Here is a 57,671-nt window from a genome sequence, read left to right as displayed (position 1 = left end):
TAGCTGACGAGCGCGATCGGGCAACCGGCGGCATGCGCGGCGCGGGCGTCGTTGCTGGAGTCGCCGATCATCCAGGTCGTCGCGGGCGCTGACCCGAGCGCCTCGCAGGTCTTGAGCAGCGGCATCGGATCGGGCTTCTTGCGCTCGAAGTCGTCGCCGCCGAAGACGCGGTCGAAGTAGCCGTCCAAGCCCTTGCGCTTGAGCAGCTCCCGCGCGAACGCGGCCGGCTTGTTGGTCAGGCAGGCCATCGGCAGGCCGAGCGCCTTCAGCGCGTCCAGCCCTTCGATCACGCCGGTGAACACGTCGGCGTGATCGCCGTTGAGCACCTCGTAGTGGCGCTGGTAGAGCGCCCAGGCCTGCTCGTAGTGTTCCTGAGGCGCGCCGGCTTCGGCGAGCACGCTGCGGATCAGATGCTCGCTGCCCTGCCCGATCGTGTGTTCGATGAAGTCGCGCTGGACGGCGGGCAGGGCCATGTCGGCCATCACGCGGTTCAGCACCGCGACGAAATCGCCCAGCGTGTCGACGAGCGTGCCGTCGAGGTCGAGCATGAAGGCGGTGGGAGTCGGATCGAGAGCGGGCATGCCGTCATCCTAGCCGCGCCTCACGCCTTCTTCGACGAAGCCACCTCGCCTTGCGCCGCCACCTCGGCCGCGACCTCCGCCACCAGCGCCCTCAACCACCGATGCGCCGGATCGTCCCGGTATCTGACGTGCCACGCGATCTCCACCGGGAAGGTGCCGAGGTCCACCGGCGACGGCAGCACCTTCAGACGCTTGTCGGAGGCCAGCTTGCGGCAGATCTGCGCCGGCAGCGTCGCACAGTAGTCCGTCACCGCGACGACCTCCGGCACCGCCAGGAAGTGCGTCACCGACACCGCGACCTCGCGCTTCAGGCCCTGCTTCTCCAGCGCCTGGAACAGCCCCACGCGCAACCGGCCCGGCGGCAGCACGTTCACGTGCTTGAGCTGCTCGTACTGCTTGCGCGTCAGCTTGCGATCCACGACCGGATGTCCGCGCCGCACGATGCACGCGAGCCCGTCCTCCATCACCTTCTGCACCACGAGGTTGTCCGGCGGCTCGACCACCCGGCCCAACACCATCGCCGTCGAGCCCGAGATCACGCCGGTCTCCGCCAGGTCGGTGCCGAACGGCGTCAGCCGCACCGCCATGTTCGGCGCCCGCTGCCGCAGCCGCGCGACGATCGCCGGTACCAGCACCAGCTCGACATAGCTGTTCGGCGCGAGCGTCACCAGCTGCGTCGACTTCCCCGGATCGAAGTCCTGCTGGCCGAGGATCGCCGCATCCAGGCTGGCCAGCGCGGCGGCAATGATCGGCGCGAGTTCCTCCGCCTTCTGCGTCGGCTGCATGCCGTAGCGCTCCCGGATGAAGAGCGGATCCATCAGCATCGCCCGCAACCGCGTCAGCGCGTTGGACAGCGCCGGCTGCGTGATGCCCAACCGCTGCGCCGCGCGGGTCACGCTGCGCTCCTCCATCACCGCCAGGAACACCGGCAGCAGGTTCAGGTCGTATCGCATCCAGCCATGTTGCCCGACGCATATCTGTTGTTCAACGGATAAATTGGATGAATGTGGCGCCGATGCCCAGACTTCGTCGTGTCATCGAGCCGCCGACACGATTCCTCCGACATCAGACGGCTCACCACGCTCCGACTCAACGTGAAAGGAACCGTCATGTCCACCCCCATCGCCGCCTCCGACCAAAAGCTCTTCACCCCCGGCCGCATCGGCGCGATCGAGGTCCGCAACCGCGTCGCGATGGCGCCGCTGACCCGCTCCCGCGCCAGCGCGGACGGCGTGCCGTCGCCGCTGGCCGTCGAGTACTACCGTCAACGCGCCTCCGCCGGGCTGATCGTGGCGGAGGCGACCAACATCTCCCGCCAGGGCCGCGGTTATGCGTGGACGCCGGGCATCTACACGCCCGAGCAGGTCGAGGCGTGGAAGCGCGTCACCGATGCCGTGCATGCCGACGGCGGCAAGATCGTGCTGCAGCTCTGGCACGTGGGCCGCATGTCGCATGTGAGCCTGCAGAAGGACGGCGCCGCGCCGGTCGCGCCGTCCGCCCTCCAGGCGGGCACGGTCGTCTTCACCGAGGCCGGCTTCGAGCCGCCGTCGGCGCCGCGCGCGCTGGCGCTGTCCGAGCTCCCCGGCCTGGTCGAGGACTACCGCCGCGCCGCGGTCAACGCGAAGCTCGCGGGCTTCGACGGCGTGGAGATCCACGCGGCCAACGGCTATCTGCTGGAGCAGTTCCTGCGCGACAGCACCAACCGTCGCACCGACCCGTACGGGGGATCGATCGAGAACCGTGCGCGCTTCGTGCTCGAAGTCGTGGATGCCGTGACCGAAGTGTGGGGCGCGGACCGCGTCGGCCTGCGCCTGTCGCCGCTGTCGACGGCGATCGGCGATACGCCGATCGACAGCACGCCGGCCGAGACCCACGGCTACCTGGCCCGTAAGCTCGGCGAGCGGGGACTGGCCTATCTCCACGTCGTGGAGGGTCAGCTGCATGCCGGCAACGGCGCCGATGCCTTCGACGTGGAAGCGCTGCGATACGCCTTTGGCGGCGCCTACATCGCCAACAACGGCTACGACCGCCAGCGCGCGTTGAATGCCACGTCCTCAGGTCACGCGGACATGGTCGCCTTCGGCAAGCCCTTCATCGGGAACCCGGATCTGGTCGAGCGTCTGAAGGGCAACCTGCCGTTGTTCGATGCGCCGCAGTCGGCGTACTTCGGCGGCGGCGCGGAGGGCTACACGCAGTTCAGCGAGCAAGCTGCCGCGTAGTCCGTCAGTTCATGCGTGAGGCTGCTGGCCCTCACCCCTGCCCTCTCCCGCAAGCGGGAGAGGGAGTCCAGCCGGTTCGACTCGTGGCGCTGGCTCCTCTTGCTCCCTCTCCCGCTTGCGGGAGAGGGTGGGGGTGAGGGCCAGCGGCCGCGGCCGTCAGCAATCAAGAAAAGACGCCGACGGCAGTGACCAGCACCTGCGACTGCTGCTCCAGCGATTCCGCCGCTGCGGACGCCTGCTCCACCAGCGCCGCGTTCTGCTGCGTCGCCTGGTCCATCTGCGTGATGGCCTGGTTGATCTGCTCGATGCCCGCGGTCTGTTCCTGGCTGGCGCTGGAGATCTCGCCGACGATGTCGGTGACCCGCTTCACGCTGCCGACGATCTGCGACATCGTCGCGCCCGCCTGGCCGACCAGCACGCCGCCGGCCTCGACCTTCTGCACCGAGTCGCCGATCAGCGTCTTGATCTCCTTGGCCGCCGTCGCGCTGCGCTGCGCCAGCGTGCGCACCTCCGAGGCCACGACCGCGAAGCCGCGCCCCTGCTCACCGGCCCGTGCCGCCTCCACCGCCGCATTCAGCGCCAGAATGTTGGTCTGGAACGCGATCCCGTCGATCGTGCCGATGATGTCGACGATCTTGTTGGACGAGCTGCTGATCGACGCCATCGTCGCCACCACCTCGTCGACCACCTTGCCGCCCTGCACCGCGATCTCGGACGCGGACATCGCCAGCTGGTTGGCCTGGCGCGCGTTGTCGGCGCTCTGCTTGACCGTCGCCGTCAGTTCTTCCATCGAGGCCGCCGTCTCTTCCAGCGCGCTCGCCTGCGATTCGGTGCGCGAGGACAGGTCGCGGTTGCCGGCGGCGATCTCGCCGGCGGCCGTCGCGATCGTGTCGGTGGAGCCGCGGATCTGGCCGACGGTCGTCGACAGGCTGCGCTGCATGCGGTCCATCGCGGACAGCAGGCTGTCGGCGTGCGCGCCGCGCAGGTCGACCGCCACGTTCAGGTCGCCCGCGCCGATGCGGTGGACGATGTCCGCGGCATACGCCGGTTCGCCGCCCAGCTGCCGATAGATGCTGCCGGCCAGGCGCCAACCCAGCACGCCGACCACCGCCATCAGCGCCAGGCCGATGGACAGCAGCACCACGGCGCTGCGCCAGAAGGCGTTGTCGATGTCATCGATGTAATCGCCGAAACCGATGATCCAGTCCCAAGGCTCGAAGCGAACCACCGCGTAGAGCTTCTCGACCTCGTCCTTCGTGTTGGGCCGCGTGCCCAGCGCGATCACGGTGCCGACCTTCTTGCCTTCCAGCGCGGTGCGGTAGCGCACGCCGGCTTCCTTGCCGCCCTTGGCGTCGACGATGCCGACGCGCTTCGGGTTCGGGTGGACGAGGTTGACGTCGTCGCTGTAGCCGCGGACGAAGAAGTAGAGCTCGTCCTTGCGGAAGCTGCCGATGATCAGCTTGCCCTGCTTCTGCGCCTCCTCGCGGGTGATCTTGCCCGCGGTCTCCTGCTCATGCAGCTTTTCCAGCGCCGACTGCGCCAGCACCACCAGCGTGGACAGCTGCGCGGTGCGCTCTTTCATCATCGTCTGGCGCAGCGTCGTCAGGGACACCGCGGCCAGGACCACCATGCCGATCAGCGCGGCAAGACACAGGAAGAGGATTCGGGTTCGGAGTTTCATGAGGACGTGTGGAAGGCTGGCGGCCGCACGCGGCGGACGGGATGGCCCGAACGGGCCATCCGGGTTTATCGGCCAGTTCCCGCGCCTGCCGAGCCCAGGCCCCGGCTAACGCACGGTGTTATCCGTCACAACCGCACGGATCGGCGGCCGCAGCGTGAAACCGATTTCGGTCTTCCCGTCGGCCGACGCGGCGAAGGTCTCGCCGCCATGCATGCGCGCGACCGCGCGCACGATGGCCAGCCCGAGGCCGAAGCGGTCCCCCGCCTTCGAGCGCGAGGACTCGCCGCGCCAGAAGCGGTCGAACATGCGCCGACGGATGTCCTCGGGAATCGGATCGCCCGGATTGATCACGACGATCTTCACGCCGTCGGCGTCACCCGTCATGCCCTCTCCGCGGCTCACATCGCGCAAGCCCTGACCCTCCCCGGCGCGCTCGATCCGCACCGTCAGCGTCGCGCCTTCCGGTGCGTGCCGCGACGCATTGGTCAGAAGATTGACGAGCGCCCGTCGCAGCAGCGCGCGGTTGACCGGCATCCGATGGTCGCCTTCGACCGCCAGCCGCTGGTGCTTCTCGTCGAGCAGGATCTCGACGAACTCGCCCACGCCCAGTGCCTCATCGCGCAGCGACAGCTCGACGAGGTCGGCCGCCGCGTCGCCCTGGTCGGCGCGCGCGAGGAACAGCATGTCGTTGATCATCGACGCCATGCCACGCAGCTCCTCGAGGTGGGACTCCAGCACGTCGCGCATCTCGGCCTCCGGCCGGTCCCGCGACAACACCACCTCGGCGCCGTTGATCATGATCGCCAGCGGCGTGCGCAGCTCGTGGGCGACGTTCGCGTTGAAGCCCTCGAGCTGGTGCCACGCCTCCTCCATCCGCGACAGCACCTCGTTGAAGCGCTGCGCCAGCGGCATCAGCTCGGCGCTGTCCTCGGGCAGCGTGAGCCGGCGCGACAGCGTGCCGGGCTGGATCACCGCGGCCTCGCGCGACAGCGCCGACAACGCGCGCAGTCCGCGCCGCGTCGCCAGCCACGCCAGCGCGATCGTGCACAGCACGCCGGCCACGCCGACCATCAGGCCCGCGTCGTCATAGGTCGACAGCATCTGCTGGCGCGGCCTCGGGTCCATGCCGATCAGCACCTGCGCATCGGGGAACACCGCGTGATCGGGCAGACGGAAATGCGCGCCGCGCAGCTCGACGCCATCCTGCCGACGCAGCCAGACCTTTTCGCCGTCGCGCTGCACCGACGGCGGCATGGGTTCCGCGCCGTACAGCAGCGCGCCATCGCGCCCGACCAGCCACACGTTCCAGCGGAAGCGCCCGCCGACGCTCGTCGCCGCCAGGTGGCGGCGCAACATCGGCAGATCGTCCATCGATCGCGCCTCGCCGATGAAGTGCTTCACGACCTCCGTCTTGCCGAGCAGGTCGGCGCGCTCGTCGGCGATCAGCACCTGCTCCAGCGCCTTGTGCAGCAGGAAGCCGGCGGCGGAGAACACCACCACCGCCACCAGCGCCAGCATCAGCACCAGCCGCGCGGAGATCGATCCGAGCCGGCCCGCGCTCATCGGGACGCCTTCGTGAGCACGATCGGCCGGGTCGGCCGGGTCGACCGCATCGGCAGGAACGGCGGCACCGGGCGCCTCATGTCGAGGGCACCTCCAGCACATACCCCATGCCGCGCACGGTGCGCAGCATCTTGGTTTCGAACGGGTCGTCGACCTTGGCGCGCAGACGCCGCACCGCGACATCGACGACGTTGGTGTCGCTGTCGAAGTTCATGTCCCAGACCTGCTCCGCGAGCACGGTGCGCGACAGCACCTCGCCGCGACGCCGCATCAGCAGCGCGAGCAGCTGGAACTCCTTGTTGGTGAGTGCGATGGACTGCCCGCCGCGGAAGGCCTTGCGTCGCGCGAGATCCAGCTGGAGATCGCCGAGCGTGAGCATCGTTTCCGACATGCCGCCCGCACCGGCGCCCGATCCCGAGCGCACGCCGCGGCGGCGCAGCGCGGTCAGCCGCGCGAGCAGCTCCGAGAACGCGAAGGGCTTGACGAGGTAATCGTCGGCGCCCTCCTGCAGGCCGTGCACGCGGTCCTCGACGCCGTCCCGCGCGGTCAGCATCAGCACGGCGACGTCCTTCTCCGCCTTGATCGCCTTCAGCACGCTGAAGCCGTCGATGCCCGGCAGCATCACGTCGAGCACGATCAGGTCGTACTCGCCATTCAGCGCCAGGTGGCGGCCGTCGATGCCGTCAGCCGCCACGTCGACGACGTAGCCGTTCTCCGTCAGTCCTTTGCGGAGGTAACCGGCGAGCTTCGGTTCATCTTCGACGACGAGGACACGCATGTCTGCTCCTTGATCGCCGCCCCCGCCGGGCTCCCTGCCCGGCGGCGGCGCGTGGCGGATTATCGGCAGCAAGTCAGCGCTGGCCCTGCGCGGCCTTGACGATCAGGTCGGCCACCGCCTGCGGCTGCGACAGCAGCGAGACGTGGCTGGCGTTCAGCTCGATCGTCGCGGCCCCCATGCGCTGCGCCATGAAGCGCTGCAACTCGGGGTTGATGGTCCGGTCCTGCGTCGACACGGCGTACCAGCTCGGCTTCACGCGCCACGCGGCGACCGTCGTCTTGCCGCTCGCCACGGCGCGGGCGAAGGGCTGCTGCACGGCGAAGTAGCTGAGCGCCTCGGCGGACGGCAGGTCCCCCGCGAAGTCCTTCAGGAAGGCGTCCTGCGACAGGCTGCCCCAGTCGCCGCTCCACTTCAGGCCGGCGGCCGCGGGGGCCGTCGGGAACTTGCGGGTCAGCGCGGGGTAGTCCTCGCCGGCGTCCGGCGCGCGCGCCGCGATGTAGACCAGGCCGCTGACCTTGGGATCGGCACCGGCCTCGGTGATCACCATGCCGGCGTACGAGTGGCCGACCAGCAGCGTCGGGCCGTCCTGCTGCGCCAGCGCGCGCTTCACGGCGTCCGCGTCGTCCTGCAGGCTGGTCAGCGGGTTCTGCACCGAGGTCACATGCAGGCCCTTGGCCTGCAGCAGCGGGATCACCTTGCCCCAGCTGGAGCCGTCGGCGTACAGGCCGTGCACCAGCACGACGTTGTGGACGGCGATCGGCGCGGACTTGGCCGTGACGGGCGCGGACTGCGGGGAAGGCGCGGCATCGGTCTCGGCATGCGCGGCGCCGAGGGACACGGTGGCGACGAAGGCGGCGGCCATCAACTGGCCGAGGAAGGTCTTGCGGTTCATGAGGTTCTTTCGCGTGGATCGGGCGCCGTCATCGGCGTCCTGGCTATGGGGAAGATTCAGGGGAGATTCGGGGGGGAGAGTCGCAGCGGCCCGGTGCCGACTGCTTGGAATGAACTGTAGAAACCGGGCTCCCACGCCAGACGCACAGCCACATGACAAGTTTGAAATCTTCGCGGGGCGGTGCCGGCCGCCACCCCTTGCGCCGTCGCGCGTCCCGTCTCCCTGCGGCATCCGGGCCGGCACCCCCAACTTGACAGATTGCGGACCGCCCATGCGAGGCCTAGGCTCAACGATCCACACTGCGGGAGACCGCCATGCCCTTCGACCATGACGCGCGCACCAGCGGCATCGCGCTGGCACTCTCGGGCGGGGGCTTCCGCGCCGTGCTGTTCCACGTCGGCGTGCTGTGGCGGCTCAATGAGCTCGGCGTGCTGGGCAGGCTGGCGCGGATCTCCAGCGTGTCCGGCGGCTCCATCGCCTCGGGGTTGCTGGCCGTGCGCTGGCCTCGGCTCGCGTTCGACAAGGACGGCCGCTCCGCGCTCTTCGAGGCCGAGGTCGCCGCGCCGCTGCGCGAGTTCTGCGCGCGCAACATCGATGTCGCCTCGGTGCTGTCCGGCGCGTTCAATCCGTTCCGCTCGGCCGGAGAAGCCGTCGCCGACGAGTACCGCAAGCGCCTGGGCCTCGACGTCTCGCTGCAGTCGCTGCCGGACGAACCGCGCTTCGTCTTCAACGCCACCAACTACGCGACCGGGGTCAGCTTCCGCTTCTCCAAGCCCTATGCGGGGGACTACCGCATCGGCCTGATCCCGAAGCCGCGCTTCGACGTGGCGACGGCGGTCGCCTGCTCCAGCGCGTTCCCGCCGGTGCTGGCGCCCATCGAGCTGGACGTCCACCCCGAGGACTTCACGAAGGTCGACGGCGCCGATCTCTACGACCAGATCGACTACCGCCGCCGGCTGATGCTGGCCGACGGCGGCGTCTACGACAACCTGGGGCTGGAGACGGTCTGGGGCCGCTACGAGACGGTGCTGGTCAGCGACGCCGGCAAGCCCTTCGACATCGACGCGGGCATCGGCACGATGGCGCCGCGCCAGATCATGCGCACGATGGACATCGGCCTGAACCAGGCGCTGGCGCTGCGCAAGCGCATGCTGATCGCGGCCTACGCCCGCGGCGATGCGAAGGGCGCGTTCTGGGCCATCGACACCGACATCGCCGACTACCCGGCCACCGAAGAGGCCCAGTTGCCCGTTGCTCCCGCGCGTGTCGCCGACCTGGCCGCGATCCGGACCCGGCTCGACCGCTTCAAGGAGCAGGAACAGTGCGAGCTGATCAACTGGGGCTATGCCGTCAGCGACGCCGCGGTGAGATCGCGCGCACCGCACGTGGCGCTGCGGCACCAGTCGCCGGCGTGGCCGTATCCGAAGCACGCGCTGGACTGAGGAAGCCCGGCTGACGCCGCGCCATGGCCGACATCTTCCGCATCGAGCTGCTGCCGGCGCGCCATGGCGACTGCCTGCTGCTCGAGTACGGAGAGGCCGCGCGACCGCATCGCGTGCTGATCGACGGCGGTCCGATCGGCGCGTACGGCGCGCTGTCGCAACGTCTGGCCGCGCTGCCCGACGACGAGCGCGAGCTGGAACTGCTCGTGATCACGCACGTCGACGGCGATCACATCGAGGGTTGCCTCAAGCTGCTGAACCACCGCGAGCTGGCCACCTTCCGCGACATCTGGTTCAACGGCTGGCCGCACATCGCGCAGCCGCTGAAGGAGCCGCCGCCGCCCCGGCCCGGCGCGACGGGCGGCCACGGCGCCGCGGACGTGAACGCCCAGCGCAGCGCGCTGCAGGGCTCGATGATCAGCGTCCGCATCGAGGACCGGCAGTGGAACGCGGCCTTCCAGGGCGCGCCGATCTTCGTGCCGGCGATCGGCCCGCTGCCCGTGCGCGAGTTGCCCGGCGGCCTGCGCCTGACGCTGCTGTCGCCGACGCTGGAGAAGCTCGAGAAGCTGCGCGCCGCGTGGGACCGCGCGCTGGAGCGCGCCGAGCTGGACGCCACCGATGAAGCGGCACTCGGCGCTCGCCTCGAAGGCCGCGCCGCGTTCCGTTCCGGCGGACTGCGCCGGCGTCCGAAGCCCGAGGAGATGCTGTCCTCGACGGCGCTGGCGCTCGGGCCCATCGACAACGCCGTGGCCAACGGTTCCAGCATCGCCGTGGTCGCCGAGTACCAGGGCCGTCGCATCGCGCTGCTCGGCGATGCGCACGCGCCGACGCTGACCGCCGCGTTGCGACGCCTCGCCGGCGCGGCGGGCGAACCGCGCCTGCGACTCGACGCGGTGAAGATGGCCCACCACGGCTCCGCCGCCAACCTGAGCGAGGATTTCCTCAGCCGGATCGAGTGCAAGACTTGGCTGGTCTCGACCGACGGCAGCATCTTCAACCACCCCGACGACGAGGCGATCCACACCGTCGTGCGGAACGTGCCGGGCGCGCGGCTGCTCTTCAACTACCGCTCCGCGCGCACGGCGCCGTGGGACGAGCCGGCCATGCGCGCCGCGCACGGCCACGAGGCCTTCTACCCGGCGGACGCCGCGGCGGGCCTCTCGCTCGACCTCATGACGGGACGCCCGACGTGACCAGCATCGCCGAGGCCCAGGCGTTGTCCTGGCCTTCGTAGCGGCGGTAGAGCCGCCGCCGCGCGTGCCCGAAGGCCGCGTCCAGCGAGCGGCTGCGCTGCAGCATCCGGTAGAAGAGCAGCGCCTGCACGGCCGCCGTGCGGTCGTTGACCCGGCAGCGATAACCGAGCACGGCGTGGATGCCGGCCTCGGCGGCCAGCGTCGCGAAGCCCGAGTTGCCGCTCTCGCAGCTGCTCAGGTAGACGAAGCGCGTGTCGCGCAGGTAGCTGAGGATGTCGCCGAAGTCGACGCATTGCGGCTCTTCCTTCGGTCCGACGAACAGGAAGCCGGTCCCGCCCAACTGCCGCGCACCGGCCGGCTGGAAGCAGGTGTGGCCGGCGAAGTGGATCAGGTCCCAGCCGCCGTCGCCCAGCGCCGCCACGAGGCTCTCGCGGCTGAGCGGGCCGTCGAGGCCGATCACGCTGACGTTGCGCTCGTGGAAGAGCGGCTGGCCGCTGCGCGGGTCGGGCCGCGTCAGCAGCTTCTTCACGCGCGCGCACTCGCGCCGGACCGCCGTCAGCGGCGCAAGCTGCAGCGCGCCGCCCTTGAGCTGGTCGTCGTAGGCCGTGCCGTGCGTGTCCGCGCAGATCAGCAGCGCGCGGCGGGCCGCCACGGGGCCGGCGAACAGGCTGCTCTGGCTCTCCTTCGAGGCCGCGAGCCGCCGCGACATCGACGCCGCCTTGGCCAGCCAGGGCACCTCCTGCGAGGGCTCGAACATCGCCTCGAGCAGCAGCGGATAGCAGTCCTCCGACACCTCGAAGGTGATGCGGTCCGTCACGTCCTTGCCGGCCTCGCCGAGCTGCTGGAAGGCCTTGAGCCGCGCGTTCTCGCGCTGCAGGCGGAAGCTCTCCTGGTCCTCGCACAGGGCGATGCGGATGCTCTTGCCGATGCGGGAGAACTCCTTGTACCAGTCCGGCTCGTGCATGTACTGGGCCTGCCAGTCGAGCCGTGCCGACTTGCTGACCGTCAGCGGCCCCGCGCCCTGGAACTGGAAGTCGATGCCATGCATCTCGAAGCGCCAGTTGTCCGCGATCGCGGAGACCCGGATGTCGAGGCAGGGATTCAGCGCGGCGACGCGTGCCCGGCCCCCGCGGCCCGCGAGCGCGCCGGTCCCGGCGCCGCCCCCTGCATCGCCACCCGCGCCGGAGCCCTCCGCTTCGGACGACTCCAGACCCAGCAGCTCCAGCGCGAAGCTCCCGGCCGACGCCGGATCCGCATGCAGCGTCACCCGCAGCCGGATGCAGGCCATGTTCAGCTCGGTGGTCATCGCCGGCGCGAGCAGCATCATCGGCGTGTTGCCGAGCACGCGAACCTCGCGGCAGAAGGCCAGGCCGCCGTCCTCCGCGACGACCGCGCCCGCGTCGTCGGCCAGCTGGCTGCCGACGATGATGTAGTCGAAGGGCTGGCCGGTCAGCAGCTCCAGTCCGGTCTCGCGGTTGGTCTCTTCCTGGATCGTGTGACGGCCGAGCTGCCGCAGCTGCTTCTTGATCTGCGGGCCGAGGCTGCCCTGCTGCTGCGGGCTGAGCACGAGGAGGATGTCAGCCATGGGCCCTCCTGCGCAGGAAGCTCAGCACGAACTCGGTGTCGCCGTCCGGCAGCACGCTGGCCTTGAGCGCGCCGCCCTGGTTCTTCATCAGCTTGCCGAGCAGCGGATTGGCCAGCCGCAGGTCCGCCTGCGCCGCCTCGGGCGCGGAGAAGCGCTCACCATGGCGCCGCGCCGGCGGCAAGCGGCCGCGCAGCCGCAGGAAGACCAGGTCGTCGTCCGGCACCAGCGTCAGCCGCACCATCGCCGTCTCCGGCGCCGCGCGCAGCAGCACCGACAGCAGGCTCTCCACGACGATGTGCAGCTGCATGTGGTCGGCCTCCACCTCCACCTTGCGCGCCGCGGTCTCGAACACGACCTTGCGTCGCTCCGATGCGGCCAGGCTGGACAGCAGCGCGTCGATCTCGCAGTCCAGCCGGATGGTGCTCGCGACGCGCGAGGCGACCCGCGCCTCGCGGTTGTACATGGCCAGCCGCGTGAACGCGTGCTTCACGCGCCCCAGTTGCCGGAGCACGGTCTGCAGCTCCCGGCCGCGCGCCTGCTCACGGGCCGCGTCCGAGCCGAACGCCGCCTCGAGCTGATCCTCCAGACACGACATCGCCATGCCCAGCGGCGCCTGCGTCTCGACGGCCAGTTCGTAGGCGGTCTCCTCGAGGAACTCCAGCTGCACCGAACGCCGGATCGGCCGCAGGTCGCGCGCGATGAAGACATGCCCGCCGAGCTTGCCGGGGAAGTCGCGCCGCGTGATGAAGACCGGCAGGCCGCCCGCCTCCGACGAGGTGTCGGGCACGGCAGCGATCGCGGCCTCGGGCGCCTCGTCGACGGCGGCGCCCCTGCGGCACACGCGCAGTTCGCCGATGCGGTCCCCCGCCTCGGTGCCGTCGAGCAGCGCCGCCAGCGGCTCCGGGTTCTGGAACAGTTCCAGCAGGCTGCGCCCTTCCAGCGTCTTCGGCGCCGCGCCGAACAGCGCCTCCGCCGCCGGATTGACGCGGCGGATGCGCAGCTTGGCGTCGGTCGCGATGATCGGATCGGAGACGTTGTTGACGCACTCCGTCATCAGCGTCAGGTCGCTGATGCGCTCCATCGCGCCGGCCACCTCGTGCGCGATGTCGGTCAGTTGCCGGACGTGTTCCCGGGAGAACGCGTTCACCCGCGGATCGTCGACGTTGACGATGAAGCGCACCCGCTCGCCTTCCGAGAACATGATCGGCACGGCCAGTTCCGAACGGATCGGTTCGCCGTCGGGGGTCCGGAGGTACTCGGCATCGCGCGTGACGTCGGGGATCTTCTGCGGCTGCATCGTCCGCACGACCCGGCCGAGGATGCCCTGGCCGATGCCCTGCGAGTAGTCGCCCCAGGACACGCCGGTGTCCACGGCGAATCCGTCGTCGCCGAGCCGGGCCGAGGCCACGCGCACGATCGCCTCGCGCGCGCTGTCGATCCGGAACAGCGACACGTGCCGCCAGTCGAAGATCTCGACCAGCGCATCGGACAGGCACCGGCACGCGCCCTGGATGTCGACGCAGCGGTTGAGCGCGCGGAACATCTGCAGCTGGCGGCGGTCGCGCTCGCGATCCGCGTGGTCCAGGCTGCACAGCACCGCCTCGATCAGCGGGAGCTGGTTGAACAGCGCGAGGTGCTGCTCGTCGTAGGCGCCGCGCTCGCGGCTGAGCAGCGTCATGATCGCGACGGTCCGCTCGTCCTCGCCTTCGCCGCGCGTGATGCGGCGCCACATGCTGGACTTCAGGTCCATGGCGTGCATCTGCCGGCACATCGGCTCGTCGGCCATGTCGGCCCACGGGGGTTCGCTCATCACCGTCTCGAAGTCGTGGACGCCGCCGTCGTTGTCTTCCATGAATGCGCGTTGCGCGGCGTTCAGCTCATACCAGGCCGTCGGCACGTCCTGCCGGAACGGCGGATGGTTGAAGGCGATCTCCGATTCCCAGGCACTGTCGTCCTCCACGACGCGCGACACCAGCATCAGGTCGAAGGGCAGTTCCCGGCGCAGCGCCTCGGCCACCAGCGGCAACAGGTCCGGGCGACCGGCATGGCTCAGCGTCAGCGCGCGCACCTGGTCGGTCAGCACCTGGTGCTGCAGGCTGCGGAAGAAGCCCAGCGAGCCCACGACCGTGCCGCGCTCATCCATCAGCGGCAGGCCCGTCACCTCGACGGCCACCTGCCGCTCCGGATCGTCCTGGCAGGTCAGCGTGACGCGGTAGGCGCCGAGCTCCCGGTTGCGACGCCCGCGCGTCTCCTCGTCGAGCACGCGACCCGCTTCGCCGGCGAAGAGCCGGTCCAGGCGCAACTGCCCGACATGCTCGACCCCGCTCATCGCCAGCGCGGCCGCGTTGGCGTAGAGCACGTTGTTGTCGAGGTCGCGCTGGATCACCGCGATCCGCGAGCCGTCGAAGACCGCCCGCTTCATCTGTCCCAGCATCGCGGCGGCTGCCGCCGAGGTGGGTCGCTGTGCGGAGTCTTGTGCGGAGTCATCCATGAGGCCGCCTCCTGGCCATCCCTGGCCCTCGTTCCCTTGCCGACATCCCTGGCCGGCATCCCTGCCGACCGCCTGAAGGCTACGCCGATTGATCGGCCGACGCGCCTGACAACATAGGGGTCCGAGGCCCGGGAGGCCCCATTTCATCGGTATTCCCCCGATGTCCGCCGATATCCGGCCGGCATTCCGTGGCCGCGGCGCCACGCGATGCTGGCGAACTGTGCTCCTTTGCGGCGGTCCGAACTGCATGCCCCACGGGGCGGCGCCGCTCTCCACCATGGAGTCCGGAGTGCGCCACCCCCTGGAAGCCCTGGAGTCCCCGATGAGCAAGATGCCCCCCCGCCCCCGCCGCGAAGTCCCCGGCATCCGTCGCTACGACGGCCCCGCCGGCGGCTGGGGCGCGCTGCGCGCCACCGCGCAGGCGGTGCGCCAGCAGATGGAGATCGTCGAGGCGCCCATCGTCCTGATGCGCACCAACCAGCCCGCCGGCTTCGACTGCCCCGGCTGCGCCTGGCCGGACAAGGAGCACAAGTCCACCTTCCAGTTCTGCGAGAACGGCGCCAAGGCCGTCACCTGGGAAGCGACCAGCAAGCGCGTGACGCCGGACTTCTTCGCGCGGCACACGGTGTCGTCGCTGCTGGCGCTGTCCGATCACGAGCTCGAGAACTTCGGCCGCCTGACGCATCCGATGGCCTACGACGCGGCCACCGACACCTTCCGCGCCGTCGAGTGGGACGCGGCCTTCGCCCGCATCGGCGAGGTGCTGCGCGGCATGGCGTCGCCGGACCGCGTCGAGTTCTACACCTCGGGCCGCGCGTCCAACGAGGCCGCCTACCTGTTCCAGCTCTTCGCCCGCGAGTACGGCACCAACAACTTCCCCGACTGCTCCAACCTGTGCCACGAGGCCACCAGCGTCGGCCTGCCCCGGTCCATCGGCATCGGCAAGGGCACGGTGTCGCTGGCGGACTTCGAGTCGACGGAGCTGATCCTGTCCATCGGCCACAACCCCGGCACCAACCACCCGCGGATGATGGGCACGCTGCACGAGTGCGCCCGCCGCGGCGTGCCCATCATCGTGCTGAACCCGCTGCGGGAGCGCGCGCTGGAGCGCTTCGCGGATCCGCAGGACGTCGTCGAGATGGCGACCAACCGCTCGACCGACATCGCGTCGACCTACCTGCAGGTGAAGGCCGGTGGCGACGCGGCCGCGCTGAAGGGCATCATGAAGGCGCTGCTGGCGCTGGACGCCTGGGCCGGCAAGGGTGCCGGCATCCTGGACCGCGACTTCATCGCCGAGCACACCAGCGGCTTCGACGCGCTGGTGGAGGACCTGTACGCCACCTCCTGGGCCGAGATCGAGGACGAGTCCGGCCTGCGCCGCGCCGACCTGGAGACCGTGGCCCAGGCCTACGCCAGGTCCGGGGCGACGATCGTCACCTACGGCATGGGGGTGACGCAGCACAACACCGGCACCGCCAACGTGCGGCTGATCGCGGACCTGCTGCTGATGCGCGGCAACATCGGCAAGCCCGGCGCCGGCATCTGCCCGTTGCGCGGGCATTCCAACGTGCAGGGCAACCGCACCGTCGGCATCACCGAGAAGCCGTCCGGGGACTTCCTCGACCGGCTCGAGGACGTCTTCGGCTTCACGCCGCCGCGGGCGCACGGCCACGACGCGGTGAAGGCGATGCGGGCCATGGAGACCGGCGAGGCGAAGGCGCTGATCTGCCTGGGCGGCAACTTCGCCGTCGCGTTGCCCGATCCCGAACGCTGCTTCCCGGCGATGAAGTCGCTGGCGCTGAGCGTGCACCTGGGCACCAAGCTGAACCGCTCGCACCTGCTGGTCGGCAAGGAGACCTTCCTGCTGCCGGTGATCGGCCGCACCGAGCTCGACCTGCAGGCGAGCGGGCCGCAGTCGATCACGGTGGAGGACTCGATGTCGATGGTGCACGCCTCGGCGGGGCGGCTGCGGCCGGCGTCGCCGCAGCTCCGCTCGGAGCCGGCGATCGTCGCGGGCATGGCGCGCGCGACGCTGCCGCACAGCAAGGTCGCCTGGCACGCGCTGGTGGAAGACTACGACCGCATCCGCGACCTGATCGAACGGACCATCCCCGGCTTCGACGACTACAACGTCCGCATCCGCACGCCCGGCGGCTTCCGGATGCCGCTGCCGCCGACGGAGCGCCGCTGGCCGACGCCGACCGGCAAGGCGATGTTCTCGGTCTTCCGCGGCGTGCGCGAGCGCTACGAGCCCTGGTCCGCCGACGCGCTGCGGCTGGTCACGATCCGCAGCCACGACCAGTACAACACGACGGTCTACGGCCTGGACGACCGCTACCGCGGCGTCTTCGGCCGGCGCGACGTGCTGTTCATGCATCCGGACGATCTCGCCGCGCAGGGCCTGGAGCACGGCGACGTCGTCGACATCGAGACCGTCGCCGAAGGCCGGTCGCTGCGACTGCCCGGCATCACGGTGATCGAGTACGACATCGCGCGCGGCTCCGTCGCCGCCTACTACCCCGAGGCCAACGTGCTGGCGCCGCTGGACTACATCGACCAGGACAGCGGCACGCCGTCGTACAAGTCGATCCCGGTGCGGCTGGTGCGGACGGCCACGGCCTTGGCCGCCGCCACGCCCGCGATGGCCGCGGCGCCGACGACATCGGCGGCATCGGCGGCATCGGCGATCTCGGTCGCATCCTCCGCATCGCCCGCCTGATCGGAGATTCGCGATGATCATCCGACCAAGACAGAGCTGGTTCCGGCTGCTGTTCGTGTGGCACGGCTCGGTGCTGCCGTCCATCCTCCCGCAGCTGGGTTTCATGGCGGCGGTCAGCGTGCTGGCGGTGGCGACGCACGGCCAGGTCTTCGGCGAAAAGATCCCGCTGAACGCGACGCTGATGACGCCGTTCGGTCTGACGCTGGCCATCTTCCTGGGCTTCCGCAACAACGCGAGCTACGAGCGCTTCAACGAGGCCCGGCATCTGTGGGGCAATCTGCTGATCGCCTCGCGCGCGCTGGTGTCCGAGCTGCTCTGCTACCTGCCCGACAAGGCGATGGCGCAGCCGGCGACGGATCGGCTGCTGGCGGCGGTCTACGCGCTGAAGCACGAGCTGCGCGGCACGGATCCCGAAGAGGACCTGGTGCGCCTGGTCGGCCAGCGCGAGGCGTTCCGGCTGCGGCGCGATCCGCAGACCTCGAGCGCGGCGCTGCACGCGGTGCGCGAGCGGCTCTGCGCGCTGCAGGACGACGGCCACCTCGGCGATGCCCGCTTCTGGACGCTGGACACGCAGCTGACGGAGATCGGCAAGGCGATCGGCGGCAGCGAGCGCATTGCGTCGACGCCGATCCCCTTCGCCTACGGGGTGCTGCTGCATCGCACGGTCTACACCTACTGCGTCCTGCTGCCCTTCGGGCTGGTGGACGCGACGGAGTTCTTCACGCCGCTGCTGTGCGTGTTCCTCTCCTACACGCTGATCGCGCTGGAAGCGGTGGCCAACGAGGTCGCCGAGCCCTTCGGCCTGGCGCCCAACGCGCTGGCGCTGGATGCGATGGCGCGGGGGATCGAGCGCTCGGTACTGGCCCTGAGCGGGCGCGCGATGCCGGAGCGCGTCACGCCGACGGAGGCCTTCCAGTTGACCTGATCGACGCTTCCGCTGGATCCGCTCGATCTGCCTGGTCTGCCCGACTTGCGCAGGAAGCCAGGCCTGCCTGCTACCGAGTCGATCGTCTCAACAGTTCTGTCGCGCGCACGTGGCGGCCAGCTTGCCGACGGTGATCACCGCCTGCTCGATGTCCTTGGACCACGGCGTGCTGTAGTTCAACCGGATGAAGTGCCGATAGCTGTTGCTCACCGAGAACATGTAGCCGGGCCCGATGGTGATGCCGCGCTCCAGCGCGAGCTCGTAGAGCCGCAATCCATCGATGGCCGGCGGCATTTCCACCCAGAGCACGTAGCCGCCGACGGGCGTCGAGACGCGGGTGCCTTCGGGGAAGAAGCGCAGCACGATCGCGCGCATCAGGTTGGCCTGCTGCGCGAAGGTCTTGCGCAGTCGACGCAGGTGGGCCTCGTAGCCGTCGCGTTCGAGGAAGCGCGCGATGGCGACCTGCGGCAGCGGCGGCGTGGTCAGCGTGTTGAGGAACTTCAGCTTCTCGACCTCGTCGCGATAGCGGCCCGGCAGCGCCCAGCCGATGCGGAAGGTCGACGCCAGCGTCTTCGAAAAGGTGCCGCAGTGCAGGACCAGGCCGCGCGTGTCATAGGCCTTGAGGGTGCTGGGCGCGACGGCGCCGTAGTAGAGCTCGTTGTAGACGCCGTTCTCGATCAGCGGCATGTCGAGCCGCGTCGCGAGCGCGACGAGCGCGCGCTTGCGCTCGTCCGGCATCTGGAAGCCGAGCGGGTTCTGGAAGTTCGGCATCACCATGCAGGCGGCGATCGGCTGCGTCGCGGCGATGGCGGCCAGCGCGTCGACGTCGAGTCCCCGCACCGGATCGGTCGGGATCTCCAGCGCGCGCATGCCCAGGCGCTCGATGGCGTGGAGCATCGCGTAGAAGGTCGGCGTCTCGACGGCGATCACGTCGCCGGGTTTGGCCACGGCCTGCAGGCAGAGGTTGAGCGCCTCGGTCGCACCCATCGTGACGAGGATCTCGGCCGGATCGACGGCCTGGCCCTTGTCGAGGTAGCGACGCGCGATCTGGCGGATCAGCAGCGGATGACCGGGCGGCAGCGCGTCCTTGAGCGTGCGCAGCGCCGGATCCTGGCCGGCGGCGAAGGCGTAGCGGTTGAGCTTCTCGAAGGGGAAGCTGCCGGTATCCGGATACGGCGAGCCCAGCGGCACCGCGTCATGCGCGGCGATCGAGCGCAGCGTGGACAGCACGAGCCGGCTGACGTCGACCGAGGACGAGACGGCGATCGGCCGCGGCGTGGCGGGCGCCTCGAGCTCGGCGGCGCCGGGCTTGATCTGGACGTAGTACCCGGACTGCGGTTTGCTGACGATGAGTCCCCGGCTCTCGAGCAGCACATAAGCGCGCAGCACGGTCGTGACGCTGAGCTGACGCTGCTTGCTGGTCTCTCGCACGGACTGCAGCCGGTCGCCGTGGCGGAAGACGCCACTGCGGATCTGGCGTTCGATGTCGTCGGCGAGCGTCTCGTAGAGCTTCATGGAGCGCGGTTGAGAGTATCCACCGCAGGTATCGGTGGGTGCGCTAGTTTATGAGCGGTATCGAGGCTTGAAAGTCCACCAATTCGAGAGCGCTCCAACGCTGGCATCGCGAATTCCACCCCCGTAGAGTGACTGCCCTCCCCGCGAATTTTCGCAGTGGAGCAGGCGCCGGCGGCCAGGGCTCGGCGATGTGGAACAGACTCTGCCAAGGACATGCTTCGGCCCATGACGCCCGATCCCATTCCGCCCGAGACGGGCCTGCGCATCGCATGGTGGAACACCAAACTCTCGCCGGCGCACGTGGCCGCCACGATCAGCGACGCCGTCGCCCTGGCCGCGGCCGATGTACTGATGCGGCTGATGAACGTGGTTCTGGCCGACATCATCATCCTGGGCGAGATGTCCGACAGCGCCATCGCCGCCCTGCGGGACAAGTGCCCGGATGCGGTCGCCCGCTATACATGGCTGCCGGCCTGCCACCCTGCGGGGAAAAGCCGCTTCTCCGTGTGCGTCTTGAGTCGCAAGGACTACGTGCACGTCCAGTTCCAGGATCCGATCCTGCTCGAAGACGGGAAGTCGGTGACCAAGGTAGGCCTGCGTTTCGCGGTCCGCCTGTGGGACGACAGCCAGTGGATCCATCTCATCGTCTCGCACTGGCCCAGCCGTCTGCACCTGGATCGCCATGACAGTGGACGAACCCACATCGCGGCGTTCCTCCGCCACTGGATCGAGGACAAGATCTTCCGCGGCAGTTCCCATCCGAACATCGTGCTCGTGGGCGACTTCAATGACGAACCCTTCGATGAAGGATTGGAGCGCTATCTGCGTGCCACCAGGGACCACGACAAGATCAAGCGCAATCCGAAGCTCTTCTACAACCCGTTCTGGCGACACCTGAGCTCGTTCGAGCATCGACTGGTCAAACACCATGCCGCTGATCCGGGCACCTACTTCCATCGTGGTGGCAGGGACACCTGGTGGCGGACCTTTGATCAGTTGATCGTCTCTTCCGCAGTGCTCTTCGGCACGTCCGGCTGGCGCCTGGACGAGGCGTCCACGCGTGTCGTCCCTGAAGCCCAGGCCGGCATCGAGATCCGCTCGACGCGACGGATCTTCGATCACCTTCCCATCGTCGGACACATTGAAAGGCAATACCCATGATCGACTTCGACAGCCACATCCGCGCCGGCATCGACAACGCCACCACAGCCGATGGAGAGCTCGCCGAGATCGAGCGCATCCTCGGCAAGCTGGACGAAGCCATCCGCCGCAGCACGTCCGGCAAGGGCAAGCTGTTCGTCGGCAAGTTCCACAACGCCGAAGAAGATGAGGCGATGCGGCTCGCAAGCGTGCCCCTCCGGCTCGTCATCCAGAGCACGGAGGACGACCGTGACGGACGAGTCATCGCGGGTTGGGAGACCGGCTCGAACGGTGGATACGCCACGCACCTGGTCTACGAGTTCCAAAGCCTTTACTGCGGCGATGGCGACGAGTTGCTGGAAGAGCTGGGCAACCTTCTCGAAACGGCCCGCGTCGGTCGCGCGATCCAGTACTTCGCCAACCGGTGAGCCCAAAAGACGAAGGCGGACATCCTTTCGAATGTCCGCCTTACCCATTGACGTCCGGCTTGCGCCTCTGCGGATCCACCACCAGAAACCCGGACCGCATGAACGAAAGAATACGCAGCGGCCGTCGATCCCGGAAGGCGGGTTCACCCCATCGCGGCTTCGGCGGATGGCTGATGCGCGCGTCAGGCGATGCCCTACTCCGCCCTACGCGTCAGGCTCCTTGAGCAGCCGGTACAGCGTGTTGCGCCCGATGCCCAGCCGCCGCGCGGCTTCCGAATGGTTGCCGTCGCAGTCGGCGAGGACACGGCGGGCGTGGGCCCGGGACTGGGCTCGCAGCATCGCCGGCGCGGTGTCCGTTATGGCGTCCGTTGTGGCGTCTGTTGCGGCGTCTGTTGCGGAGACTCTCCGCGGCGACGCGCCCGATCGCGCCGCCGCCGAGGTCGACGTCCGCGCCGCGACCGGGACCAGCACCGGGATGACCAGGCGCTCGTCCTGGTCGAGGTCCTCGACGAGATCATCCGGCAGATGCCCGCGCCGGATCACCGACTCGCCAGGTTCCATCAGCGCGCAGGCGATGCGCAGCGCCTGCTCCAGCTGGCGCACGTTGCCGGGCCAGCGGTAGGCCGCCAGCTCGTGCGCCAACGGTGGATCGAGCACCACCCGCCGCATCGGCTCCAACGCGGACAGCAGGCGCTCCACCAGCACCGGCAGGTCCTGCCGCTCCCGCAGCGGCGGCAGGCACAGCGTGAGCCCGTTGAGCCGGTAATAGAGGTCCTCGCGGAACAGCCCCTGCGCGACCAGCGGTCGCAGCGGGCGGTGACTCGCGCCGATCAGCTGGAAGTCCACCTGCACCGACGGCCCGCCGCCCAGCGGCTGCACCTGCCGATCCTGCAGCACGCGTAGCAGCCGCGCCTGCAGCGGCAAGGGCATGTCGCCGATCTCATCGAGGAACAAGGTGCCGCCGTGCGCCTCGCGCAAACGCCCTGGCGCGCCCTCGCGCGACGCCCCGGTGAACGCGCCAGGCCGGTAGCCGAAGAGCTCCGCCTCGATCAAGGACTCCGGCAGCGCGGCGCAGTTCACCGCCACGTACGATCGACCGCGGCGCGGACCGCTGTCGTGCACCGCGCGGGCGAACAGGTCCTTGCCAACGCCCGACTCGCCCTGCAGCAGCAGCGGGATCGGCTTGTCGAGCACCCGCCGCGCCCGGACGACCGCCTGATGCATCGCCGCGTCACCGAGGTCCAGCGCCTGCAAGGCGTCTTCCACCGACAAGGCTCGAAACGCGGACTCGACGCCCGGATGCGTCGCGACGATCGTGCCCCGCGACACGTCCGTCGAGGAACGGGCGAGGACGTCGGCATCGACCACCGCCGGAGGCGCGCTGGCAGCATTCGATGCCGGCGGCGCGGGATGTCGCCATCCGCGCGGCGCCAACAGCCGCATCCACAGCGGCGGAGCGTCCTCGCGATGCAGCAGCCGCGCGCCCTCCCCATCCTGTCGCGCCCAGTCCATCAACTCGGCCCATCGCAGCGGCAGCACCGACTCCAGCGGACTCGGTCGCGCCGCGTCTGTCCCGAGCCACGCCTGCGCCGCCGCGTTGCAGCCCAGGATCCAGCCGTCCTCGCTCAGCGCGAGCAGCCCCTCCGTCGGCGTGCCCAGTCCCTCGGGCTGGATGTGGATCTGCAGACGCAGTCCATCCGCGTGCCGCGTCTGGAACAGGCGGTGTTCCACCATCCGCGCCGCCGAGCGCACCAGCGCCAGCGTGTGCCGCTGGAAGCCGTGCTGCTCGCCGGAGAGGTCCAGCACGCCGAGCACGCGCCCTTGCGGATCGCGGATCGGCGCCGCCGTGCAGCTGAGGAAGGCGTTGCGCTCCAGGAAGTGCTCGCCGCCGAGCACCGACACCGGCCGCTGCTCCACCAGCGCGGTCCCGATCGCGTTCGTGCCCCGCCAGCGCTCGTCCCAGATCGCGCCGGGCCGCAGTGCGACCCGCTGCGCGCGATCGACGAAGCGGCCGTCCCCCAGCGCCCCGAGCAGCAGCCCCTGCGCGTCGGCCAGGATCACGAGGCCGTCGCCGTCGCGGGTCTGCTCGAAGAGGTCCTCCATCACCGGCCTCGCGTGGGCGACCAGCTCATGCTGGCGCTCCAACGCCCGTCGCAACTGCGCGCCCGACGCGTGCGGCGCGCCCGGCGGCCGTCCGACCGGGCTCAGGCCGAAATCGCGGCTGCGAAGCCAGCTGCGGCTCAGCCCTTCGTCGAGCGTCGCGACGCTGAGCCGGCCCGTGTCCAGCAGCTCGCGCCGCGCCGCGCGCAGCAGTCGCGGCGCCATGGCGGCGTCGCTCGGGGTTTTCACCATGCCGTTGTCTCCTTGGGCGCTGGGTGCGCGCTCATCGGGTCTTGCCCGCCGGTTTGAACCGGTCTCGACACCCCGGGTGTTCCATTCCGGAACACCTGTGCCGCCGATGACGTGCCTGCGCCATGCCGGACCGATCCTGACCAAAGCCAGCCGGATTGGGAAGAGGCATTCCGCCCATCAGGCAGGGTCTTCGGCGCGAAGGCGGCGTTGGCACGGCCCATGCAATACGCCCCTGGGCGTCCCTCGCCTCAACAACCACGGAGACAACACCATGATCTACGCCAAGCCCAACGCGGCCGGCGCGCCGCTGCAGTTCAAGAAGCGCTACGACAACTTCATCGGCGGCCAATGGACCGCGCCGCGCGACGGCCAGTACTTCGACGTGATCACGCCCATCACCGGGCAGGTCTACACGCAGGCGGCGCGATCGACCGCCGCCGACATCGAGCTCGCGCTGGACGCCGCGCATGCCGCCGCCGAGAAGTGGGGCGCCACGCCCGCGGCCGAGCGCGCCAACGTGCTGCTGCGCATCGCCGACCGCATCGAGCAGAACCTCGAGCTGCTCGCCTACGCGGAGACCGTCGACAACGGCAAGCCGATGCGCGAGACGCTGAACGCCGACCTGCCGCTGGCGGTCGACCACTTCCGCTACTTCGCCGGCTGCCTGCGGGCGCAGGAGGGTGCGCTCAGCGAGATCGACGCCAACACCATCGCGTACCACTTCCATGAGCCGCTGGGCGTTGTCGGCCAGATCATCCCGTGGAACTTCCCCCTCCTGATGGCGGCCTGGAAGCTGGCGCCGGCGCTGGGCGCGGGCAACGCGGTCGTGCTCAAGCCGGCCGAGTCGACGCCGATCAGCATCCTGCTGCTGGCCGAGCTCGTCGCCGACCTGCTGCCGCCGGGCGTGCTCAACATCGTCAACGGCTACGGCAAGGAAGCCGGCATGCCGCTCGCACAGAGCAAGCGCATCGCCAAGATCGCGTTCACGGGCTCGACCGCGACGGGCCGCGTCATCGCGCAGGCGGCGGCGACCAACCTGATCCCGGCCACGCTGGAGCTGGGCGGCAAGAGCCCGAACGTCTTCTTCCCCGACATCGCCGCGCAGGACGACGACCTGTTCGACAAGGCGATCGAGGGGCTGGTGCTCTTCGCGTTCAACCAGGGCGAGGTCTGCACCTGCCCGTCGCGCGCGCTGATCCACGAATCGATCTACGACAAGTTCATCGCCCGCGCGATCGACCGCGTGAAGGCCATCAAGCAGGGCAACCCGCTGGACACCGACACGATGATGGGCGCGCAGGCCTCGTCGATGCAACTGGACAAGATCCTGTCCTACCTCGAGATCGGCAAGCAGGAGGGGGCGCAGTGCCTCATCGGCGGTGGACGCGCGCAGCTGGGCGGCGATCTGGCCGGCGGCTACTACATCGAGCCCACGCTCTTCAAGGGCACCAACGACATGCGGATCTTCCGCGAGGAGATCTTCGGCCCCGTGCTGGCGGTGACGACCTTCAAGACCGAGGAGGAGGCGCTGCGCATCGCCAACGACACGCCGTACGGGCTGGGCGCGGGCGTGTGGTCGCGCGACATCAACACGGCCTTCCGCATGGGCAAGGGCATCAAGGCCGGCCGTGTGTGGACCAACTGCTATCACGCCTACCCGGCGCACGCGACCTTCGGCGGCTACAAGGAATCCGGCATCGGTCGCGAGACCCACAAGATGATGCTGGACCACTATCAGCAGACGAAGAACCTGCTCGTCAGCTACTCCCCGAAGAAGCTCGGGTTCTTCTGACGGAGTCCTAAGTCCAAAGGCCCGCGGGCAGCGAGCGCGCGTGGGGCCGGAATGTCGCTGGGGGTTCCCGGAGGGACGCCCCCTGCGACGTGGAGTGCCCGCGCTTGTCCGCCCGCAGTCGGTCTCCGCTCAGCTCATCCGAAACACGGCCACGGCTTGAACCAGCTGCGTGGCCTGTTTCTCGAGGGAATCGCTCGCCCCGGCGGACCGCTGCACCAGGGCCGCGTTCTGCTGGGTCGTGCGATCGAGTTCGCTGACCGCCTGACTGACCTGGGAGATCCCGGTCGCCTGCTCACGCGTCGCATTGCCGATCGTCGAGATGAGCGCCGAGACGCGCTTCACCTGCTCGACGATCTCGTGCATCGCCTTGCTGGCCTCGTCGACCTGACGGCCGCCGGCCTCGACGCGCTCGACGCTCTCCCCGATCAGCTGCTTGATCTCCTTGGCCGCCGCGGCGCTGCGTTGTGCCAGCGAGCGCACCTCGCTCGCGACCACCGCGAACCCGCGTCCCTGCTCGCCGGCGCGTGCCGCCTCGACCGCCGCGTTCAGCGCCAGGATGTTGGTCTGGAAGGCGATCCCGTCGATGACGCCGATGATGTCGGCGATCCGCTTGCTGGACGTCGTGATGCCGGCCATGGTCTCGTTGACGTGACGGACCACCTCGCCGCCCTGCGCGGCCGCGACGCTCGCGCCCTGCGCGAGATCTTCGGCCTGGCGTGCGGCGTCGGCGTTGCTGCGCACGGTGGCGCTCATCTCCTCCATCGACGCGGCCGTCTGCTGCAGGCTCGCCGAGGCCTGCTCGGTGCGCGAGCTGATCTCGTTGTTGCCGTTGAGGATGTCCCCGCTGGACGACTGCACCGTCACCACCTGCGCCGCCACGTCGTCGATGACCCAGCGGAACATCAGGCCCAGCTGGTTGAGCGAGCGCAGCGCCATGCCGACCTCGTCGACGCGGTCCATCTGCAGCGGCTCGCGCGTGTCGCCGCTGGCGACGCGCTTCGCATGCCGCGCCAGCGATTCCATCGGCGCCACGATCTGCGCCTGCAGGAACCCCATCGCGAGCAGCGAGACGACCACGAGGGCGCCGATCCACGTCGCCGCGACGGCCAGCGTGGCCGCGCTCATCCACACGGACAGGATCGCCGCGATCATCAGCGCGATCACCGGCAGCCGCACGCGCCAGCGCACCGGCATCGTCTTCATCATCGAGGTCCACGCCATCGCGCCCTGGCGCACCACGACGCCTTTGTGGATGCGCAGGTGCTTCGCGCGGCCTTCGCGCATGTCGGCGTAGAGGCGCTCCGCGCCGGCGATCTCCTCGGCCGACGGCCGCGTGCGCACCGACATGTAGGCCACCGGCTGGCCGTTGCGCATCACCGGTGTCGCGTTCGCGCGGACCCAGTAATGGTCGCCGTTCTTGCGCCGGTTCTTCACCAGCCCGGTCCAGGACTCGCCGGCCTGCAGCGTCTGCCACATGTCGCCGAAGGCCTCGGGCGGCATGTCGGGATGCCGGACGATGTTGTGGGGCTGGCCGAGCAACTCCTCCGTCGTGAAGCCGCTGGCCTCGACGAAAGCCTCGTTGGCGTAGGTGACCCGACTCTTCGTGTCCGTCGTGGACATCAGCGTCGCGTCGGCGGGGAAGTCGTACTGGCGCTGGGTGACGGGCAAGTTCTTCCGCATGGCGTCCTCCTTGACTGTTTGATGCGGTGCGCTTCCCGCCGTGTGCCGGTCTGTGGAAGCGCGTTGAGCGTATGAAAAGTTCGCTTATCGCGCGACCCCTTCATATCAACACCAGCAGCGAATGACAAATGTTTTAATGAAAGACATTTGTTTGATCATGCATAGGCTGACGCTCTAGAATCACGCGCCATGACGCCTCCCAAGGAACTTTCCTCGAAGGAACAGCTGCTGGCCTTGGTCGAAGCCAACCCCTTCATCGGCCAGCAAGAGCTGGCGGACCAACTCGGCCTGTCGCGCTCCGCCGTGGCCGGCCACCTGGGGCAGTTGACCCGCGAGGGCCGCATCCTCGGCCGCGCCTACGTGCTGCCGCAGCGCCAGCCCATCGTCTGCATCGGCGGCACGAACCTGGACCGCAAGCTGCGCGCCGTCGGCCCGCTGCGCATGGGCAGCTCGAACCCGGCACGGCAGCATGAATCGGCGGGCGGCGTCGCCCGCAACATCGCGGAGAACCTGGCGAGGCTCGGCCTGCCGGTCCACCTGCTGACCGCCGTCGGACGCGATGCCGCAGGGCAGACGCTGCTGGCGCAGCTGCAGGGGCTGGGCGTCGATTGCGCCGGTTGCCTGCAGGCTTCCGACGCGGCGACGGGCAGCTACACGGCGGTGCTCGATCCCGACGGCGAGCTGGTGCTGGCGCTCGCGCACATGGAGTTGACGGACCGGCTCGATCCTGCCTTCCTGCGCCAGACCGCGCCGCAGCGGGCGCCGGCACGCTGGCTGGTCGCCGACCTGAACCTGCCTCGCGAGACGCTCGACGAGTTGCGCGCCGAAGCGCGGCTGCGCGGCCAGCGCCTGCTGCTGGTGGCCGTGTCGGAACCGAAGATGGCGCGGCTGGGCGCCGATCTGCGCGGTGTCGAATTGCTGGTGCTCAACCGCGGCGAGTTGCAGGCGCTGTCGGGCCGGGCCCTGCCAGACGACGACGCCTTGCATGCCGCGTGGCGATCGTTGCGGGAAGCCGGCCTGCAACGGCTCGTGATCAGCGACGGCGCGGACGGCGTCCGTTTCTCCGACGGTGACGCGCTCGTCCTGCTCCCCGCGCCGCCGCTGGATCCGGCGTCGATCCGCGAGGTCACCGGCGCCGGCGACGCGATGACCGCCGGCATCGTCGCCGCGTTGCACCGCGACCCCGACGACCTGCGCGGCGCCTGCGCGTTCGGCCTGCGGCTGGCGGCGCTGACGCTGCAGAGCGACGCCACCGTCAGCGAGGCGCTGAGCCCGGCATTGCTCGTCTGAGCCCGAGCGTCGCGCGCACGAATCCCAATCCCAATCCCAATCCCAATCCCAATCCCAATCCGAGTCCGAGACCCCTCAGGCTCGAATCCAAGAGAGAACCCATGAGCACGCAAGACCTGATCGACCAGAACCTCATCGACTTCTCGCCTGAGGTGGCGGCCGCGCGGGCGCAGGGCCGTCCGCTGGTGGCGCTGGAGTCCACGATCATTTCCCACGGCATGCCCTACCCGCAGAACGTGCAGACGGCGCGCGAGGTCGAGGCCCTCGTGCGCGAACACGGCGGGGTGCCCGCGACGATCGCGGTGCTGGACGGGAAGATCCGCGTCGGCCTCAACGACGCGCAGCTCGAGCTGCTCGGCCAGTCCCCGGACGCGATGAAGCTGAGCCGCCGCGACCTGCCTTTCGCGCTCGCGACCGGCCGCGTCGGTGCCACGACGGTGGCCGCGACGATGATCTGCGCCCGCCTGGCCGGCATCGAGGTCTTCGTCACCGGCGGCATCGGCGGCGTGCACCGCGGCGCGGAGACGTCCTTCGACATCTCCGCCGATCTGCAGGAACTGGCCCGCACGCCGGTGGCCGTGGTCTGCGCGGGCGCCAAGAGCATCCTCGACCTGGCGCTGACGCTGGAGTACCTGGAGACGCACGGCGTGCCGGTGCTGTCCGTGGGGCAGGAGAACTTCGCCGCGTTCTACACGCGCGACAGCGGCCTGAAGGCGGACTTCCGCATCGACGCGCCGGCCGACCAGGCGCGTTTCCTGCGGACGAAATGGGCGCTCGGGCTGAGCGGCGGCGCGGTGATCAGCAACCCGGTTCCGGCGGCGCATGAGATGCCGCGCGCCGTCATCGACGGCTTCGTGGAGCAGGCGCTCGCGGAAGCCTCTGCGCAGGGCATCAGCGGCAAGGCCGTCACGCCCTACCTGCTCGCCCGCATCAAGGACCTGAGCGGCGGCGCCAGCCTCGTCACCAACATCGCGCTGGTGAAGCACAACGCCGTCGTCGGCGCGGCGCTCGCCAAGGCGCTCGCACTCTGACGGCCGCTGGCCCTCACCCCTTCCCTCTCCCGCAAGCGGGAGAGGGTGACAAGCTCCTTTCAGCCATCTCCGAAAACGTTCCTTCACGCTCCAATCGCACAGGTTTTCCTCCCGCTCGCGCAGGATTAACCTGAACGAAACAATCATCGAAAGAGCCGGACTTAACCTTCCGCGCCCTCAGGGAGCTTTGCAAAGCGCGCCCTGGATGACTGTCGTTGGAGAACGTGTTCATGCGCCGCAAGCCCCTTGTCCTGTCATTGATCGTCGTCCTGCTCATCGCGGGCGGAGGCTGGTGGTGGAAGTCCCGGGCGGCCTCGCGCGAAGGCGGCGAGGCAGGACCCGCCGCGGCCGCGCGCGGCGCGACCGGAGCGTCGGGCCCCGCCGGCACGCAGACCGTCGGCGTGGTCACCGCGCAGCGCCGCGACGTCCCGGTCACCGTCGAGGCCTCCGGCACCGTCACGCCGATCAACCAGGTCGACCTCCGCGCCCAGACCACCTCGACGATCCGCGACGTGCTGGTCCACGACGGCCAGACGGTCACCAAGGGTCAGGTCTTGTTCCGCTTCGACGAGCGCGCGGACCGCGCCAACCTCGACAAGGCGCGGGCCCAGCTCGCTCGCGACAAGGCCAGCCTCGGCGACCTGCAGCGCCAGTACGAACGCGCCAAGGACCTGCTGGCGCAGAACTTCGTCGCGCAGAGCGCCCTGGACACCGCGCTGGCCAGCCTGCAAGGCGGCCGCAGCCTGGTGGACGCGGACGCCGCCGCGGTGGAATCCGCCGCCGTCGCGCTGAGCTACAACGAGATCCGCGCGCCCTTCTCCGGCCGCGCCGGCGCCGTGAACGTCTGGCCCGGCAGCCTGGTCCAGGCCAGCGCGACCGGCACGCCGCTGGTCAACATCGTCCAGATCGATCCCATCGCCATCAGCTTCAACCTGCCCGAGACGGAACTCGCGCCCGTGCTCGACGCGATGCGTCCCGCCGCCACGGGCGCCCAGGTCACGCCGCCCGAGGTGCAGGTCGTCCTGCCGACCATCGAAGGCGGCCCTTCCCGGAAAGACAGCAAGGGCGGCAAGTCCGTCGAATCGGTCGCCCACGGCAAGCTCACCTTCGTCGACAACCTCGTCGACGCGACCACCGGCACCATCAAGCTGAAGGCCGAGTTCACGAACGACGCGCAGAAGCTCTGGCCCGGCCAGTACCTGCGCGTGCGCATGACGCTGCGCAGCATGAAGGACGCGGTCGTGATCCCGCAGGCCGCGATCATCCTGCGCGGCAGCGACCGCCAGGTCTACGTCGTCGGCCCCGACAAGACCGCCCAGCTCAAGCCGGTGAAGCTGCGCTACGCCTTCGGCGAGATGGCCGTGGTCGACGGCGTCGACGCGGGCGCGACCGTGGTGCTCGACGGCAAGCAGAACCTGCGGCCCGGCACGCCGCTGCGCACGCAGCCCGCCGCCGTCGATCCGGCCGCCGCCGCGCGCCTGGCCGCCGCCGCGCGTCTGGCCGCGGCCTCGGCCGCCGCGGGCGGTGGCGCCTCCGGTGCCGACGTCGCCGCGCCCTGATCCGGCCGTCCGGCCCACGCCTTCGACGCCCCTGACGTCCCGACGCCTTCAGCCCCCGCGGAAGCTGCCATGAATCTCACCGAACTCTTCATCCGCCGGCCGGTCATGACCGTGCTGCTGAACGTCGCGCTGGTCGTCGCCGGCATCGCCGCGTGGAGCCGCATCCCGGTCGCCGCGCTGCCCAGCTTCAACACGCCGGTCATCAACGTGCAGGCCACGCTCCCCGGCGCCAGCCCCGAGACGATGGCCTCGTCCGTCGCGCTGCCACTGGAGAAGCAGTTCTCGACGATCGCCGGCATCACGACGATCTCCTCGACCAACACGCTGGGCAACAGCTCGCTGACGCTGGAGTTCGACTCCGCGCGCGACATCGACGCCGCCGCGGTCGACGTGCAGGCTGCGCTGTTCCGCTCGCTGCGGGCGCTGCCGGTCGAGATGACGACGCCGCCGTCCTACCGCAAGGTCAACCCGGCCGACGCGCCGGTGCTGCTGGTGGCGCTGACCTCCCCGTCGATCAACCTGTCCGAGCTCAACGACTACGCCGAAAACCTGATCACCCCCAGCCTGTCGACGATCGACGGCGTGGCGCAGGTCTCCATCTACGGCCAGAAGCGCTTCGCGGTGCGCATCAAGGCGCGCAACGAGCTGCTCCAGCAGCGCAACATCACGCTCGACGAGCTGCAGGCCGCCGTCAAGGGCGCCAACGCCAACACGCCGGTCGGCACGCTGGACGGCGCGCGCCAGACGCTGACCATCCAGGCCAACAAGCAGCTGCGCGACGCCAACGCCTTCGGCGGCATCGTCGTGGCCACGCGCAACGGCGCGCCGGTGTTCCTGCGCGACGTGGCCGACGTCGAGGACAGCTACGAGACCGTCAAGTCCTTTTCCAACTTCAACGGCGAGCGCTCCATCGTGCTGGCCGTGCAGCGCCAGCCCGACGCCAACACGGTGAAGGTCGTCGACGCGGTGAAGGCGATGCTGCCGCGCTTCGCCGCGCAGCTGCCGGCGTCGGTGCAGATGAGCACGCTCAACGACCGCTCGGTGTCCATCCGCGAAGGCCTGCACGACGTCTACTTCACGCTGGCGCTGACGGTGGCGCTGGTCGTGATGGTGATCTTCCTGTTCCTGCGCCGCATGGTCGCGACGCTGATCCCGACGCTGTCGCTGCCGATCTCGCTGATCGGCGCGGTGACGCTGCTGTTCGCGCTGGGCTACAGCCTGGACAACATCTCGCTGCTCGGGATCACGCTGGCCGTGGGCCTGGTGGTCGACGACGCGATCGTGATGCTGGAGAACATCTACCGCCACGTCGAGGACGGCATGGCGCCCTTCGACGCCGCCATCCGCGGCGCGCGCGAGATGGCGTTCACCATCATGTCGATCTCGATCTCGCTGATCGCGGTGCTGATCCCGATCTTCTTCATGCCGGGCGTCATCGGCCTGCTGTTCCACGAGTTCGCGGTCGTCGTGTCGCTGGCGATCGGCGTATCGGCGGGGGTGTCGCTGACGCTGGTGCCGATGCTGTGCAGCCGCTTCCTCAGCAGCCACCACGAGGTCGAGGAGAACGCGCTCGGCCGCACGTTCGAGGCCGGCTTCGGCTGGGTGCTGAGCAAGTACACCGCGTCGCTGGACTGGGCACTGGCGCGCCGCTGGGTCGTCGGCGTGGTGGCGCTCGCCACCTTCATCGCCAGCGCGTGGCTCTGGATCGTCATCCCCAAGGGCTTCTTCCCGGAAGAGGACATCGGCCAGATCCAGGCCAGCACCGAAGCGGCCGAGGACATCTCCTTCGCCGCGATGACGGTGCTGCAGGAACGCGTCGCGCAGATCGTGCAGGACGATCCGTCGGTGTCGTCGGTGTCCGCCGCGGTGGGCGGCGGCGGGGGCGGCGGCAACGTCAACACGGGGCGCCTCTTCATCAACCTGAAGTCGCGCGGCGAGCGTCCCCCGATGCCGCAGGTGCTGGAGCAGTTGCGCAAGAAGCTGCGCGGCGTGCCCGGCATCGCGGTCTACCTGCGACCGGTGCAGAACCTGCAGCTCGGCGGGCGGCAGTCCAAGAGCCGCTACCAGTTCACGCTGCAGTCGGTCAGTACCGGCGAGCTCAACACCTGGGCCGTGAAGCTGCAGGACAAGCTGCGCAACGACCCGGTGTTCCGCGACGTCACCAGCGACTCGCAGCTGCGCGGGCTGCAGGCCAACCTCGTGATCGACCGCGAGCGCGCGACGCTGCTGGGCGTGCAGATGCAGGATCTGCGCAACGCGCTGTATTCGGCCTTCGGCGAACGCCAGGTCTCCAGCATCTACGCGGAGAGCAACACCTACCAGGTGATCATGGAAGCGACCGACAGCGACCGCCTCAGCGAGGACGCCTTCGACAAGATCTACCTGCGCGGCAAGAACAACACGATGGTGCCGCTGACGGCCTTCGCGAGCGTGAAGCGCGAGCTCGGCCCCACGGCGGTGAACCACCAGGGCCAGCTGCAGGCGATCACGCTGAGCTTCAACCTCGCGCCGGACGTGCCGCTGGGCACGGCCACGGGCAAGATCGACCAGTTCACGAAGGAGATCGGCCTGCCGCCGTCCATCATCACCAGCTACGGCGGCGACGCGGCGGTGTTCAAGGACTCGCAGGGCGGACAGCTGCTGCTGATCGTGCTGGCGATCGCGGTGATCTACGTGCTGCTGGGCGTGCTCTACGAGAGCTACATCCATCCGCTGACCATCCTGGCGGGGCTGCCGTCAGCGGCGGTGGGCGCGCTGCTGACGCTGCAGCTCGCGGGCATGGAGCTGACGATCATCGCGACCATCGGCATCCTGATGCTGGTGGGCATCGTCAAGAAGAACGCGATCATGATGATCGACTTCGCGCTCGACGCGCAGCGCAACGGCGGCATGACGCCGCAGCAGGCGATCCGCGAGGCCTGCATCCTGCGCTTCCGCCCGATCATGATGACGACGCTGGCCGCGCTGATGGGCGCGCTGCCGATCGCGCTGGGCCTCGGCGCCGGCGCGGAACTGCGCCAGCCGCTGGGACTGGCGGTGGTCGGCGGACTGGTCCTGTCGCAGGCGGTGACGCTCTACATCACGCCGGTGATCTACCTGGCGCTGGACCGCTTCAGCGGTAAGGGGCCGGATACGCGGGAGGTGGAGCACACGCGACTGACGGAACATCCGGCGCAGCCAGCTCCCGGCCACGCGGACTGACCGCGAGACGAGGCGTCTGTAAAACGAACTTTGAACATTTGTGGATCGGCATCAACTCAGTTGTCATGTCAATCCAACGCACCAACCCCACCTCATCTTCCCTATCGCCTCCGTCGCTCGCACCCGATCCGCAGTCGGCAGCGTCGTGGCCCACAGACCAGGCCTTTGCCGCACATCTTCAGAATCTGAAATTCTTCCCCGCCGGCGCGAGCCGCTCGCCATCCGCAGTTCTACAGACGGAACACATCTACGACCTTGCTTCGCCCATCAAGCGATTCGTGGACGCGTCCGAGCCGCCCCCCAACAGCTTCGTCCTGCAAGACAGGGTGGCGATGATCGCGGCTGCCGTTCGCAACGGGGATCTGCCCGTGGAACATGCTCGACGCCTCCTGGTACCGAGCGAACCTTCGTGGCTGACCAGCTTGAACACATCGTGGCGCATCCGTCTGGCGCATGACACGCTTCAGACCCTCACAAGAGCTTCCGTATTGAGCGACGGGACGGCGACCGCCGCCAGCCAATCGCTGTTACGGGGGCTGCTCGAGACCGAAGGGAACTCGCCGAGCGAGGTGCTACTCAGCATGGCCCTGTTCGACAAGGTCTCGTGGCTGCCACCTCTCGACGGCCAGAGGGCCATCCTGGCCAGTCGTATGGTCGACTTCATGTACCAGATGCAATTCACCGAGGCCGAGATCGGCCAGGTCAGCACTGTCCCTCGCAAGAAGGCGCCGCCGTTCCCACTGGCTTCGCAACCCGCATGACCTGACCCCTCGCCACGCCCGCCGGCTCAGCCTGGCGGGTTGAAGCGCCGACGTGCCAGCGCCGCCGCATCGCGTCCGATGCACCCCGGCGCGTGATCGTTGATCAGCCCCATCGCCTGCATGAACGCATAGACCGTCGTCGGGCCGACGAACTTCCAGCCGCGTTTCTTCAATTCCTTGGACAGTCGGATCGACGTCTCCGACGTCGCCCTCACATCGCCGCCCTCCTCCGGATCCTCGAAGCGCCAGAAGAACGCGGCCAGCGAGCCGGCATCCTTCTGGAGCTCGAGCGCGCGGGACGCGTTGTGGATCGCCGCCTCGATCTTGCCGCGATGACGCACGATGCCCTCGTCCGCGAGCAGTCGCGCCATGTCGGCCTCGCCGAACTTCGCGACCTTGGCGATCTCGAACTGCTTGAAGGCCTTCCGGAAGTTCTCGCGCTTCGCGAGGATCGTCCGCCACGACAACCCCGACTGGAACCCCTCCAGGCAGAGCTTCTCGAACAGTCGCCGGTCCTCGTCGACCGGGTAGCCCCATTCGTTGTCGTGGTAGTCGCGGTACATGTCGAAGCCGGGCGCCTCGCACCACTTGCATCGCCATTGGCCGTCCGGGCCTTGCGCCAATCGTTCCGTCATCACCTCTCCGCACGGCCTCGACGCGGGCCCTGGCCGGCAATTCTGCCGGCAAGCGTGCCCCCGACGCGCAGAACGCTCCCCCCGCCCAGTGCCACTGCACGCGCCATGCATCCACTCATCGCCGCGTTCACGTCCTCATTTCTCCAGGACCCTGCGCTCGACGCCGCGGTGCCGGTGACCGCCAGCACCGCCGAAGGACGAGCGCATGACCCCTGGTGGTACCAGCCCGGATCCCGGCAGTCGCCTGAAGCGTTCGCGCGCGGCAACGGCTTCGATCGATTCGCGTCCAGCCTGTCGGCGCGCATCTCGGCCTTGGCGGCGATCGTCGGCACGGCGTCGATCGAAGCCGACGCCTTCGTCACCTTCCAGGCCCATGTGCTGGACGTCGACAGCAAAGGCGCCAACCGCCACTTCGGTGACGCCGCCGGCAACGTCTATGGCGAGGGCGCCCAGTACCTGGATCGCCTCGTGCACCTGATCGGCGACCCTCGCCTGACGCCGGAGACGCGCATCACCGCATTGCGCGAGCTCGCCCCGCAATTGGTCGAGTGCGGCAACGGTGCCGTGGTCGCCCTTCAGCAGAGCGTCGCGCGCCTGGATCCGGACAGACGGGGCCTGCGAGGGAAATGCCGCACGCTCATGGAACTCACCATCGAACAGGTCGCCGCCGAAGTCCTCGACCGGCGTCACGCCAGGGCGTTGCGGGCGGCACCGGGCATGCATCGGCACCATGTGGCGGGCCTGCAGACGCGCCTGTATGGCGCACTGGGCCTGTCCTGGCGTCCGTCCAACGATCCGATGGCCAAGGCCACGTTCCCCACCCGGACCATCGAGAGTTGCCTCCAGCAACTCGGCAGCGTGCTGACGCCATCCGCCCTGGCATTGACGTTGGCGGAGGACTATCTCGCGAGATGCACGGAGGCCCTCCGCGACGCCGGCGCGTGCCGCCCGGACGCGCCGCTCACGATCGGCGAGATCGACGCGGGGACGCTGACGCTGCTCCACGAGTTCAATGTGACGCCGACGCACGACGCGTTGGTTCGCGTGGACGCGGACGCCGGCAGTTGCGTGCTCCAGGACGATCCGATCCTGGTGGGCCTCCAGTTCCTCGAAGAACTGTCGAAGGCCGACGTGGTCCATGCGGCGTGCCACGAACCGGTCGCTTCATGGATCGACGGCAGCGGTGAGCCGGTGCAGTGCTTCGTCAACGGGGCGCTGTCGTGGGCCGTCCAGGACGGCCGGCCACGGCCGCTGATCGCATCGGACCTCCCCGGGCTGGCGACCTTGACCGTCGCGCCGCTGAACGCGGCGGCCAGGCGGTCGCTCAGGCTGGCCAGCACGCCATCGGCGTTGGCCGCGCACGTCGATCCGCGCCTGCTGCGGGACGCCGACACCTGCACCTGGTTGTGCGACCAGTTCGACGACGCCGGTCTGGCGTCGCTGTTGAGCGATTGGCACGCCAGGCAAGCCTGGACCCCGGAGCAGTTCACCTGGATTGCGCACGCGCTCGCTGCCCAGGGCCGCGTCGATCTGTTCACAGGCCTGCCCTTCGACTGGCCCGCCAACGCGCGTCTCGCGGTCATCGTCCGCGCACTGGACGCCAAGCCGCCGAAGCTGGATCCCGGCGGCCTGCGGCAGGTCCTCGCCATGACGGTCCAGGATCAACAATCGCTGCTGGAATGCGTCCTCTTGAAGGCGGACCTGCCCCTGTGCTGCCGCTTTCTGGATGCGCTGACGACCCGGGCCCGCACGGGGGAGCTGGAGATCGGCACCTGGGAGGTTTTCACCGATGCCGCCATGGAGAAGTCGGGCATCGCCGCGCGCCTCTACCGGTCCACGGGGACCTACTGTTCGCTGACCAGACTGTTCCAGCATCGCAATCTGCAAGGCCTGCTGATGAAGGGCAGCAGCTCGCCCAGACAGTTGGCCACGGACCTGCTCCCGCCCGTGAAGGGGATATTTCCACGGGTCATCGATACGAACGATGAGGGTCACGTCCTTGCCGCGTTGCTGGCCGTCGAGGTCATCGGAAAGTATGCCTGGGGAGGCGACAAGGCGCGCGGCCGCGACACCTTGCGTGCGCTGCTCGAGGGCCCTGGCCGATGCGCCTCCGGGGCCCTGCAGCGTCTGCACGGGCCGCGCACCGAGGACCTCTTCATCGCGCTGCTGGCGGAGACCCTCCGGGCGATGCGGCGGTTGTCCTTCAGCCGGGAGGAAGCGAGGGCCCTGCTTCGCATCCGTCCCTCCTCGGCCTCCGCGAAAGTGGGCGAGATCCTGGACGAAGTCGCCCGGCAGATCGACAGCGCGACGGACGACGAACAGCTCCCGGAGTCGCTCGACGACTTGCTGACCTACACCCTCGCCCGATGACGACGGGGCGAGCGGGCCGCCCGTCGCGCCGCCGTCGCGAATCGACGAATCGACGAATCGACGAATCGATCATGTTTGTTCGCACACTCACCGCGCATGCCTGTCATCCACGATCTGTACTCTTCCACCTTCCTCGCCGAAGCGCCGATCGTCGACGCCGAGCCGCCGCCGCCCGCACCTGCCGATGCGACGTCGGACGGCGATTGGACCTACAACCCCCAGCGCCATGGCGCCTTCGAGGCGTTCTTTCGACACGCGGACTATCCGCCGTTCCGCGAACGCGTCGAACGCAACATCGACGATCTGATCGCCTTCGCCCGCGCCGGCGACCTGCGCGGCGCCGTCCCGCACCTCGAGGCCCTGCGCAACAAGCTGTTCGACATCGGCGTCGACGGGCATCCCCTGAGCGTCAAGCCGTACGAGGTCATCAAGTCCTATGGCCCCCTGGTCGAGTCCCTGGACCGGCTGGTGCCGCTGTTCCACGACGAGACGATGCGCCTCGAGAGCCGGCGCACGGAACTGCAGCGGCTGGCGCCGGAGCTGCCGGTCTGTGCCAACGGCGCGCTCAACGCCGTGCAGTCCGCGCTGATCCAGCTCGAGCTGAAACGCTCCGGTCTGGGCGGGAAGTTCCGCGCCACGGTCGAGCACATCGTCGAACAGGCGGCCACCGATGCCGTCGAGATCAAGTACCAGCGCGACTTCCACCTGGCTCACCTGGAGCAGCGGCACTACGTCGCCGGATTGAAATCGAAGCTGTATCAGGAACTCGGACTGCGCTGGGAACTGCCCGCGGACGATTCCGCCTACCGCCGGCACTCCGAGAACTTCGTCCGGCGCGTGGCCGGATCCCTGACCGAGGCCATCGCGCCGGGGGCGGTGGCCCGTGTGATGGCGGAGGACTACCTCGCGCGTTTCACCGACGGCATGAACGAGACGCTCAGGCCGCGCGGCGCGGGGGCCTGGCCCACCGACGGGGATGTCGAGGACTGCACCGCCCTGCTGTCGTTGGAGTTCGGTCCGCCGCCGCCGCGCCATGGCCTGCTGCGACAGCACCCGGACGGCATCGGTTGGGAATGCCTCACCGACCCCACGCTCGTCGCGGCGCACCTGCTGGACAGCCTGCACGACGCCGGCATGCTGCAGCAACGCCGCGCGCCCAGCACCGTCGCCCGCTGGACGACCGTCGACCTGCCGCCGGCGCACTGTGAGCTCCAGTCGGTCGATGGGCTGACCTGGGTGGCAGAGAACGGCCATCGGCGCCCCTTGGAGGCCGAGGATCTGAAGCAGCTGAACGACCGCGCCGCCCTGAGCGCGCCGATGGTCCTGGCGGCCATCGCGAACAGTCCGCCCGACACCGTCGCCACCCTGGCGGAGCCCGATTGGCTGCTGAACCGCGAGGTGGGCGACCGCCTGCTGGGTCGCGTCGGGCTGGGCGGGGTCGCAGCGCTGGTCGAGGCACGACGTGCCGCCGGCACCTGGACCGACGAGCTCGACGCCTGGTGGACCGGCGTCCAGGAGGCACACGGCCCGAACCCGCCCCCCGCGGGTCGCATCAGCTGGTCGGACGCCCAGGGACAGCATCAGCTCGCGCCCGTCCAGATCAGCGATCTGCTGGGCGCCCGGATCGGGGATCTGCTGGACCAGCGCGAGCTCGGCCCGTTGTCCACGGAGACGCTCACCCACCTGAGCGACCTGCTGAGCTTGACCTTGACCGAGCCGACGCCGAGGGCCCCTCGCGCCGTCGACGCCTCCCACCTCACCAACGCCGCCCGCGCGGCCCGGGAGGCCCGGAACGCCTTCAAGCGTGCGATGGCGATCGAAGAACCCATCCGGACGTGGTGGGCCACGGTCGGCGAGGCCCTGCGCGCCGACCCGCCGCGGATGACCGGCGACGCCTTGGCGGACGTGCTGACGACGGCAGGCAGCGAGTCGACGGTCCCGTTCGTCCGCGCCCTCACCGTGGCAGACGACAACGTGCGGCAGGTCTTCATGGACGGCCTGACGGAGCTGCAACGCGATGGTCTTCTGGCCACGGATCGCCTGGTCGCGCGGCTGACGCAGCCGCACGCGGCCTCCGACGGGCTGACGGCACGGCTGACCTCGCCGGAATTCGACCTGGAGACCCTGCTGGCGTTCACCACGAGGGCGGTGGCCGACGGCCATCTCGAACGCGAACGTGGCCTGGAACTCTTCTTCGGATCCGCACCGATCGCCTCCTCGTCGACGCCCCTGCCGCTCGTCCTGTTCGAGCGCGCCGACGCGCGCGCCGACAAGCGCCTGCGAGCCTATTTCTCCGCGCTGAGAGAGGCGGCGTCGCGCGGTGTGGTCACGCGGGACGAGCTCCTGCGATTGACCGGCCACGGACGCAGCGCCCATCCCGTGGCCGATGCCTGGCAAGCCACGCCCTCGATGACGAAACGTCCCCCCGCGTCGGCCTGGTTCCTGGGCATCGCTCAACTGTGTGCGGAAGGCCACCTGGCGGTCGAGGAGGCGGAAACACTGCTGGTCCCGCCCCCAGCAGGCAACGCGTCGGCCTGGGGGATCTCGCGGACAACTGGCAACAGCAGCAGGTCCTGAACATCCTGTGGTCCGTGCCGCGCCCCCGCTTCGCGGGGCTTCGCGAGCCGTTGCCGCCTGAGCCGACGGAGGTCGCGCAGCGGCGTCGTCAGCTGTTGAGCGCCGTGACCGGTGCGGGTTCCGGAACGCCCTGCCGCTTGATCAGGGCGCTGCACGACGCCGTCCCGGACCCGGACGCGGGGTTGAGATCCTTCATCGAGCAGCAGCTGGCGTTGACGATGACGACGCTGGGCTTCGGCGCCGAGGAGATCGCCGCCGCCGTCGGCAACCCCGTCGACGCGGTCGCCTAGCCCGGGTCGCGGTGAAACCGCGCGCGGTCGCTCGGCCAGGTGTGGGCGCGCGCCTCGATCAGGTCGAGCACCTGCACGAAACCGCTGGCGGCGCCGTAGTAGGGATCCGGCACCTCGTCCAGGCCCAGTCCCGTCATGCCGGCCAGGAACAGCCCGAGCTGCGCCTGCGCCGCCGGCGGCCGCATCGCCTGCAGGCCGCGCAGCACCTGGCGGTCCATCGCCAGGATCAGGTCGTAGCGGTCGAAGTCCTCGGGCTTCACCTTGCGCGAGCGCCAGCGCCGGTCCATGCCGTAGCCGCGCTGCTCCAGCACCGCCAGCGCGCGCTTGTCGACGGCGTGTGCGCGCGACGACGCGAACACGCCGGCCGAGTGCACCTCCGTCAGGCCGAGCTCGGGGGCGCGCAGCCGCAGCACCGCCTCGGCCATCGGCGAGCGGCACAGGTTGGCCGCGCAGACCAGCAGCAGTCGGGTCACCGTGTCGACGCGTCCGGGGTCAGAGCGCCAGCTCGGCGCGCATCGCGTCGATGACGCCCTTGTAATCGGGCTTGCCGAAGATCGCCGAGCCCGCCACGAAGGTGTCCGCGCCCGCGGCCGCGATCTCGCGGATGTTGTCGACCTTCACGCCGCCGTCGATCTCCAGGCGGATGTCGCGGCCGCTGGCCAGGATCATGGCCTTGGCCTGCTGCAGCTTCTTCAGCGCGCCGGGGATGAAGCTCTGCCCGCCGAAGCCGGGGTTGACGCTCATGATCAGCACCAGGTCGACCTTGTCGATGACCCACTCCAGCACATCCAGCGGCGTGGCCGGGTTGAACACCAGGCCCGCCTGCGCGCCTTCGGCCTTGATCAGCTGGATCGTGCGGTCCACGTGCGCGCTGGCCTCGGGGTGGAAGCTCACCAGGTTGGCGCCCGCGCGGCAGAAGGCCTGCGCCAGGCTGTCCACCGGCTGCACCATCAGGTGGACGTCGATGGGCGCCGGCGTGCCGTCGGGCTTCACGGCGTGTTTCTTCAGCGCCTCGCAGACCATCGGGCCGAAGGTCAGGTTGGGCACGTAATGGTTGTCCATCACGTCGAAGTGGATCCAGTCCGCGCCGGCGGCCAGCACGTTGCGGACTTCCTCGCCGAGATTGGCGAAATCGGCGGACAGGATGCTGGGGGCGATGCGATAGGTGGGCGGGTTCATGGCGGGGCGGGCGCGGAGCCGCTGGCGGGGAAAGTCGACGATTGTAGAAAGGCCGGCGCGCGAGCGGGCGCCGCCCGGCCATGACACCCGTCGATGGCGCCCGACGACGGCGCTCAGCGGTAGCGTTCGGCCAGCCGCGCGATCTCCCCGGACGCGCTGAGCTGGCGCAGGCGGTCGGTCAGGCGCTCCACCACCGCCTCGGGCAGTTGGCGAGAGACCACGACGTACTGGGTTTCCTCCTCGAAGACGTGAGGCCCGATGCGCACGCGCGACGCCAGGCCCTCGCCGCGCGCCGCCTGGCGCAGGTTGAAGTCCTGGCCGTAGACCCCGCCGGCGCGGCCGCGCACGAGCATCTGCAGCGCTTCCTTGTCGCTGCGCGCGGATTCGATGAAGGACACGTCGGCCTCCTGCAAGGTGGCGGCCAGCTTGGTCCCCTGGGCCAGCAGCAGCGGCTGGCGCCGCGAGAAGGCGCGCAACTCGTCCCAACTGCCGGGCGCGCGTTCCTCGCCGGCGCGCATCGCCAGCACATGCGAGATGCGGTACAGCGGCACCGGCAGGTAGCGCATCAGCGCATGGCGGTGCTCGGACTTGAGCAGGCAGAAGAACACGTCGAGGTCACCGTTGCTCAGCATCAGCTCGAGGCGGCGCAGCGGCACCTGCTGGGTCAGGCCTTCGATGCGCAGGTCCGGATCGGTCCGCATCACGGCCTCGGCGATCTCGCCGCACAGACCGGGGCGCTGCGGGTCGCCCGACGCGTACTTGGCCGGCGCGCCTGCCTGCGCGGCGCTGCGCAGCATCAGCGGTCCCGTGGCGCCGGCCCCCGGCACCGCGGGTGCCGGGGGCCCGGACGGCGCCGCCATCGCCGAGTTCGCGGCCACCAGCCCGAACCTGACGCCCGCGGCCACGCCGCCGGCCAACGCGCAGCCGCGCGCCATGGCCTGACGTCGATTGGGCCGGGGGATGCCGGCGGGTGTCCTGCCCTTGTCTCCATGACGGATGGCGTCCGGTGCGTGCCGGCCGCGTGGGGTGGTCCGTTCGAGCGGGTCCTGCTTGTGCTCTGTGCGATAGCCAGCATAGCCGAGGCGGCGCCTAGAATCCGCCGATGGCACATCCGCATTTCCACTGCAGCGTGGCCGTCGAGCCGCTCGCCGATCAGACCTTCCCGGATCGCAACGAGTTCGCGTACGGCTATACCGTGACGATCGAGAACCGGGGCGACGTCACCGCCCAGCTCATCGGCCGCCACTGGACCATCGTCGACGGCAACGGCAAGGAGCAGGAAGTGCACGGGCTGGCCGTAGTCGGCCACCAGCCGCTGCTGCAGCCGGGCGAACGCTTCCAGTACAGCTCCTGGGCGCAGATCGCGACCCGCCACGGCACGATGAGCGGCCGCTTCCTGTGCGTCACGGACAAGGCCGAGGTCTTCCACGCCGACGTGCCCGAGTTCCTGCTGGCCGACTCCGGCTCCCTGCATTGATGTTCCGTCGCCAGGGCTGGGACCTCACCGCGCTGCTCAACGCGGCGCATCCGCAGGCACCGCTGGCCGAGCGCAACCTCTGGCTGGTGCGACTGATCGAATGGCTGCGGCACGCGCCGCTCAAGGACGACCGGGCGCCAGCGCCGGCCGCCACCGCCGCGGGCGCGGCGACCCCGTCGACCCTCGGGGACGAGCCGGCACCCGCGGCGCCTGCCGTCGTGCTCGCCGCCGCGCCGTCCGCCCCGCTGCCGGTCCGCCGTCTCAAGTACCTGCTCCGCATGCTGGAGCGCCATCCCGATCACGCGAAAGCCTTCGCCGAGGTCATCGCCAGCGTCTGGGCCGACGTCGACGCGATCAGCCTCTTCGCCGAGGTCGGCTTCGCGCCGCGGATGGCGTTGTGGAACGAGTTCCTCGGCCGCCTGCGCCGGCGTCTGCTGCCGCTGAGCGCGGACACCCGGGACCTGTCCGAACTCTTCGAGCTGCTGTTCCCGCACGAGGCCGACGAGCAGTGGATCAACGCCGTCGACGACGAACTGCTGGAGCGCCTGGGCCTGCTCTTCGCCGGCGCGCCCGAGGGCGACTGGCGCGAGGAGATGCGCGCCGCGATCACGGTGCTGGTGAGCTCGGTGCGCTCGGCCGGCCTGTCCGGCGCGCTGCGCGTGCGCATGGATCCGCAGCTGCTGGCCAAGCGCCCGTTCCGCAACCTCGCTACCGCCTGGGAGCAGGTCGAGCACGCGCTGGTCGAGCACGACCGCGCCACGCTGCCCGGCAGGCTGCAGTACCTGCGTGGGCTGCTCGATGAATGCCGGGCGGCGGTGCGTTCCGTGCCGGATCACCTGGAGGAACACGGCGTCTCGGTGGACCTGATGTTCGGCGTCGAGCAGATGCAGGCGCGGCTGCGCCGCGTCGAGGACCTGCTCGCAGTGCTGCTGGCGGATCACCCCGAGCGCGAGCTGCTGCGGCTGGTCGCGAGCCTGGTGGCCGTCGTGCACGATCGACGCAGCATCCGGACGCTGTTCGCGCGGCACTACTCGCTGCTGGCGCGCAAGGTCGCCGAACGCAGCGCCGAAACCGGCGAGCACTACATCACCCGCAACCGCGAGGAGTACGGCGACATGCTGCGCCGCGCCGGCGGCGGCGGGCTGGTGATCGCGGGCACGACCTTCATGAAGTTCGCGATCATGGCGGTGGGCCTGTCCGCGTTCTGGGGCGGATTCTGGGCGGGCGTGAACTACGCGGCCAGCTTCGTGCTCATCCTGCTGCTGCACTGGACCGTCGCGACCAAGCAGCCGGCGATGACGGCGCCCGCGCTGGCCGACAAGCTCCGCCACATCGACAGCGACACCGGCCTGCAGGCCTTCGTCGACGAGGTGGCGCACCTGTTCCGCTCGCAGACGGCGGGGATCATCGGCAACCTCGCGCTGGCGGCGCCGATGGTGCTCGTCGTGCAACTGGCGGCCTGGTTGAGCTTCGGCAAACCGCTGGTGGGTGTGAAGGAAGCCGAGCACGTGCTGCATTCGCTGACCGTGCTGGGGCCGTCGCTGTTCTTCGCGGCCTTCACCGGCGTGCTGCTGTTCGCGTCCAGCCTGATCGCGGGCTGGGTCGAGAACTGGTTCGTCTTCCATCGGCTGGACAGCGCGATCGCGTGGAACCCGCGCATCGTCGCGCGGCTGGGCGCGAACCGGGCGGGACGCTGGTCGCGCTGGTGGCGCGACAACATCTCAGGGCTGACGGCCAACATCAGCCTGGGCCTGATGCTCGGGCTGGTGCCGGCGCTGCTGGGCTTCTTCGGTCTGCCGATCGAGGTCCGGCACGTGACGCTGTCGACCGGTCAGCTGGCCGCCGCGGCCGGGGCGCTGGGGCTGGACGTGCTCAAGCACTGGCCGTTCTGGCTCTGCGTGATCAGCATCCTGGGCACCGGCGTGCTGAACGTGGGCGTCAGCTTCTACCTGGCGTTCAAGGTGGCGTTGCGCTCGCGCGGGATCCGGCTCGCGGACCAGAAGCGCGTGCGCGCGGCGATCTGGACGCGGATGCGCCACCAGCCGCTGAGTTTCCTCGTGCCGCCGAAGGGCTGAAGCTCGAAAGCCGACGCTCGAGGGCTGACGCCTGAACGCCGGGCCGCTCAGGCGGCGTCGCGGTCGTCGGGCCGTTCGCCGCCCTTGCGGCCGGAGAACATCGTCCACCAGACGATGAAGACGAGCAGCGCGAGGGCGCCGAGCGCCTCCAGCAAAATCACGCCCATGATTCGTGGTCCGATCCGTAGCAGAACTCGCCGCTGGAGCGCGGCGCTGGCGATTCTAGGCGCGCTGGGGGCGGCGCTCGCGGCGCTCTCCGCTCCCGTCTCCCTCGCGGCGGGACTGTCGGTCGATCCGGAGAAGCTGCTCAACGGCGAGGACGACACCGCCGGCCGGCACGTGCTGCAGCGCGAGCGTTCCCGCTGGGTTGCCGCCGCGTGGAACGAGTTGCCCGGCTGGGGCCAGGACCGCGCGCTGGAATGGTGGCCCGCGATGCTGCGCGGCTGCGAGAAGCCGATGCCGGGCTGGGCCGCGATCTGCGCGCAGGCTCGCGGCTTCAAGCCGGGCGACGACTGGGACGCGATGGTCTGGTTGATGAAGCGGCTGCAACCGTATCGCGTCGAGTCGCCCGAGGGCCAGCGCGAAGGCGTAGCGACCGGTTACTACGAGCCGGAGCTCGCGGCGCGGCGCCAGTCGCAGGGCGAGTTCCGCGTGCCGCTGCTGGCGCCGCCGCAAGACCTGGCACAGCGCAAGCCTTACGACACCCGCCAGCAGATCGAGAGCAACGCCTCGCTGTCGCGGCTCAGCCTGGCCTGGGTGCAGGACCCGCTGGATGCGCTGGTGATGCAGATCCAGGGCAGCGGCCGGCTGCGCGTGACCGAGCGCGACGGTTCCAGCCGTTGGGTGCGGCTGTCCTTCGCGGCGCACAACGAGCAGCCGTACCGCTCGATGGGTCAGTGGCTGATCGCCCAGGGTGAGCTGCGGACCACGGAGGCGTCGTGGCCGGGCATCAAGGACTGGGGACGGCGCAATCCGCAGCGGCTCAAGGAGGCGATGTGGGCGAACCCGCGCTATGTCTTCTTCCGCGAAGAGCCGTTGCCCGATCTGGCGGTGGGTCCGCGCGGGGGTCAGGGCGTGCCCCTGACGCCGGGGCGCTCGATCGCGGTGGACAAGGCCAGCATCCCCTACGGCACGCCGGTGTGGCTGGACACGACCGAACCGCTGTCGACGACGCCGATGCGGCGGCTCGTGATGGCGCAGGACACCGGCGCGGCGATCGTCGGCGCGGTGCGGGCGGACTACTTCTGGGGCTGGGGCGAAGCCGCCGAGGCGCAGGCCGGCCGCATGAAGCAGCCGCTGCGGCTGTGGGTGCTGTGGCCGAAGGCACCGGGACCGGCCGGCCCCTCCAGATCAGCCGGACCGGCGATGGGCCGGGCCGACGGCGGCACGCTCACTCGGTGACCTGGACGCCCTTCCAGAAGGCGACGCGGTCCTTGATCTCGGCGGCGGCCTCGGAGGGTTCCGGGTAATACCAGACGGCGTCCGGGTTCATGTCGCCGTGGACCATCAGGCTAAAGTAGTGCGCCTGGCCCTTCCACGGGCAGGACGTGCGGTGATTGCTGAACGTGGTGAACTCGCGCTTCAGCGAGGTGACGGGGAAGTAATGATTTCCCTCGACCACCACGGTGTCGTCGCTCTCGGCGATGACTTCGCCGTTCCAGATTGCCTTCATTCCAACTCCTCGTGCTCAAACGCTATTTCGCCCATCGGGGCAAGGACATCTTCGTCACCGCCGGGTCTGCGAGAGACCTGGCACCCGGCAGCTTCGGGATCTGCGCGATCGGGGGCGGCGCGGAAGGCTGGTCCGTCGTCCACGTCGGCCCGGATGGCGACGCCGCCGACCTCGGCGGGGAGTACTACTTTGCCACCTCCGAGGAAGCCCTGGCGTTCCTGAAGGAACTGATCGACCTGATGGTGGATGGTGGCGAGCCGGAGGGGCTGGCGGAGTGACCCCTGGATGAGGCGATTCCCCGATCAGATCGACTCAGAATTCGAGGCGATTCTCAGCCCGATCGTCTCGCGTACCTGGCGGGCGGTGGGTGCGGTGGAAGGCGCGCTCTCGGCCGTTTCACCGGCAGATCGAGGATCCGCTCGTGGTCGCGGGCGTGGCACACCTGTGGTTCGAAACCATCCATCCCTTCGAGGACGGCAACGGCCGGGCAGGCCGAGCGCTGATCGATCTGCTGATGGCCAGGCAGATCGGGACCGCCACGCGTCTGATCCGCACGTCGGAGCGTCTGCTCGAAAAGCGCAGCGAGTACTACGAGGGGCTCCGGGCGACGCAGCACGGTGAAGCGCCGGTCAAAGCCTGGGTCGTCTGGTTTCTTGAGCAGGTGCGCGCATCGTGCGAATGCGCGACGCAGGCGATCGACGGCAGATTGGCCAAGTCTCGCTTCTGGGCAGAGCACGGAGGCCACGACATCGGGCCGCGGCAACGCGCCGTGCTGAACACACTGATCGATGCGGGTCCCGCCGGGATCGAAGGCGGAATGAGCACGCGCAAGTACGAGCAGATCGGCGAGACCTCGCGCGCCACCGCATCCCGGGAACTGCTGGAGTTGGAAGCACTCGGATGTCTGCGGCGCTTTGGCGCGGGAAGATCGACCCACTATCAGATCGCCATCGACGGCTGGAACCCGGCTGCGAACTGACGCTCACAACGGCTTCAGATCCTCCCCCACCACCCGCACCAGCAGGCCTTTGCCTTCGGGGGTCACGCGGAACTCGCCGTACTTCGCCGGCTGCCAGCGCTCGGCCTCGCCTTCCTTGAAGAACCAGGCGTCGGACACGAAGGTCCATCGACCGTCCTTGGGCGTGAGCTCCAGCAGTTGCGCACCCGCTGGCGGTTCCTCGTCGGGCCCAAGCAACTTCGGCGACTGCACGATGCCGCGCGCGTCCAGCGCCACCGCGACACGTTGCCGCGCCCCCCAGAGCAAGGGGACATCCCCGTTGAAGCGGGTCCGCCATTCCACGCCGGGCAGGTCGTAGCTCAGCCGCATGTAGTCGCCCTGCATCAGCGAACGCGGATCCACCGGCGCCAGCTTCACGAAGACCGGGCGGCCATTGGCGATGAGCTGCTCCCGACTGGCGATCAGGACGTTCACCAGCACGAGCGACAGCACGCCCGCGCCGAGCAGCACCGCTGCCGCGCCACGCAGCGCGAGCGCCGGTCGCGCCTCGCCATCGGACAAAGGCGCCGCCGGATGCCACGCCAGCCAGCGGACCCATGCGGCGAGCGCCGCGCCGGCGGCCACCAGCGCGAGGGACTTGTGGGCGAGCGGCAGTTGCCACTCGTAGTACAGCGCCCCGATCGCCCACACCGCCGCCGCGCCGGCCAGCGCGGCCAGGCGCCAGCGTCGCGTCGACGCCATCAACGCCAGCACGAGCAGGATCCCGCCGAGCGCCGGCATCAATGCGGAGAGCGCCGCCAGCACCAGCACCGGCGGAGACAACCGCGCCGCGCCCGCGGGACGCCACCGACGCCACAGCCAGGCGGCCGCGACGAGCGTCAGCAATGCCGACACGGTCCTCGACACCCAGATCAAGCTCACATCCGATGACGCCAGTCCCGGCGTCGCACCCCGGAAGACGCCGCCGAGCGCGCCGCCCGCCGCGAACGACCAGCCCGCCGCCATGGCGAAGGCGGCCAGCACGGCCACCCACCAGCCCGTCAGCACCGGCTCGAGCATCGCCGCCTGACGGGCAGAAGGCGCTCGTCGCCCCGCCCCGTGCTGCGCCGCCATCAGCGCCAGGCCCACGAGCAGCAGCAAGGTCGCCAACGCCCACCCAATGCCGCCATGGCGTTCGTACCACGTGAGCGAGAACACCTCCGTGAAGGCCAGGTGGCCGAGATGCGCCACCGGCACGGCCATCGCCGCGCCGAGCAGTACGCGCATCCACGAGGCGTTCAGCAGCAGGACCAACCCGGTACCGACGACCAGCGCGACGATGTCGACACCCGTCGGCGGCAGGTCCTTCGCCAGCGCGACGAACAGCAGCACGAGTCCGGTGATCAGCAACGGCACGGCCGCCTGTTCCAGGAACAACGCGATGCCGCGCGATCGCAGCATCAACACCGACAAGGCGATCAACGAGACGCCGAAGAAGTAGCCGACGCCCCCTCGCTCGATGGCGGAGCCGAAGAGCGCGAAGAACGTGGCCAGGAACGGCACCGCGGCCAGCCAGGCCCCGAGCGCCGTCAGCAGCACGACAGGCCAAGGCCGTGGCACCTCGGGTGGGTCTGCGGGCGCGAGCCCCTCCGCACGGGCCTGGTCGATCCACTCGACGCCGCTCATGCCCTCGCCTCCGCGTCGCGCAGGCGCCGCATGATCAGGCTGACACTGGCGGCCAGCAGTGCGCATGCCACCAGTGCGATGAGGAAGTAGCCGCCGACGTCCCACTTCCCATCGGCGATCCAGCGCGCGAATCCCGCCACCAGCAAGGTATCGACCGCCAGCGCCAGCGCGCTCATCGCGTAGACCTCGCCGCGTCGCCAGGCCAGCACGAGGCCCACGCCCATCACGCCAAGCCCCAGGAAGTATTGCGGCGCGACGTCCTTCGCGAACAGCCCGCCCAGCGCCGTGCCCGAGACAGCAATCACCGATGCCAGCACCGCCAGCCGCCACGCCCACGGCTGCGACGCCGCCTCCGGCCGCAGCGCCAGCCCGGCGCACAGCAGGCCGTAAGCGACGAAACCGATCGCATGCACCGGCACCGTGGACGCATCGAAGCGCCACGAGTGCCCGCCGAAGGTTTCCATCCACAGACCGATCCCGGTCGCCACCACGAGCGCCCACGGTGTCCACGCCAGGTCCGAGCGCGACGCCCACGCGATCGGCACCCCGAGCGCGGCCCAGAGCGCGAACAGCTGCCAGGGGCCCGCGCCGGTCTGGTAGGTCTGTCCGAAGAAGGCTAGCAGGCCGCCCAGCGTCAGGAAGGCCACCAGCGCGAGCGGCGCGCGCCAGGGGCGCAGCGTCGCCGCCGCGATCAGGCTGACCGCGAGCACCGCCTGCAGCAGCCCGAAGCGCATGAACCGCCCGAAGTCGTCCCAGTTCGCCGCGACCCACAGGATCAGCCCGAAACCGATCAACCCTGCCGCCAGCGCGCCCGCGCCGCGGCGCAGCGGCGTCCACGGATCGCCCGGCGGATCATCGACACCGCTGAGCGCCCGCAAGCGCCGTGCGCTGGTCGCATCCAGGCCCTGGCGGGCCGTCCATTGGTACAACTGCTCGTGCAGACTCACGGGTTCCTCCCTCAGGATGCGACCGCCCGCCGGGGTCGCCGGTGATGTTCTTCGAGGGAGCCGATTCTTCCTCATCCTTCGCTTCTTCCTCTTTCGGCACTGGGAGTTCCACATGGGACAGATGATCGACTACGAACGCCCCGACGGCGGCACCACCGCCGGCTACCTCGCCAGCGCCGGCGACGGCGCGCCGGGCATGATCCTCATCCAGGAATGGTGGGGCCTCAAACCCCACATCAAGGACATCGCCGAGCGCCTGGCCTCCGCCGGCATCACGACGCTGGCGCCCGACCTCTACCGCGGCCGCATCGCCGCCGACGCGGACGAGGCCAGCCACATGATGGACGGCCTGGACTTCGTCGACGCCACCACGCAGGACCTGCAGGGCGCGCTGACGCACCTGCGCGAGCACCTCGGCTGCGGCCAGGTCGGCGTCATGGGCTACTGCATGGGCGGCGCGCTGACCATCCTCGCGGGTGTCCACCTCAAGGACCTGCAGGCGGCGGTCTGCTACTACGGCATTCCGCCGGCCGAGTTCGCCGACCCGGCCAAGATCGAACCGCCCTTCCTCGGCCACTTCGCGACGCGCGACGACTGGTGCACGCCCGAGAAGGTCGACGCCCTGGAGGCCCGGATGAAGTCGGCTGGCAAGCATCCGACCATCCACCGCTACGTCGCGGACCACGCGTTCTCCAACAAGACCCGCCCCGAGGTCTACGACGAGGCCGCCGCCGAGCTGGCCTGGTCGCGCACCCTGGACTTCCTCAAGCAACACCTCGCCTGATCGACTGAGCCCATGACCCTCCATCGCCGCCGCCTGATCCCCACCGCCGCCGCTGTCTGGGCGCTGATCGCTGCTTCCGCCATCGCACAGACCACGCCGGCCTCGGGTCCGGCGTCGGCGACGGCGCGCGCCGCCTCGGAGACCGCGGCGCCGCCGCTGGATCCGCGCGTGGCGCCGCTGCTCGCGGACATCTCCGCCGAGCGCATCGAGCAGACCATCCGCAAGCTGGCCGCCTTCGGCACGCGCCACACGGCGTCGGACACGAAGAGCGACACGCGCGGCATCGGCGCCGCGCGGCGCTGGATCGAGCGCCAGCTGAAGGACTGCGGCGCGAAGGCCGGCGGCCGGCTGCAGGTCACGATGGACGCGTTCATCGAGCCGGCGGGCAATCGACTCTCGGCGCCGACGGAGTTGGTGAATGTCGTGGCCACGCTGCCCGGCGCGTCGGCGGGCACGCCGCGCGAGCGCATCCTCGTGGTGAGCGGACATTACGACTCGCGCAACAGCGACGTGATGGACGCGCAGGGCGAGGCGCCCGGCGCCAACGACGATGCCTCCGGCACGGCGGCCGTCATGGAGATGGCCTGCGCGGCGGCCAAGCAGCGCTTCGACGCGACGCTCGTGTTCATGGCGGTTCCGGGCGAGGAGCAGGGCCTGCTCGGCGCCCGGCACTGGGCCCGGCGCGCCCGCGCGCAAGGGCTGAACGTCGAAGGCATGATCACCAACGACATCGTCGGCAGCTCGCGCGGCGACAAGGGCGAGCACGACCCCAAGCGGCTGCGCCTGTTCGCCGACGGCTTCGATCCGCTGCTGCGCCTGCTGGTCAACGCGAACGCCAACAGCCCGGCCAACGAGGACGAGGTCAAGACCAACGCGGCGATCCGCGCGCAGCTGCAACCGCTGGCGGTGGCGGGCGGCGGCGAGGAACTGCCGACGCAGCAGTTCGGCCGCCACCTGAAGGCTGAGGGCGAGCGCTACCTGCCGGGCTTCCGCATCGACCTGATCCAGCGCCGCGACCGCTACCTGCGCGGCGGCGATCACCTGCCCTTCCTGGAGCGCGGCTACGCGGCGGTGCGCTTCTCCGAGCCCTTCGAGGATTTCCGCCACCAGCACCAGAACCTGCGCACCGAGAACGGCGTCGTCTACGGCGACCTGCCGGAGTTCGTGGACTTCGGCTACGTGGCCGACGTGGCGCGGGTCAACCTCGCGGGACTGGCGACGCTGGCCTGGGCGCCGTCGCCGGTGAAGGGCGCGCGCATCGACGCACGCGAGCTGACCAACGACACGACGCTGCTGTGGACCGCGAACGTCGATCCGGAACTGGCGGGTTACCGCGTCGTCTGGCGCCGCAGCGAATCGCAGGCGTGGGAGGGCGCGAAGGACGTCGGCAAGGTCACGACGGTCACGCTGCCGCTGTCCAAGGACAACCTGATCTTTGGCGTGCAGGCGGTGTCGACGTCAGGCCATGCGAGCCTGGCGAGTTATCCGTTGCCGCTGGCCCGCTAACCAGAGCCCGAACACCTCGGTGTCCTGGTCGGCGGGAGCCGGGGTGCCCCCGGGCGATTTAGCGGAGCCTGCGAGCGTATGAGCCCGGGGGTGCCCCGGCTCCCGCCGACCTGCTCGGTCCAACGCAGGACCTATCGCAGCACGCCCTTCCCCAGCCACTGCCCCCAGATCTTCATCGTCACGCGCTGATCGGAGAGTCCGGGGTATTCGGCCATGGTCTTGCGCAGCGCCGTCTCGTCGGTGCCGCGCGAGAAGACGACCTCGCCGATGGGCCCGTCCTCCAGCGAGTACCAGGCGCCGATGACGCCCTGGTCGAGCGCGCGTTGCAGGAAGATCGGGACCGCGTCCTTATCCTGCTCCTGCGCGCGGCTGAACAGCACGATGCGGTGCTCCTCGATGCCGTTGGGATCGATGCCGGTGTGGTTCAGCGCCTGGTGCACCGTGGCGGGCTGGGCGTTGACGACCATGTAGCCCTCACGGACGTACTGGTCGGGCTCGAAGTAGCTCAGCAGGATCTGCCGGTTGGGGGCCTTGACCACGACGATGCCGCGCTTCTGCTTCAAGGGGTCGCGCATCGGTCCGGCCGCGAAGAGCTTCTCGTCGGCGAAGAGCCGCTTGAAGTTCTCCAGGTGCCTGGCCTGCATCGCCGCGACGGCCGCCTTGTCGTCGGGGACCGGCTTGCCGGTCTCGAGGAAGATGAAAAAGTACTGCTCGGCTGCGATCATTGGCGGACGGGTCTGTGCGTGGGCCGGCAGCGCCGCAAATGCGGATAACGCGGGGAGAGCCGCCGCCGTGGCGATCAGGGAACGTCGTTGCATCGGAGTCTCCTTCTGTCGTTGACCGGGGCCAGCGTCGGACTCCGGCGTCGACAGATGACTCTACTCCCGGCCGCCGCCCGTGCCGAGCACCTGCAGCGAGCGCAGCATCAGCCGCCCGCTGGTGACGTTGGTGGCGCAGGCGACGTTGTGGACGTCGCAGGCGCGGACCAGCGCGTTGATGTCCGGTTCATGCGGCTGCGGCGTCATCGGGTCGCGCAGGAACACGACCGCGTCGACCAGCCCGACTGCCAGCCGCGCACCGATCTGCAGGTCGCCGCCGTGCGGCCCGGACAGCATCCGCTCGACCGTCAGGCCGACCTCGGCCGTCAGGCGCGAGCCGGTCGTGCCGGTCGCCACCAGGTCGCAGCCGCCGAGGAAGCCGGCGAACTCGGTGGCGAGCATCACCATCTCGTCCTTCTTGCCGTCGTGGGCGATCAAGGCGATGCGCAGGCGCGCGGGCGCGGCGGTCGTCGTCGCGGAATCAGGAGCGGTGGAGGCAGTCATGGCCGCGATCGTAGGCCCGGAGGAACGGCGCGCGAGTTACCGGCGCGGTTCTTTCTGCGTCGCCAGCGGCACGTTGCCGACGCCCCGGTTCATCGCGTTGAGCAGGTCGCCGTTGTCCTGGCTCAGTTCCCAGGCGAAGACGCCCGCCAGGCCCTGGTCGCGCACGAACTGACCCTTGGCGAGCACGGCACGCGGATCGTCGTAGCCCATCCAGAGCTTCTGCGCCGGATTGAAGAGCGACCACGACTGCGTCACCGGGTCCCAGACGGACTGGTAACCCGCGCGGCCCCTGCCCTTCGCATCGAGGATGCGGCCGGCGATCTCGCGATAGCCCTGCGCGCCCTCGCCGCCCGGGTACGCGCCGGTCTTCGTGGCGCCCGCTTTGGTCTCGCTCACGCCGGTGAAGCCGCGGCCGTACATCGCGACGCCGGCCACCAGCTTCGAGCGCGGCACGCCGGCCTTCTCCAGGTTGGCCACCGCGCGCTCCAGGCTGTCGTCCGCCTGCGGCGACGACGAGCGCAGCGTCGTGTGATGCCCCGCCACCGGCGACCACATGCCGTAGAAGTCGTAAGTCATCATGAAGACGAGATCGAGCGGCTTGGACGCGTCCTTGAAGTTGATCTTGCCGACGATCGAGTCCATCGGATTCACGGCCGTGGTCAGCAGGTAGGGACGGCCCGTCTCCGCGGTCAGCGCATCCAGCGCCTTGCGCAGGTCGGTCATCAGTTCCGCGTAGGACTGGCCGTCCTGCGGACTGCCGAGCTGCACGCCGTTGGCCGCGCCGTTGTTGCCGGGATGCTCCCAGTCGATGTCGATGCCGTCGAAGGCCGGATGATCGCGGAGGAACTGCTGCGCCGAGGCCGCGAACACCGCGCGCTTCGCCGGATCGCCGACCAGGTGGAAGATCGGATCCGACCCGCCCCAGCCGCCCACCGAGGCGACGATCTTCAGATGCGGCGCGCGCTGCTTGTAGCGTTGGAATGCGTCGTTGAAACGCGTGTCGATCGGGCCGGTGCCGATCTCGAAATCCTTCTTGCCGACGCACTTGGCGGCGTCCTTCTCCAGCTGGCCCGGGCCGCACAGGCGCAGGAAGGCGTAGAGCACGTGGGTCAGGTTCTGCGGCGGCACGCGCTCGATCAGCTCGACCGGCTCCCAGTTGGGCACGTAGATGCCGACGATCTTTCCGCCGGTGCGTTCAAACTCGACCGGCTTGGCGCCGAAGAGCGCGTATCCGGGGGCCTGCGCATGGGCCTCCAACTTCGCCGCGGCCTTGGCGCCGGGCTTGACCTCGGCCGCCGGTGTTGCGGCCATCGCGGCCGAGGCGGCGATAGCACCCAGCGCGGCGATCGCAGCGGTCAACGGGGTCGGAATGCAGGACAGGACTCGAGCAGACATGCGGGGCCTCCAATGGACGCCACAGCTTAGCGGATCGAGCCGAAAATTAACACCAGTCAAATACCAATTCCAACTCCAGTCAAGCGTGCGGAAGACGATGCTCGGCCTTCGGACGAGAGCTTGCGGTCTTCGGGGTTTGCAAGGAGGCTTCAGGGTCTCTTCTCTGGCAACATTCCGGCGCCGACAATAATCATTCAATCAGGTACGCCAAGGGAGGATGTATGGCAACCGCTATCGAGATTCGGATCCCAAATCGCTTTGAATCCTTGCAAGAGACATTTGGGCAGGAACTGCGTCCGCTAATTGTGCCTATCGACAACGATCTTCAGGCGCTAAATGCGTTGCGTGATCGGGCGAAAATACAGAATGGTGGATTGCTCTGCTTTATCCTAGGCAGAACGGGAATTGGGAAAACCACCTCCATTCATTCCGCCGCAGTTCACATGCCAGATGCGTTTGCACCAGTCGTGCGAGTGCCAACAGAAATCGCTTTTCGTGACGTACTTACCTGGCTGACAAACAATCTGCCCCCGCCTTCATTAGACAAGGCCACGCTGGTCTTGTTCGACGGGCGAGAATTATCAGACGACGTCGTAGGAATAAGGCAACTCCTATCATCATTGAATCAACTGCTTCGTCGCCGACAGGATGTCTTATTTTGCTGGCCGACCACGGACCAGGATTGGCACAAGCAATTGAGAAAAATTGCCGAAACTATCGGTGGTGCAAATTTTGCGCCACCGGAGTCTGACCTTCTAATTTCCGGACCTCCGGCAGGCGAATGGCCCACGGTTCTTTCCCGAGTCTTGTTGCAATTTGGAAAGACATTTGATGACGTAGGTCTCGCTGCGGATATTGTCGGCAACTATTGCAACCAGTCCGCAACGATAGGTGATTTCTTAACGAAGGTTGGCTCGGTAATCGCCGAACGTATAACAAAAACGCGAATTACCAAACACCTTCCTCAGTTAGTGTTTGTCATTACATCTAGTGGGGATGTCGTCGGCGAGGCTAACAGAATTAGGCGAGCTGGAACGCAAGCTCTGGCCCCAGAGCCGCTGCTTGGATACTCTCCTCGATCAGAAGCAGGAAAGTGGTGGAGTGCTAGAAACACAAATTCAGACCATCATCTTGGCTACATTATTTCGCTATTCGACGCCCGACTGGTGACGATGACTGCGAGTGCCATGGTGTACTCGTGTTTGCATTCCAATGATCCATCGTTGGTAGATGTCGCCACAGCGCAGGGTGCGCGAGGAGATCGAGGAAACGCAAAAAGAATCATCGAGGCTTCAGAACTCCTACGCTTCTTGAAGGGGGAGCAAATTCCAGAATTCACCACTGGAAAGAAGGGCGGCCATCAAAAGTCCACCGCAGACGCGTACGCAGCAATCCAAGCGCTATCAGCAAAGAAGCACAAGAGCATTAATCAGGCGCTTTGCAGACTTACCAAGTCTCACCTGCCGGATATGGACTATGATGACTCTAAAGATTTTGAAGTGGCTCACGGCGGAAACCTGATAACCGATGCAATTATCAAATACGCACAACGCCCCTATTCGTTAGAGTTTCATCACATTAGTGAAGCGCAATGCGGTGCGGCGGGCATGGCGTCGTACATCATGGACAAGCTTCGCACATATGCTTGGCATCATCAGCTCATTCCCCGCTGACGCGACTCCCGACTTGATGGTCCGCGATCAAATAATGCGGTCCACGTCGAAGACCAAACGGGCATTTTTGGAATTACCAAAAATACTCTGAAGCAGAGAAAATCCGCGAATCCGCGAATCCGCGAATCCGCGAATTCGCAGTTCGAGAGCGCGCGCTCGATTCAGTGCTCAAACACTCACGGCGCGACGTCGACCCGAAGCTGCAGCTCGCGGAGCTTCTGCACCTCCGCGTCCCGCGTGCTGTAGGTGTTGCGGTTGGCGCTCGCCGTCACGCTGCCCGTGCGCGCGATCGTGACCCAGATGCCCAGCGGCGCCTGCACGGTGCTGA

At 69.1% G+C, this 57,671-nt stretch carries 45 protein-coding genes (2 of these 45 only partly in view); 23 read left to right on the top strand and 22 right to left on the bottom strand.

What is annotated here, in order from left to right; translation table 11 throughout:
* Both gph and AC1VNM_RS24415 read right to left on the bottom strand, forming a co-directional pair.
* A protein-coding gene (gene gph / locus AC1VNM_RS24420) for a phosphoglycolate phosphatase (protein ID WP_483108637.1) crosses the window boundary here: on the bottom strand, positions 1–581 show its 5' portion. It extends 79 nt beyond the left edge of the window; the window shows 581 of its 660 coding nt (coding positions 1–581); its start codon is at positions 579–581; its stop codon lies beyond the left edge, outside the window.
* A gap of 20 nt (positions 582–601) precedes the next feature.
* A complete protein-coding gene (locus tag AC1VNM_RS24415) occupies positions 602–1,534 on the bottom strand; it encodes a LysR family transcriptional regulator (RefSeq protein WP_483108636.1) in 933 nt (310 codons plus the stop codon).
* 156 nt (positions 1,535–1,690) lie between these two features.
* Here AC1VNM_RS24415 and AC1VNM_RS24410 point away from each other — a divergent pair, with 156 nt between their 5' ends.
* Positions 1,691–2,800: an alkene reductase gene (locus AC1VNM_RS24410; protein ID WP_483108635.1), complete on the top strand. Its 1,110-nt coding sequence runs from the start codon at positions 1,691–1,693 to the stop codon at positions 2,798–2,800.
* Positions 2,801–2,963: 163 nt separating this feature from the next.
* Here the strand turns inward: AC1VNM_RS24410 and AC1VNM_RS24405 are convergent, their stop codons facing one another.
* The 4 genes from AC1VNM_RS24405 to AC1VNM_RS24390 all read right to left on the bottom strand — a co-directional run bounded on the left by AC1VNM_RS24405 (position 2,964) and on the right by AC1VNM_RS24390 (position 7,714).
* Entirely contained in the window at positions 2,964–4,481 is a 1,518-nt protein-coding gene (locus AC1VNM_RS24405) for a methyl-accepting chemotaxis protein (protein WP_483108634.1), read from the bottom strand.
* A 105-nt stretch (positions 4,482–4,586) separates the two neighbouring features.
* Positions 4,587–6,044, bottom strand: a complete 1,458-nt coding sequence (locus AC1VNM_RS24400; RefSeq protein WP_483108633.1) for a heavy metal sensor histidine kinase — start codon at positions 6,042–6,044, stop codon at positions 4,587–4,589.
* Positions 6,045–6,120: 76 nt separating this feature from the next.
* Positions 6,121–6,822 carry a heavy metal response regulator transcription factor gene (locus tag AC1VNM_RS24395; RefSeq protein WP_483108632.1) on the bottom strand — a complete coding sequence of 234 codons (702 nt, stop codon included), beginning with the start codon at positions 6,820–6,822 and terminating at the stop codon, positions 6,121–6,123.
* A gap of 73 nt (positions 6,823–6,895) precedes the next feature.
* Positions 6,896–7,714 carry an alpha/beta fold hydrolase gene (locus AC1VNM_RS24390; RefSeq protein ID WP_483108631.1) on the bottom strand — a complete coding sequence of 273 codons (819 nt, stop codon included), beginning with the start codon at positions 7,712–7,714 and terminating at the stop codon, positions 6,896–6,898.
* 314 nt (positions 7,715–8,028) lie between these two features.
* Here AC1VNM_RS24390 and AC1VNM_RS24385 point away from each other — a divergent pair, with 314 nt between their 5' ends.
* Complete coding sequence (locus tag AC1VNM_RS24385) at positions 8,029–9,156, top strand: patatin-like phospholipase family protein (protein ID WP_483108630.1); 1,128 nt, start codon at positions 8,029–8,031, stop codon at positions 9,154–9,156.
* Positions 9,157–9,179: 23 nt separating this feature from the next.
* Entirely contained in the window at positions 9,180–10,349 is a 1,170-nt protein-coding gene (locus AC1VNM_RS24380; RefSeq protein ID WP_483108629.1) for a ComEC/Rec2 family competence protein, read from the top strand.
* Here the strand turns inward: AC1VNM_RS24380 and AC1VNM_RS24375 are convergent.
* Positions 10,327–11,934, bottom strand: a complete 1,608-nt coding sequence (locus AC1VNM_RS24375; protein ID WP_483108628.1) for a CHAT domain-containing protein — start codon at positions 11,932–11,934, stop codon at positions 10,327–10,329. The genes AC1VNM_RS24380 and AC1VNM_RS24375 overlap by 23 nt on opposite strands.
* The gene (locus AC1VNM_RS24370) at positions 11,927–14,425 is read right to left on the bottom strand and encodes a GAF domain-containing protein (RefSeq protein WP_483108627.1); all 2,499 of its coding nucleotides are present in this window, start codon (positions 14,423–14,425) and stop codon (positions 11,927–11,929) included. The genes AC1VNM_RS24375 and AC1VNM_RS24370 overlap by 8 nt, the downstream gene beginning before the upstream one ends.
* A 331-nt stretch (positions 14,426–14,756) precedes the next feature.
* Here AC1VNM_RS24370 and AC1VNM_RS24365 point away from each other — a divergent pair, with 331 nt between their 5' ends.
* Both AC1VNM_RS24365 and AC1VNM_RS24360 read left to right on the top strand, forming a co-directional pair.
* Positions 14,757–17,144 carry an FdhF/YdeP family oxidoreductase gene (locus tag AC1VNM_RS24365; RefSeq protein ID WP_483109324.1) on the top strand — a complete coding sequence of 796 codons (2,388 nt, stop codon included), beginning with the start codon at positions 14,757–14,759 and terminating at the stop codon, positions 17,142–17,144.
* Positions 17,145–17,157: 13 nt separating this feature from the next.
* Positions 17,158–18,069, top strand: a complete 912-nt coding sequence (locus AC1VNM_RS24360; RefSeq protein ID WP_377158170.1) for a bestrophin family protein — start codon at positions 17,158–17,160, stop codon at positions 18,067–18,069.
* Between the two features lie 87 nt (positions 18,070–18,156).
* On the opposite strand, the gene AC1VNM_RS24355 is transcribed toward AC1VNM_RS24360, so the two are convergent.
* On the bottom strand, positions 18,157–19,584 hold the full coding sequence (locus AC1VNM_RS24355) for an aminotransferase-like domain-containing protein (RefSeq protein WP_483108626.1): 1,428 nt from the start codon (positions 19,582–19,584) through the stop codon (positions 18,157–18,159).
* A 225-nt stretch (positions 19,585–19,809) separates the two neighbouring features.
* Between AC1VNM_RS24355 and AC1VNM_RS24350 the strand changes: the two genes are divergently transcribed.
* Together AC1VNM_RS24350 and AC1VNM_RS24345 are read left to right on the top strand one after the other, a co-directional pair.
* Positions 19,810–20,745 (top strand): endonuclease/exonuclease/phosphatase family protein, encoded by a 936-nt coding sequence (locus AC1VNM_RS24350; RefSeq protein ID WP_483108625.1) that lies wholly within the window; start codon positions 19,810–19,812, stop codon positions 20,743–20,745.
* Positions 20,742–21,152, top strand: coding sequence for a hypothetical protein (locus AC1VNM_RS24345; RefSeq protein WP_431101367.1), 411 nt, complete (start codon positions 20,742–20,744; stop codon positions 21,150–21,152). Before AC1VNM_RS24350 ends, AC1VNM_RS24345 begins: the two co-directional genes overlap by 4 nt.
* Before the next feature lie 204 nt (positions 21,153–21,356).
* Here AC1VNM_RS24345 and AC1VNM_RS24340 read toward each other — a convergent pair whose 3' ends face one another.
* Positions 21,357–23,504 (bottom strand): sigma-54-dependent Fis family transcriptional regulator, encoded by a 2,148-nt coding sequence (locus AC1VNM_RS24340; RefSeq protein WP_483108624.1) that lies wholly within the window; start codon positions 23,502–23,504, stop codon positions 21,357–21,359.
* A gap of 271 nt (positions 23,505–23,775) precedes the next feature.
* Between AC1VNM_RS24340 and adh the strand changes: the two genes are divergently transcribed.
* Entirely contained in the window at positions 23,776–25,296 is a 1,521-nt protein-coding gene (adh, locus tag AC1VNM_RS24335) for an aldehyde dehydrogenase (RefSeq protein ID WP_483108623.1), read from the top strand.
* 129 nt (positions 25,297–25,425) lie between these two features.
* Here the strand turns inward: adh and AC1VNM_RS24330 are convergent, their stop codons facing one another.
* On the bottom strand, positions 25,426–26,976 hold the full coding sequence (locus AC1VNM_RS24330) for a methyl-accepting chemotaxis protein (RefSeq protein ID WP_483108622.1): 1,551 nt from the start codon (positions 26,974–26,976) through the stop codon (positions 25,426–25,428).
* Positions 26,977–27,165: 189 nt separating this feature from the next.
* Between AC1VNM_RS24330 and AC1VNM_RS24325 the strand changes: the two genes are divergently transcribed.
* The 5 genes from AC1VNM_RS24325 (at position 27,166) to AC1VNM_RS24305 (ending at position 34,818) form a co-directional block, all read left to right on the top strand.
* Positions 27,166–28,266, top strand: a complete 1,101-nt coding sequence (locus AC1VNM_RS24325; RefSeq protein ID WP_483108621.1) for a carbohydrate kinase — start codon at positions 27,166–27,168, stop codon at positions 28,264–28,266.
* Positions 28,267–28,367: 101 nt separating this feature from the next.
* Positions 28,368–29,297: a pseudouridine-5'-phosphate glycosidase gene (locus tag AC1VNM_RS24320; protein WP_483108620.1), complete on the top strand. Its 930-nt coding sequence runs from the start codon at positions 28,368–28,370 to the stop codon at positions 29,295–29,297.
* A gap of 230 nt (positions 29,298–29,527) precedes the next feature.
* Complete coding sequence (locus AC1VNM_RS24315; protein ID WP_483108619.1) at positions 29,528–30,856, top strand: efflux RND transporter periplasmic adaptor subunit; 1,329 nt, start codon at positions 29,528–29,530, stop codon at positions 30,854–30,856.
* A 69-nt stretch (positions 30,857–30,925) separates the two neighbouring features.
* Positions 30,926–34,057: an efflux RND transporter permease subunit gene (locus AC1VNM_RS24310; RefSeq protein WP_483108618.1), complete on the top strand. Its 3,132-nt coding sequence runs from the start codon at positions 30,926–30,928 to the stop codon at positions 34,055–34,057.
* A gap of 38 nt (positions 34,058–34,095) precedes the next feature.
* Positions 34,096–34,818, top strand: a complete 723-nt coding sequence (locus AC1VNM_RS24305; protein ID WP_483108617.1) for a hypothetical protein — start codon at positions 34,096–34,098, stop codon at positions 34,816–34,818.
* A gap of 26 nt (positions 34,819–34,844) precedes the next feature.
* On the opposite strand, the gene AC1VNM_RS24300 is transcribed toward AC1VNM_RS24305, so the two are convergent.
* Positions 34,845–35,453 (bottom strand): DNA-3-methyladenine glycosylase I, encoded by a 609-nt coding sequence (locus tag AC1VNM_RS24300; protein ID WP_483108616.1) that lies wholly within the window; start codon positions 35,451–35,453, stop codon positions 34,845–34,847.
* A gap of 105 nt (positions 35,454–35,558) precedes the next feature.
* On the opposite strand from AC1VNM_RS24300, the gene AC1VNM_RS24295 reads away from it, so the two are divergent.
* Positions 35,559–37,823: a hypothetical protein gene (locus AC1VNM_RS24295; RefSeq protein ID WP_483108615.1), complete on the top strand. Its 2,265-nt coding sequence runs from the start codon at positions 35,559–35,561 to the stop codon at positions 37,821–37,823.
* Between the two features lie 96 nt (positions 37,824–37,919).
* Complete coding sequence (locus AC1VNM_RS24290; RefSeq protein ID WP_483108614.1) at positions 37,920–40,400, top strand: hypothetical protein; 2,481 nt, start codon at positions 37,920–37,922, stop codon at positions 40,398–40,400.
* Between the two features lie 286 nt (positions 40,401–40,686).
* On the opposite strand, the gene AC1VNM_RS24285 is transcribed toward AC1VNM_RS24290, so the two are convergent.
* From AC1VNM_RS24285 to AC1VNM_RS24275, 3 genes are all read right to left on the bottom strand, one after another.
* Positions 40,687–41,163, bottom strand: coding sequence for a low molecular weight protein-tyrosine-phosphatase (locus AC1VNM_RS24285; protein WP_377158198.1), 477 nt, complete (start codon positions 41,161–41,163; stop codon positions 40,687–40,689).
* Positions 41,164–41,182: 19 nt separating this feature from the next.
* A complete protein-coding gene (gene rpe / locus AC1VNM_RS24280) occupies positions 41,183–41,869 on the bottom strand; it encodes a ribulose-phosphate 3-epimerase (RefSeq protein ID WP_377158199.1) in 687 nt (228 codons plus the stop codon).
* Between the two features lie 113 nt (positions 41,870–41,982).
* Positions 41,983–42,804: a substrate-binding periplasmic protein gene (locus AC1VNM_RS24275; RefSeq protein WP_483108613.1), complete on the bottom strand. Its 822-nt coding sequence runs from the start codon at positions 42,802–42,804 to the stop codon at positions 41,983–41,985.
* 167 nt (positions 42,805–42,971) lie between these two features.
* On the opposite strand from AC1VNM_RS24275, the gene apaG reads away from it, so the two are divergent.
* The 3 genes from apaG to mltA all read left to right on the top strand — a co-directional run bounded on the left by apaG (position 42,972) and on the right by mltA (position 46,822).
* Complete coding sequence (apaG, locus tag AC1VNM_RS24270; protein WP_377158204.1) at positions 42,972–43,346, top strand: Co2+/Mg2+ efflux protein ApaG; 375 nt, start codon at positions 42,972–42,974, stop codon at positions 43,344–43,346.
* Positions 43,346–45,421, top strand: coding sequence for a site-specific recombinase (locus AC1VNM_RS24265; protein ID WP_483108612.1), 2,076 nt, complete (start codon positions 43,346–43,348; stop codon positions 45,419–45,421). The genes apaG and AC1VNM_RS24265 overlap by 1 nt, the downstream gene beginning before the upstream one ends.
* A 165-nt stretch (positions 45,422–45,586) precedes the next feature.
* Positions 45,587–46,822: a murein transglycosylase A gene (gene mltA, locus AC1VNM_RS24260; protein ID WP_483108611.1), complete on the top strand. Its 1,236-nt coding sequence runs from the start codon at positions 45,587–45,589 to the stop codon at positions 46,820–46,822.
* On the opposite strand, the gene AC1VNM_RS24255 is transcribed toward mltA, so the two are convergent.
* Positions 46,812–47,093, bottom strand: a complete 282-nt coding sequence (locus AC1VNM_RS24255) for a DUF427 domain-containing protein (protein ID WP_377158210.1) — start codon at positions 47,091–47,093, stop codon at positions 46,812–46,814. The genes mltA and AC1VNM_RS24255 overlap by 11 nt on opposite strands.
* An 11-nt stretch (positions 47,094–47,104) precedes the next feature.
* On the opposite strand from AC1VNM_RS24255, the gene AC1VNM_RS24250 reads away from it, so the two are divergent.
* Positions 47,105–47,371 carry a hypothetical protein gene (locus AC1VNM_RS24250; RefSeq protein ID WP_483108610.1) on the top strand — a complete coding sequence of 89 codons (267 nt, stop codon included), beginning with the start codon at positions 47,105–47,107 and terminating at the stop codon, positions 47,369–47,371.
* A gap of 89 nt (positions 47,372–47,460) precedes the next feature.
* Complete coding sequence (locus AC1VNM_RS24245) at positions 47,461–48,072, top strand: Fic family protein (protein WP_377158214.1); 612 nt, start codon at positions 47,461–47,463, stop codon at positions 48,070–48,072.
* A 3-nt stretch (positions 48,073–48,075) separates the two neighbouring features.
* On the opposite strand, the gene AC1VNM_RS24240 is transcribed toward AC1VNM_RS24245, so the two are convergent.
* Positions 48,076–49,716 (bottom strand): GDYXXLXY domain-containing protein, encoded by a 1,641-nt coding sequence (locus AC1VNM_RS24240; protein WP_483108609.1) that lies wholly within the window; start codon positions 49,714–49,716, stop codon positions 48,076–48,078.
* Positions 49,713–50,663, bottom strand: a complete 951-nt coding sequence (locus AC1VNM_RS24235; protein WP_483108608.1) for a DUF2157 domain-containing protein — start codon at positions 50,661–50,663, stop codon at positions 49,713–49,715. The genes AC1VNM_RS24240 and AC1VNM_RS24235 overlap by 4 nt, the downstream gene beginning before the upstream one ends.
* 112 nt (positions 50,664–50,775) lie before the next feature.
* On the opposite strand from AC1VNM_RS24235, the gene AC1VNM_RS24230 reads away from it, so the two are divergent.
* A complete protein-coding gene (locus AC1VNM_RS24230; protein ID WP_483108607.1) occupies positions 50,776–51,447 on the top strand; it encodes a dienelactone hydrolase family protein in 672 nt (223 codons plus the stop codon).
* A gap of 12 nt (positions 51,448–51,459) precedes the next feature.
* Positions 51,460–52,953, top strand: a complete 1,494-nt coding sequence (locus tag AC1VNM_RS24225) for a M28 family peptidase (RefSeq protein ID WP_483108606.1) — start codon at positions 51,460–51,462, stop codon at positions 52,951–52,953.
* Positions 52,954–53,084: 131 nt separating this feature from the next.
* Here AC1VNM_RS24225 and AC1VNM_RS24220 read toward each other — a convergent pair whose 3' ends face one another.
* From AC1VNM_RS24220 to AC1VNM_RS24210, 3 genes are read right to left on the bottom strand one after another with little or no spacing between them, the layout of a single operon-like run.
* Complete coding sequence (locus AC1VNM_RS24220) at positions 53,085–53,771, bottom strand: YciI family protein (protein WP_483108605.1); 687 nt, start codon at positions 53,769–53,771, stop codon at positions 53,085–53,087.
* Between the two features lie 60 nt (positions 53,772–53,831).
* Complete coding sequence (locus AC1VNM_RS24215) at positions 53,832–54,275, bottom strand: methylglyoxal synthase (protein ID WP_377158226.1); 444 nt, start codon at positions 54,273–54,275, stop codon at positions 53,832–53,834.
* 36 nt (positions 54,276–54,311) lie between these two features.
* The gene (locus AC1VNM_RS24210) at positions 54,312–55,670 is read right to left on the bottom strand and encodes a glycoside hydrolase family 18 protein (protein WP_483108604.1); all 1,359 of its coding nucleotides are present in this window, start codon (positions 55,668–55,670) and stop codon (positions 54,312–54,314) included.
* Positions 55,671–55,891: 221 nt separating this feature from the next.
* Between AC1VNM_RS24210 and AC1VNM_RS24205 the strand changes: the two genes are divergently transcribed.
* Complete coding sequence (locus AC1VNM_RS24205; protein WP_483108603.1) at positions 55,892–57,343, top strand: hypothetical protein; 1,452 nt, start codon at positions 55,892–55,894, stop codon at positions 57,341–57,343.
* A gap of 176 nt (positions 57,344–57,519) precedes the next feature.
* On the opposite strand, the gene AC1VNM_RS24200 is transcribed toward AC1VNM_RS24205, so the two are convergent.
* Positions 57,520–57,671: the final stretch of a hypothetical protein gene (locus AC1VNM_RS24200; protein WP_483108602.1), read on the bottom strand. It continues 589 nt past the right edge of the window; 152 of the gene's 741 nt are visible here — the last part of the coding sequence; the start codon falls outside the window, past its right edge — the gene reads right to left on this strand; the stop codon is at positions 57,520–57,522.

The sequence above is a fragment of the Mitsuaria sp. MSU3D genome, from assembly GCF_056867975.1.
The sequence above is the reverse complement of the archived record's forward strand: the minus strand, read 5'-3'. Positions and strand labels throughout refer to the sequence as shown.

What these genes read in the sequence shown, in the direction of transcription:
- AC1VNM_RS24350 (WP_483108625.1), top strand. Translation starts at nt 19,810, where the DNA reads ATGACGCCCGATCCCATTCCGCCCGAGACGGGCCTGCGCATCGCATGG.
- AC1VNM_RS24225 (WP_483108606.1), top strand. Translation starts at nt 51,460, where the DNA reads ATGACCCTCCATCGCCGCCGCCTGATCCCCACCGCCGCCGCTGTCTGG.
- AC1VNM_RS24240 (WP_483108609.1), bottom strand. Translation starts at nt 49,716, where the DNA reads ATGAGCGGCGTCGAGTGGATCGACCAGGCCCGTGCGGAGGGGCTCGCG.
- AC1VNM_RS24380 (WP_483108629.1), top strand. Translation starts at nt 9,180, where the DNA reads ATGGCCGACATCTTCCGCATCGAGCTGCTGCCGGCGCGCCATGGCGAC.
- AC1VNM_RS24390 (WP_483108631.1), bottom strand. Translation starts at nt 7,714, where the DNA reads ATGAACCGCAAGACCTTCCTCGGCCAGTTGATGGCCGCCGCCTTCGTC.
- AC1VNM_RS24370 (WP_483108627.1), bottom strand. Translation starts at nt 14,425, where the DNA reads ATGGATGACTCCGCACAAGACTCCGCACAGCGACCCACCTCGGCGGCA.
- AC1VNM_RS24230 (WP_483108607.1), top strand. Translation starts at nt 50,776, where the DNA reads ATGGGACAGATGATCGACTACGAACGCCCCGACGGCGGCACCACCGCC.
- AC1VNM_RS24375 (WP_483108628.1), bottom strand. Translation starts at nt 11,934, where the DNA reads ATGGCTGACATCCTCCTCGTGCTCAGCCCGCAGCAGCAGGGCAGCCTC.
- AC1VNM_RS24400 (WP_483108633.1), bottom strand. Translation starts at nt 6,044, where the DNA reads ATGAGCGCGGGCCGGCTCGGATCGATCTCCGCGCGGCTGGTGCTGATG.
- AC1VNM_RS24310 (WP_483108618.1), top strand. Translation starts at nt 30,926, where the DNA reads ATGAATCTCACCGAACTCTTCATCCGCCGGCCGGTCATGACCGTGCTG.
- AC1VNM_RS24405 (WP_483108634.1), bottom strand. Translation starts at nt 4,481, where the DNA reads ATGAAACTCCGAACCCGAATCCTCTTCCTGTGTCTTGCCGCGCTGATC.
- AC1VNM_RS24210 (WP_483108604.1), bottom strand. Translation starts at nt 55,670, where the DNA reads ATGTCTGCTCGAGTCCTGTCCTGCATTCCGACCCCGTTGACCGCTGCG.
- AC1VNM_RS24315 (WP_483108619.1), top strand. Translation starts at nt 29,528, where the DNA reads ATGCGCCGCAAGCCCCTTGTCCTGTCATTGATCGTCGTCCTGCTCATC.
- AC1VNM_RS24340 (WP_483108624.1), bottom strand. Translation starts at nt 23,504, where the DNA reads ATGGTGAAAACCCCGAGCGACGCCGCCATGGCGCCGCGACTGCTGCGC.
- AC1VNM_RS24330 (WP_483108622.1), bottom strand. Translation starts at nt 26,976, where the DNA reads ATGCGGAAGAACTTGCCCGTCACCCAGCGCCAGTACGACTTCCCCGCC.
- AC1VNM_RS24265 (WP_483108612.1), top strand. Translation starts at nt 43,346, where the DNA reads ATGTTCCGTCGCCAGGGCTGGGACCTCACCGCGCTGCTCAACGCGGCG.
- AC1VNM_RS24300 (WP_483108616.1), bottom strand. Translation starts at nt 35,453, where the DNA reads ATGACGGAACGATTGGCGCAAGGCCCGGACGGCCAATGGCGATGCAAG.
- AC1VNM_RS24295 (WP_483108615.1), top strand. Translation starts at nt 35,559, where the DNA reads ATGCATCCACTCATCGCCGCGTTCACGTCCTCATTTCTCCAGGACCCT.
- AC1VNM_RS24255 (WP_377158210.1), bottom strand. Translation starts at nt 47,093, where the DNA reads ATGAAGGCAATCTGGAACGGCGAAGTCATCGCCGAGAGCGACGACACC.
- AC1VNM_RS24275 (WP_483108613.1), bottom strand. Translation starts at nt 42,804, where the DNA reads ATGGCGCGCGGCTGCGCGTTGGCCGGCGGCGTGGCCGCGGGCGTCAGG.
- AC1VNM_RS24205 (WP_483108603.1), top strand. Translation starts at nt 55,892, where the DNA reads ATGGCAACCGCTATCGAGATTCGGATCCCAAATCGCTTTGAATCCTTG.
- AC1VNM_RS24355 (WP_483108626.1), bottom strand. Translation starts at nt 19,584, where the DNA reads ATGAAGCTCTACGAGACGCTCGCCGACGACATCGAACGCCAGATCCGC.
- adh (WP_483108623.1), top strand. Translation starts at nt 23,776, where the DNA reads ATGATCTACGCCAAGCCCAACGCGGCCGGCGCGCCGCTGCAGTTCAAG.
- AC1VNM_RS24320 (WP_483108620.1), top strand. Translation starts at nt 28,368, where the DNA reads ATGAGCACGCAAGACCTGATCGACCAGAACCTCATCGACTTCTCGCCT.
- AC1VNM_RS24290 (WP_483108614.1), top strand. Translation starts at nt 37,920, where the DNA reads ATGCCTGTCATCCACGATCTGTACTCTTCCACCTTCCTCGCCGAAGCG.
- AC1VNM_RS24220 (WP_483108605.1), bottom strand. Translation starts at nt 53,771, where the DNA reads ATGCAACGACGTTCCCTGATCGCCACGGCGGCGGCTCTCCCCGCGTTA.
- AC1VNM_RS24410 (WP_483108635.1), top strand. Translation starts at nt 1,691, where the DNA reads ATGTCCACCCCCATCGCCGCCTCCGACCAAAAGCTCTTCACCCCCGGC.
- AC1VNM_RS24215 (WP_377158226.1), bottom strand. Translation starts at nt 54,275, where the DNA reads ATGACTGCCTCCACCGCTCCTGATTCCGCGACGACGACCGCCGCGCCC.
- rpe (WP_377158199.1), bottom strand. Translation starts at nt 41,869, where the DNA reads ATGAACCCGCCCACCTATCGCATCGCCCCCAGCATCCTGTCCGCCGAT.
- AC1VNM_RS24360 (WP_377158170.1), top strand. Translation starts at nt 17,158, where the DNA reads ATGATCATCCGACCAAGACAGAGCTGGTTCCGGCTGCTGTTCGTGTGG.
- AC1VNM_RS24385 (WP_483108630.1), top strand. Translation starts at nt 8,029, where the DNA reads ATGCCCTTCGACCATGACGCGCGCACCAGCGGCATCGCGCTGGCACTC.
- mltA (WP_483108611.1), top strand. Translation starts at nt 45,587, where the DNA reads ATGATTCGTGGTCCGATCCGTAGCAGAACTCGCCGCTGGAGCGCGGCG.
- AC1VNM_RS24415 (WP_483108636.1), bottom strand. Translation starts at nt 1,534, where the DNA reads ATGCGATACGACCTGAACCTGCTGCCGGTGTTCCTGGCGGTGATGGAG.
- AC1VNM_RS24365 (WP_483109324.1), top strand. Translation starts at nt 14,757, where the DNA reads ATGCCCCCCCGCCCCCGCCGCGAAGTCCCCGGCATCCGTCGCTACGAC.
- apaG (WP_377158204.1), top strand. Translation starts at nt 42,972, where the DNA reads ATGGCACATCCGCATTTCCACTGCAGCGTGGCCGTCGAGCCGCTCGCC.
- AC1VNM_RS24395 (WP_483108632.1), bottom strand. Translation starts at nt 6,822, where the DNA reads ATGCGTGTCCTCGTCGTCGAAGATGAACCGAAGCTCGCCGGTTACCTC.
- AC1VNM_RS24325 (WP_483108621.1), top strand. Translation starts at nt 27,166, where the DNA reads ATGACGCCTCCCAAGGAACTTTCCTCGAAGGAACAGCTGCTGGCCTTG.
- AC1VNM_RS24345 (WP_431101367.1), top strand. Translation starts at nt 20,742, where the DNA reads ATGATCGACTTCGACAGCCACATCCGCGCCGGCATCGACAACGCCACC.